This is a genomic window from Emticicia sp. W12TSBA100-4 (assembly GCF_040253585.1).
Classification (GTDB): Bacteria; Bacteroidota; Bacteroidia; order Cytophagales; family Spirosomataceae; genus Emticicia.
In genome coordinates this window covers 1-57671 of record NZ_JBELAU010000005.1, presented here as the reverse complement: position 1 = coordinate 57671, position 57671 = coordinate 1, and the positions used below count along the sequence as shown (strand labels likewise).

Below are 57671 nucleotides of genomic sequence, written 5' to 3'. Positions count from 1 at the left end.
CCAATTTATCGTGGCATTGAGCGTAAGTATCCACAATGCGAAGCTGATATTCGTTTGAGCCAAGTAAAATTGAATCGTGTTGTGAATGAATATCCATCAACTGAGACGAAATCTTGCGAAGCGTTTCGAGTGTAACTGGGGTATCGTTAATGAACGCCCTTGATTTTCCGCTTGGAGAAATCTCTCGACGTACGATGCATGAATTTTCAAAGTCGAGTTCTTCTTCTTCAAAAATATTTTTTATGTAGAAGCCTGCCATATCAAATGTACCTTCAATGATACATTTCTCTGACTCATTGTAGAGCGTTTTTGTATCGGCTCTATTGCCCAATAGTAAACCAATTGCACCGAGCATAATTGATTTACCTGCACCTGTTTCGCCTGTAACTATATTGAAATGAGCATCAGGCTTGAGTTCGAGATGCTCAATGAGAGCGTAATTCTTAATTAATAAATGTGAAAGCATGAAAATCTGGCTTTATTTGCGTGATTAGGCTTTATTTTACTTTCTGTTTTGAGAAAATAAAATCTATTTAATTTCACCTTTAAATTGAACAACAAATTTAGAGCGAATTTTAGGAATGCAAGTAGAAAAGAGAATGATTTTTTTGTAAAATCTTGAATTTAGTTATTCGTAAATTGGGTAATTGGTAAATTGGTTATTGGAAAATTAGTGGAATACCAGTGGCTAATAACCAGTTTCCCAGTAACCAATCTAATAACTTGTAGTGTCGGTAGCTATATCATCATCAGTTTGGGAGTTGAGCGAATCAACGGCAAATGTTCCTTTGGTTCTACGCATCGTGTAGTGTGTAAAATCTTGGTCAGCATCCATTCCAACTCCGTGTAGTTCTTCTTTTGGAGTTTTGATTGTAAAACGTTTATCAGTGTAAACTTTTTTCTGAAGCGGACTCCAGTTTAATAAGTCGGTAGAAAGGCTTTGCTGTTGTAAACGATTGAAAAAGAATACATTACCCATAACTTTGTAGATTCCTTTACTTTTTTCGTATCGTCCAGAATCACCACGAAGCGAAGAATATTCTACACCATTTTTATCGTAAAAGGTTACATAGACTGCTTTTGGATAAACTTCATCTTCGTTTTCAAACTTTAATTGGCGGGCAGTTGTGAGTTTTACAGTTGTTCGTCCTGAATCGCTGTACATTACGTTCAGATTTTCAGTGGCCATCAATGGGCCATTATACTTGTTTGCCACTTCAACTTTCTTTTTTTCTTCACAAGAAGTCAAGAGAAAAGTAATTGATAGCAAAAAAATAAACTCAGCAATGTATTTGAAAGAGTTAATCATATTTACAGATAAAATGATTGTGTTATATAAGCGAACCGTATGACGGTTCGCTCCACAAAGATTTTAATCAATTTTAGGTTTCAAGAACCAACGTGTATCCATTAATGAGAAGCCAAGCGACATTTTTATGTAGTTTTCTTTCACGAGGCCATTACCAATCACTCCACGGTTTCCAAATGCAATTGAGAAATCAATATAACTTACACTACGATAAGCCAGTGGAGTAGATAAGCCCAATGAGAAACTATTATCTTTGATGTGCGTACCATTAACTAAATAAGGCGTTTTAACTTGCTGAAAACCAGCACGATAGAACACTTGATTAAAGTATTTAGTTGAAGTAAATTTCGGAAGGTATTCTACACCAAAAGCGATTTTTTCACTGTTCGTAAGATTACTTTCTGCTTTTCCATCAAAATTGCGGTATTGAGTCCAATCTTGGCGGCTATACTCAGCGGCGAAAGTCCATTTGTAAGGGCTCTCAAGACTGATTCCAAGTGCAAATTTTGAAGGTAAAGTCATACCACCATTATAAATAGCAAGTGTATCTGGTTTTTGAATAACCTGTGGGCCAGTTCCGTTATCATACAATGTAGAATAAGTACGAATGCGTTCGCCTTTTAGATTACTTTGAATTTCGTAAGTTCCGCCAACATTTAGATTCCATTTTTCGGCCAATTTTTGTTGGAAAGCAAAACCAGTTTTGAATGCAAATCCACTTGTAGAAACACGGTCGGTATATCTCTGATATAAATCGTCGCTACTAACTAAAAGAAGCGAGGTTGTATCACGTCTGAAACTTCCAAAATAAAAGCCAGTTTCGGCACCGACATATAATTTTTTTCCAATTAAAACTCCATTAGACCAAGCTGCTTTTGATAATCCGCCCTGTCCTTTATAAGTATGGCTTACTGATTTATCAGTACCAGCAATTGTTTGAGTAAAACGTGCTTCATGGTCAACACCTGAATAGGGTTGCATCGTAATGGCAGTCGTCCATTTGGTTTTTATAGGAAAAGCCAAAGTGATATGGCTCAGATTCATACCAAAGTCAGACTGCGAGAGTGTTCCGTTTGATAAAGTTTTGTACTGTCCACGCAAACCAGTATTAAATGCTACATAACGGTTTTTGGCTAAAAGAGCAGGATTAATAGTATTTACTGCAATTCCATTGCCAAAACTTAATCCAGTTCCACCCATGGCATCATAAGCAATGGCACTGCCTGAAAAAATGTCACCAATTCCGAGAGCCGAATAAGGTGAGTTACCGTAAAGTCGAGATTCTTTTTGTGCGAAAGATTCAGTAATTGACAGAATACAGATAATTAGGTAAGCAGTTAGTTTAATTTGTTTCAACATTGTATTGTAAAATTCTGTTCAGACCAATCAGGGTCAAATTTGGGATATTTTGTATCGAAAAAGTAGTATTTGAGGCTACTTGATTTGAATCGTTTGCTAAATCGACTGCAAAGGTCGGCTTTTTTATTTGACTTTCAAAGAAACTCGCATCGCCACCGCACAATATAACTTGACAATTGCCAAGTTTTAAGTAATTTTCTATCATTCCATTGGCTTCGGCGATAATTGCATTGATTACTCCACTCTGGATACAGGCTTTTGTATTCTTTCCGATTAAGTCAGGAATACCTTCGGCTTCGACTAATGGGAGTCTTTTAGTAAACGTATGAAGTGCTTCAAATCGTATTCGCATACCAAGAGAAATTATGCCACCTTCAAATGCTCCTATGCTTGAAACGTAATCATATTTTATGGCAGTTCCCATATCAATGATAAGAACGTTTTGATTTGGAAAAAGAAAATTTGCACCAACAGCACCCGCCAAACGGTCAGAACCGAGTGTTTGGGGTGTTTCGTAGTGTTTTTTTATCGGAACTGGCGTTACTGGACTTAGAAAAAGTTTAGTTATAGAAATTTTATTAAAAATATCTTCAAGTTCAGATTGGCTTTTTGTGACCGATGAAATGATGATATTTTTAACATTATTTAATAAAATCAGTTTTTCGATTTTTGGAAATTCTAAACCACGATGTACCTCCAAAAGTTGGTTTTCTTCAAAAAAACCAATTTTTGCGTAGGTATTTCCTAAATCAATGACTGCATTCATGACCACTATCCCCAAAAAGGAGACTTTTTAGTTGTATAAGAGAACTTGTGCCACATCTCAAAGATATGGGAGAAATTGTTTGTTATTCCTTATCTTTTGACTTTGATTTGAGAGCTGTTTTTCTACGGATATTGGCTGGACGTTTGGTGATTTCGATTGGGTAATCGAGTAAATCTCGAATCACGACTGATGCACAGACCCCACCAAAAGCGGCAGGTAAATAGGAAATTGTACCATAGGCTGAGCGTTTGAAGTTTGAGCCATCGGTCAAAATCAATGAGTCTTTCATGACAGGCTCTATAGAAAAAACGGCTTTTATTCCTTTTTTAATGCCCAATTTTTTGCCTCTTTTTCTAATATAATGAGCAAAAAGACATTCGTAAGTATCAAACAGATCAGTTACTCGAAGTTTGGTTGGGTCGATTTTCCCACCTGCTCCCATCGAACTAACGATACGCTGGCCTTTTTCGTAGGCAGTTGATAAAAGCGTAAGTTTCGGCGTTACGCTATCAATACAGTCCATCACATAGTCAAATTTTGTTTCGAGAATTTCTTTGCATTTATCAGGTGTTAGAAACTCTTTCACTACGTGAAGTTTCAGTTCTGGATTGATTGCTATGAGGCGTTCGGCCATAATATCGGCTTTTGAAACCCCATGATTGGTGGCAAGGGCTGGTAATTGTCGGTTGCGGTTGGTTGGGTCAACCACGTCGCCATCGACGATTGTCATTTCGCCCACACCTGAGCGACAAATATATTCAGCGGCAAATGAGCCTACACCGCCCAGTCCAACGACTAAGACGTGAGCATTTTGTAGTCGGTCGATTCCTTCTTTACCAACTAATAATTCAGAGCGAGAGAGCCAAGCGGGCATTTTTTATCTAATTGATTTAATTAAGCGATGCTTTATTACTTACAGATTTCTAAATAATTTGCAAAAATAGTATCTATGAGTTTATCAATTGGCATTTTTAGAATAAAAGATGCTTTTTCGTAAATTTCGGAGATTGAAGTATCCTTATCGTCAGTTTCGAGGAAAAGTTTTTCCAATGGAATTTGTGGTAAAAGGTGGGCTGCATTTGAATTATCATTCAAAATGGCTGTTCCGAGCGAGATGTAAAAGCCTCGTTCGAGGATAGCTTGAGCGATGTGAAAGTTATTATTGAAACCATGTAAAATCATGGGTACTTTCGGACGAACTATTTTTTTGATAGAAATCAATTCATTAAAACATTTTACACAATGAATTATGAGCGGTTTTTTGACTTCTTCGGCGATTCTGATTTGTTTGATAAAGACTTCTTCTTGGAGTGGTAGAGGTGATCCTTTTAGTCGGTCGAGTCCACATTCGCCAATTAATTTAATGTATTGATTTTGAGCAAGTTGTCGGAGTTTTTCGAGTTGTATTTTTTGATTATTCTCATTGATATGCCAAGGATGAATACCTGCCGAAAGCCAAGTTTTTGGAACTGTTTCATCGGGGAAGGTTTCGAGTGCTTCTTCGGTTTCGGGAATAATCAGGTTATAAATAATTTGTTGATTATCTTGTTTCTCAGGATTATGGGTGTGTATATTTATGAGCATAAATGCAACGAATGATAGCATGAGTGAATAATTCAATGATACAAATATATTCTATCATTCATTCATTCGCTCATTCAAAATTAGATTTTATATGAATATTAAGTGTGTGCCTTTTTATGAGTTGAGCCTTGACGAATTGTATGCCATAATGGTTTTGCGTCAAGAAGTTTTTGTTTTAGAACAAAATTGCCCATTTGTGGATGCTGACGGAAAAGACCAGTTGGCATGGCACTTAATGGTTATGGATGAGAATAATAAACTGGCGGCCTATACTCGTCTTTTTGATAAAAGTGTTTATTACGAAGGTTACACCTCAATTGGCCGAGTTGTAACTTCAGCACAAGCTCGTGGCGGTGGGATTGGGAAGTTTTTGATGCAAAAGTCAATCGAAAAAACGATAGAACTCTTTGGTAATGAGCCAATTAAGATTGGTGCACAAAGTTACTTGACTAAGTTCTATCAATCGCTGGGTTTTGAGTTAACAGGAAATGATTATGTTGAGGATGGCATTGACCATACTTATATGATAAAGCCCCCCCTCGGATACGTCTGACCGCCCTAAAGGGGAGCTTTTTTACTGGTGTACCAGTTTTTTTGTTATTCTTTTCGTGCCTGATTCTATTGTAAGATATTTTACACCACTGACAATTTCGTTTTCGGGTAATTCTATGTAAAAATCATTATTGCCGATTTGAAGTGTTTCATTTCCTTCAAAAATTGTTTTTCCGAGATTATCTGTTAATCTTATCTTAGTTTTTTCTGCAAAAAGTGATTGAATATTGATATTTATTCGCTCTAAAAACGGATTTGGAAAAGCATTGATAGTTATTTCTGCCAGTTCTGGCTCATTAGCTGTAATTGCAAAATTGGTCTGAATATTATTATCAAGCCATTGTAGGCGTTGGTTTAAGAAGTTGCGTAGTTCGTTTACTTCTTGTTCCCAAGTGCCAGCGTAAGGTGTTGGTTGAGGCCAAACATAAGTACCTAAAATTGGCCACTTCTGAAAATTTCTTACGATTGGTTCTTTCAATATATTGGCAAGTGTATCAATATGTTTGTTGATTCTTTCTGTTTGTAATGCCCCAAATTTTCGTTGAAATCCGTATTCTTGCCCGAGCTCTCGTACAAATGCCGAATCGGAGAGCATTTTTTCCCACCAAAAAGGTACTTGCCAAAAGTCAGTTGGGCAAGTATAATTGAATTTATAAGAAAACCCCGAAGGACTATTTCCACCGCAGTAATTGCCATTTCCGTAAGTTATATCATAATCCCACGGTGGACCTGCTTTTATTTTACCGCCTTTACTGTCTTTGTCTTTATGAAAAAAACTACTTATACGATATCCATCGACGTTTTTTGCTACTTCATTGACCAAAAATAATTGAATGAACGACCGAGTATCAATATATTTCCTGTAGCCATTGGTTTTATCTCGATAATTTGCTGCTTGAAGTGCACTTTCGGCATTATCAACATAGTTTTTGAGGTAAGCCCTTTGTTCGGAAGTAATCGTTTTAGGTGATTCGTATAAAAATGTTGTGAAATTATTGGGCGTATTATAATTTGGATATTTTGAACGCCAACTTCCTAAACTACCACCAGTATTTTTATCAGCTTTGAAAATATATCCGCCCGTAATATCGTCACCCGTTAAATCGGTTGCTTTCAGATTTGCAATGTTTACTCGTCCTTCGTCTCGTTTTATTTTTTCCATGAAAACATAAACGCCTTGATAGACGTTGTTGATTATAACCTCAACATATTGCGTGCGAGAAGCATACATACCCATTTCACGAGCTAACCGCATTGTGAGTACATTGTGCATGAAGCTTTTTTCGTTGTAGGAAGCATACAAAATCCAGTCCGATTCTTTGGGCATTCCGAGCAAAGAAGCAGTAATAGATTCAGATTTCTCATTCCAAAGTTCGATACCTAAGCTTTTTTTGGGAAATTGTTGAGAAGTTGAACCACGATATTCTATTCCTGCGAAACCATCGTAATGAGGTTTATCCGTAACATTATTGACTTTTCCCTGACCGTTGTAGTAGATTTTGAAATCTGTTTTTATTTTTGGTTCGTCAGAAATGAAAAATCCATTGGTATTTATTACAACTATCGGCAAATTTGACGATGTAAGAAATTGGGCTGTAAGTTGTTGGAAAATGCTGATAGTCAGCACAATTGTAAAGAAAAGTTTTTTCATAGGGTTGAATATGGCTTGAACAAGTTGAAAACTTGTTATACTACTAAAATCTGAAACTGGCAACTTTTAAAGTTGGACCAGCATCTTTTCTTGCTTCTAACGATTTTTGAATAGCACTTGGTACATTTGATAAAAAATCATATCCTGTAAGGCTTTCCAAATCATCAATACTTAGCCGATACTCACCCCATTTTGTGCCGTCAACATTTTCTTTATTGGGAACATTTACGGCAATGACACGAGTTTGGGCATCAATTCTTGTAATATCATTACTGCCCGTTGGCAAAATGACAATTACTTTCCAGAAAGATTCGGGAACAATTACTTTTCCATCATTGAGGCTATTGGTGCGTCCGCCATTGCTGCCAGTTCCGCCTTTGCCATAAACACCCGCAATGATATAAAGTTCGTTGCCTGATTCGGCAATTTTACGAGAATACGCTTCCAAATCAGCCCATAGTCCTCGATTATTGGCTGGAGCTTGCGGAGCGATGTTGGTCATTAAGAAAGTTTCGTCATTATCTTCGTAACTTCCATCACGGTCGTCGGATGGGCAGAGATGCCCACGGTCGAAACCTGAATTAGTGTAGTCGGATGTTATTACTTTATACCAAGCATTTGGTAGGGCAGGGTCAGGTCTGAAATTATCAGTTCGTTGCGTTGTGCCTTTCCAAGCAGTACTGAGATGCCAGCTTACCCAATTGGCTGTTCCTTTGCTACGATTATAGGACAAAACGTATTGCTTTTTTATCATTAAGTAATTGTTCTCATCTTTCGAGTCAGCATTACTTGGATTTCCCATCGCCAAATTATCATCACGAGTAGGAGTGGACGAGTTTGTTGGCGAATCGCCTGTTGAGGTTATGATGATATCATCAATGTTCAAACGATTTGCTCCACCTGAAATCTTACGGATTTCAAACCTGATTTTGCCAGATTCATTAATCGTGAAAGCTGTTGTAGAAAGATTGCTTCCAGAAGTCTTTTGAGTAGAACCAAATTTCGACCATGAAGAACCGCTATTTTTAGAAACATATAATTCCCACTCAGAATCGCCATCGCCATTGTAGGCACCATAAGAGATATTGATTTCTTTTACACCAAAAATGTCATAATTCATGCGTACAAAACCTGTTTCTCTGATTCTGATAGCACGAGATTCATTTTTTGTATCATTGGCTGTTGTGCCGATTAGGGCATCTTCAAAATACCAAACTCCGCCAGTCAATTCTACGTTTCCTGCCGTATAACTACTTTTTGAAGCACTTTCAAAGCTTTCCGGAAAACCTTTAATATAGGAAGTGCTTTTGGGTGTAATTGTTGAAATACACGAACTTATAAGAAATGAAATACCGAATAAATAGGAGAAATGACGGAACTTTACAAACATTGATAGATGAGATTAGATGTTTTGTAAAATTACATAGAAAATACAAAAAGCCCACAAATTTATTTGCGGGCTTCATGATGAGTTGTTTTCACCGTTATTTGTTGATTCCTAATTGTTGCATCATTGAAAAAGTGTCGTTAAGATTCCAACTTTCAGTAATTTTCCCTTCGGCGTTGAAACGATTGACTGTCCAATGTGCGACTTTGGCTGTTTTTTCAGTTGGTTTTATGCCATTTAATTCACCCTTTTGAGTACCAGTGGCTTCACAACGAGCAAAAACTAAATCGCCTTCGGCAATGAGTTCTACGACTGTGATTTGTAAATCAGGAAATGCTTTTATGAAAGCATTATTATAGGCTTCAACTGCTTTTGGTCCTTTGCCAATTCCTTTTATTTCATGAGTTTCAGCATAGAATTTGGTGTAATCAATTTTTCTTTCTCTTGAAAGATTATTTAGCTCGCGATAGATAGCTTTATTACGGTCTTTTGGTGTAACTAACGAATGTTGTGATGAAAGCCACTTTACATCATTTCCGTTTATTTGATAGATATATGTAAAGGCATCTTTATAATTGATGGTTACTTTTCCAAAATTCCAACGGGATTTATTGATGCCGTTTACTATCGTAATATTTCCAAATGTTTTAAAGGTTTTTTCGGTGAAACTTACGTCTTCCAATTTGGCCGACGAAACTGACTTAATAGTTCTATTTTTGTCCCATGAGCCACCTTCAGCATTGATAAATAAGAAATTATCATCGGCATATTTTTTAAAGGCGGCTGCTGGGTTTTGGCGATATTCTTCTTCCAACTTTGAAAGTAATTGCTCAATATTTGACTGTGCAAACGAGAACTGAATAGCTGCCAAAAAGCAGAGCGTTGAAATGATGAGTTTTTTCATTGTTTTTTATAGGTTTAAAATGTCTTTAAAATTTGTTTTGAAATTATTACGATTTGAAAATTCCAAAGTTTGAAGTTATTTTAACTCGAACCATGTCCAGATAGCAGTAGCAATGTCAATTCCTGCAAACAGAATTAATGCGGGTAAAGTTTGCCCTGAAATAACTAATATGACAAAGCCGATACCGACGATTATTCTGCCCCACATGGTATATTTTACAACTTCATCATTGCCAAATTTGATGATGCCATAATAGACAGTTGCAAGTGCAATGAGTACTATACCAAGCACTTTTATCCAGATTTCGGATGTAGGAGGAAAACCAAACATACCCAGTAGTACGTTGGGGATACAAATAAGCTCTAATGCAGTGATTAGAACATAAATAGCTTGGACGATAAGCGAAATGTAACGTTTATTAGTCATTAGAATTGGGGTTTGAAAGTTATCAGTTGAGAATCTTTTTTGATATGAGAATTAGTACTTGATTAATGGTCTGCAAATCAAAGTTTAGGATACTTACTCTTTATTTTAGAAAAATTCGATTTAACGGTGGCAATTTCGATTTAAAGGTAGTTTTGTGTAATTGAAAGATGTTTTTTTAAACCGTTTGCTCTTCTTCTCGAAACAGTAACTTTTTTATTATCAGTCATTTGTACTTGTTTGTGAGGTTCTAAATAACATTCTACACATTTAAGATTGACCATATAAGATTTGTGTGTTCGGTAAAAATTGTATGGCTCAAACCTACTTTGAAGGCTTTTGAGAGGAGTTGCCACGATAAATTTCTTGCCATCTCTAAAGTGGACAACTGTATAATTGATGTCGGCTTCGAGCAAGAGAATCTCTTCTGGTCTTACTGACTTGAAACCACCGATTGCAATTTCGTTTTTCATAGCATTGTTATTTTGAGTTCTAAATTTTTATCCAGTTGTTTTTTAATGCCTCTTTTACTAAACCTACCACCGATTGCACACCGAGTTTACGAAACATACTTCGGCGATGACTTTCTACAGTTGGGATACTAATATTTAGATTTTGGGCAATCTGCTCGGTTGTGAGTTCGCTGGCTATCAATTCCAATATTTCTTGTTCACGTTTGGTTAGTACAGCCATTTTGTTGAGTTTTTTTTTACTACAAAGTTGATGCTAATGCGAAAAATAATCTTTCATGGTTTTCCATGATTTTTAGTAGTGGTAAACCACGGTTTTTTACTCATGGTTTACCATGATATTTGGGCGATATTTTTCAAAACTCTTGTTAAAAAACATTGCATATCCTACATTTATAGGGCTTTAATAATCAAGATATATGAAGATTTTCTGGCTTAGTTTGTGTTTAGTTTTATGGACTGGAGAAACGAGAGGACAACAAGTAGATAGTTTAAAGAATGAGTTAGCGTTGCTAAAAGAACGCCCCGTCTCTTATGTACGTGATACTACGTTGGTAAACACGCTTAATTCGTACGCAAAAGCACTAATCAACGATGACCCATTTGAGGGAATCAAGGTTTCACAGGATGCCCTTAAATTGGCAGAACGTATTGGCTGGGTAAAGGGAATCTTGAAATCTTATCAATCGCTTGCTTCGATTCAGAATATTTCTAACCGACATTATGAGGCCGTGCAAACTGCACTTAGGGGTTTACAATTAGCCCAAAAAAGTAAGAATGCCTATTTTGAAGTAGTTTTCTTGCGTTCGTTAGCTAATAATTATGATATGCTTGATAATTACCAGAAAGCCATTCCGTATTATCAGGAATGTCTAAAAAAATCAGCCAAAGTACCCAATACTGATTTTATTCGGGCCAATGTTTTGATTGAATTGGGAGATGCTTATCGGTTTCATCTACATAAGCCAGCTTTGGCTAAGCAGTTGATAGTAGAAGCAGTTGAAATTTGTAAGAAAAAACTACCGAGTGCTTTAGGTTACGCCTATGATTATTTGGGTGAAGCCTTGACTGACTTAAAGGAATACGAAGCAGCCGAAAAAACTTTTAAACTTTCGAGAATTGAACTCGAAAAAAGTAAAAAATATTATTTGATTCCTGAATTGCTATTTCATACCGCACAATTGTACCTCAATCAAGGTAAATATACCGAAGCAAAGGCTTTCGCTGCTGAAGGTGTAAGATTGAGTCAAAAGCAAGCCACAATATATGGTGAAAGCGAAGCAAATAAAATTCTCTACTTAACTCACAAGGCCACTAATCAGCCTACTGAAGCTCTGGCGTATTATGAACGATATACCATCTTGAGAGATTCATTGACCGAAGTAAACATTAATCATAGGTTTGAGCAGGCACAGTCCGAATACAAAGATTATAAACATAAACTCGAAATTGAAAAACTTCAAGCTGCACAACGAAAAGAAGAACTCCAAAAACAACAACTGGTAAATTATTTTTTGATTGGGTTATTAGTATTGGCAAGTATTGTAGGTGTTCTTATTTTTAGGAGCAACAGAACCCTACGCAAAAAAAATGCAGAAATTTCGGAGGCTTTATTAAAAGGGCAAGCTATTGAACGTAAACGTGTTGCGGCTGATTTACACGATAGTTTGGGTTCTACTATGTCATCGCTTATTTGGACGCTCGACTCCATCAATACACAAAAACTGCCGCAGCAAGAATTAGAAATTTATGCAACACTCAAAAAGATGCTAACAAATGCTTATAATGAAGTCCGTTTGCTTTCGCACAATCTACTCCCTGAAGAACTCGAAAAACAAGGACTTTCAGCTGCTTTAAAATATTTTATCAGAAAAATTAATCAAAATTCAAGCATCAGATTTAACTTACATATAGATGAGACGCTGGATAAATTAGATAAAAAGGTAGAATTTGAACTATACAGCATTTGCCTCGAATTGGTCAATAATATCATCAAGCATTCAAAAGCAACCGAAGCAAAGCTTCGACTACACTCAGCTACCAATGGCAAAATTCAACTTATCATCGAGGATAATGGAATTGGTATTTTTGAAAATAATTCTGATGGCAAAGGTATGAAAAATGTACGAGCAAGAGTTGAGTCGTTGAATGGAACATGGAATTTGGTATCTACTGAAAATATGGGTACAAATTCACAGATAACTATACCTATTTAGAAAATGAGAAATCTATCAATAATAACCTTGCTTCTACTACTTAATTTGTGTGTTTATGCTCAAAAAGAGGTTTTTCGTATAGATAGTTTGCCCAAAGAAGGTATTTTACTAAACAAAGGCTGGAAATTTCATGCAGGAGATAACCCTGATTTTGCCAAACCTGACTTTGATGATAGCAAATGGGAGAGTATTGACCCTTCACAAGATGTTATGGATTTGGAACAGTTCAAAACAACGAATATTGGATGGCTTAGGTTAACGATTCAAATTGATTCTTCGCTCTTTGGACAAACTTTTGCTCTTTCAGTAAGACAAGTTGGAAGCTCTCAAATTTACAACAATGGCAAATTAGTTTGTCAAATCGGACAATTTAGCTCTAAGGTGCATCCGTCAAAAGGTTATGACCCATCAGGATACCCTTACAGATTCATATTCGGCAATAAAATAACTCAAACACTATCAATAAAATTTGAGAAACCGAATCTATTACTTATAAAACATTTGGGGTTTGATAATAATTGTTTGCAATTAAAGTTAATTCAAATTGAAGAAACCTTAAATTTAGTAAATTCCAATAATCGACGTAGTTTAGCAGGCTTTGCATTCGATTATTTTAAGTCAGGATTATTCCTAATTATTGCTTTTCTTCACTTTTGGCTTTTTGGTGCAGACAAAAAAAATATCAATAACCTTATCTTAGGTTTTTGGGCTTTTGCAAAAGTATTTTTATTTCTTTTTACTAACTTCTCATTTTACCCAATAGAAATAATTACGAGAAATTTAATATCTATACTTACTGTTATTTTCATACCAATATTGTCAATTTTACATTGCTACGCATTATACAGTACTTTTTCTTTAAAAATTGATGCTTATTTTAAACTACTAATAATTTTAACCTTTGTTAGTATTGCAAGTATCTTTCTATCTTATGATTTTGGCTGGGCTATGGGGGCAATTATAACTCCCTATTTAACATCTCTATTAATATTTTTAATTTCTTGGCAGTCATTTAAAAAAGGAGATAAAGGAGCATTGGTAATAGCAATTAGCGAATTAACCTATGCTGTATGTTCAACGTGGGCTATATTAAATTCAAGACTCATCATTATAAATTATCCAGAAGTAATAAATGATATAATTTACAATTTGGGAATTATTTTTTCCCCTATTGCCATTGTTTATTATTTTGCCTACTACTATAATATTAACAGAAAAAAATTACAACACAAGCTTGTAGAGGTACAACAATTATCGTTTGAAAAACAACAAGCCCTTCAACGTCAAAACGCCGAACTCCAAGCCGCCCTCCTTCAAGGCCAAACTATCGAACGTAAACGAGTAGCAGCCGATTTGCATGATAATCTGGGAAGTACTTTATCGGCACTTTGGTTAAGTGTTGATATGATTGATAAATCGAAGATGAGTGAAGAAGAATCCGCCATTCATCAAAATCTAAGACAAAACCTCGAAAAAGCCTATAATGATGTGCGTTTGCTTTCGCACAATCTACTTCCCGAAGAACTCGAAAAACAAGGACTTTCGGCAGCTTTGCACTATTTTGTAAGAAAAATCAATCAGAATTCAAGCATCAAATTCAATTTACAGATTGATGAAACCTTGGCTAAATTAGATAAAAAAGTAGAATTTGAGCTATACAGCATTTGCCTCGAATTGGTCAATAATATCATCAAGCACTCAAAAGCAACCGAAGCAACGCTTCGACTACACACAGCTACCAGTGGCAAAGTTCAACTTACCATTGAAGATAACGGAATTGGTATTTTTGAAAATAATTCTGATGGCAAAGGAATGAAGAATGTTCGAGCAAGGGTAGAATCATTGAATGGGTTTTGGAATTTGGTAACTAATGAAAATATTGGTACGAAATCACAGATAACTATACCTATTTAGAAAATGAGAAATCTATCAATAATTGCCTTGCTTCTACTACTTAATTTGTGCGTTTACGCTCAAAAAGAAGTATTTCGTATAGATAGCATACCACAGGAAGGTATTTTGCTCAATAAAGGCTGGAAATTCCATGCAGGAGATAACCTCGATTTTGCAAAACTTGACTTTGATGATAATAAATGGGAGATTATTGACCCAACGAAAGATGTGATGGATTTGAAGCAATTAAAAGCAACTCCAATTATTTGGTTGAGGCTTAAAGTATTACCAAATGTCGTGCTTAATGATAAACTTTTCGCTCTTATTATAAAGCAGACTGGAGCCAGTGAAATTTATCTGAATGGAAGATTAATACATAAATTCGGTTATCTATCAAAAAATAGAACAGAAATAAAAGGTTATGACCCCATGGGCGAACAGATTTCTCTTCCACTAATTATAAAACAGCAGAATTGTATTGCAGTTCGGTTTTCATATCCCGATATTTTTTTAGTTTCTGATTTAAACTTTCCTAATCCAGTCTTTAAATCAATTATCAATTATGTTGAAAATGCTGCTATTTCGAGCGATAAGATTAATAGTTTATCATTAAGAGCTCATAATTCTGGTCATATTAAAACAGGAATTTTTCTTTTCATTGCAGTATTCCACCTTTTATTATTTTTTCAATATAGGTACAAAAAAGCTAATTTATTTTTTGGAATCTATACATTTCTTACTGCTTATACGCTATTTTCTTCTAATATTACCTATTTTATCAATGATTTAAATTATCGTAATCTTCTAACAGTTACCCACCTTTTGGTTAGCCCAATCGCTGATTTATGTGTGTTTATTGCCTTGTATTTTTTATTGGAATTGAAGAGAAATAAGTTTTTCTATTTCGTTGTAATCTGTTTTTTGATTACTGTTCCGACTATGATTTACCCCTATAAAACAGGGCAGTTATTCGGCTTCGTATTAACCAAACTCTTTTTATGTTTTTATATCCCTTTTATTTCATTTAGAGCCTATCGAAATGGTAAGAAAGAAGCTATCAGTATTACAATTGCGGCATTATTGTTTTTTGTTGGAATGACCGTTTATGTATCGATTAGAGATGCGATAGATAAGCATTGGATAATTCAAGAGATTGCTTTCGATACAGCATTATTGGCTGTCCCGATGGCAATATCATACATATTAGCTACCGATTATAAGAGGAATTATTTGCAACTTTCCGATAATCTTACTGAATTTCAACGCCTTGCCCAAGAAAAACAAGAATTTCTTCAACGTCAAAACACCGAACTTCAAGCCGCTCTCCTTCAAGGACAAACCATCGAACGTAAGCGTGTAGCAGCCGATTTGCATGATAATCTGGGAAGTACTTTATCGGCACTTTGGTTGAGTGTTGATATGATTGATAAATCGAAGATGAGTGAAGAAGAGTCCGCCATTCATCAAAATCTACGCCAAAATCTCGAAAAAGCTTATAATGATGTGCGTTTGCTTTCGCATAATTTACTTCCCGAAGAACTTGAAAAACAAGGACTTACCGCCGCTTTGCACTATTTTGTAAGAAAAATCAATCAGAATTCAAGCATCAAATTCAATTTACAGATTGATGAAACGTTGGGCAAATTAGATAAAAAAGTAGAGTTTGAGTTATACAGTATTTGCCTCGAATTGGTCAATAATATCATCAAGCACTCAAAAGCAACCGAGGCAAAGCTTCGACTACACTCCGCTGCTAATGGCAAAGTTCAACTCACTGTCGAAGATAACGGCATCGGTATTTTTGAAAATAATTCTGATGGCAAAGGAATGAAAAATGTACGAGCAAGAGTAGAGTCTTTGAATGGAACATGGGAGTTGATATCTAATGAAAATATTGGTACAAATTCACAGATAACTATACCTATTTAGATAATGAGAAAACTAATAATATTTAGCTTGCTGATACTACTTGATTTGTGCGTTTATGCTCAAAAAGAAGTTTTTCGTTTAGATGGTTTGCCCAAAGAAGGTATTTTGCTCAATAAAGGCTGGAAATTTCATGCAGGCGATAACCCTGATTTTGCCAAACCTGATTTTGATGATAGTAAGTGGGAGAGTATTGACCCGACCCAAGATGTAATGGATTTACCCCAGGTAAAAAAAGCAAAAATTGGATATTTTAGATTAAGTTTTAGCATTGATTCCTCATTAGTAAATAAAGCCCTTGCACTTGGAATTGACCAATCCTTAGCATCAGAAATTTATCTCAATAATGCTCTGATTCATAAGATAGGAGTAGTGAGTCAAGAAAAAGAAAAAGAGCAAATTCGATTGCCCAATGGCCAGCTTTTTAGTATTGTTTTTAAAAATGCTGGAATTCAAACAATTTGTGTTCGATTTTCATTTGTTAATCCTCCCATTTTATTAAAACACAAACCCAAAAAATATAATGCTTTTAAAGCACAACTGGTTGTTTTAGATACAACCATTGAAAGTTTTGCGAAGAATAAAAATAATTACGCCTTGCTTGATTATTTGAAGGTCGGATTATTCCTTTTTTTGTTCTTAATCCATTTTTTCTTTTTTATTTCTTATCCGAAACAAAAATCAAACCTCTACATTAGTCTTTATGCACTTTGTAATGTTATTATTTATCACCTTGAAAACCTCGTCAGTAACTTGCCTCTTTCGGCTAAAGCAACGTATATTGAGACAAGTTGGATAATTATTCTATCGACATTTATTGCGATATTGACTTTCCTTATTATTTATGATTTTTTAAAACTACCCAAAAAAAACATGTTTTGGATAGGCATTGTTATCTTTTTATTGGCTTATCCGATTTGCTGTTATAATCCTAATTTTGGTATATTTTATTTTAATTTAGTACTTGCTGGGTTTCTTGCTATTGAATCAATCAGATTATCAATAAAAACAATCGGAAGTGGAAAAACTGCGGCTTGGTATATTTTTGCAGGTTATATACTTTATATCGTGTTTTTGGTTGTGTGGTATCTAATTGCATTTCATGTATTACCGTATTCAGAGTTCGGAATTTCGCTTTTTGCGAATTTGTGTTTGACAAGCGTTCCTATTTGTTTTTCACTCATGTTGGCAAGTGAATACACCCGAACCACCAAGAGTTTAGCCCAAAAGTTAAATGAGGTAGAGAACCTCTCTAAAGAAAAACAGCACATTCTTAAAATACAAAACGAAACTCTTGAAAAACAAAATACCGAACTCCAAGCCGCCCTCCTTCAAGGCCAAACTATCGAACGCAAACGAGTAGCGGCCGATTTGCACGATAATTTAGGCAGTACATTATCAGCACTTTGGCTGAGTGTAGATATGATTGATAAATCAAAAATGAGTGAAGAAGAATCCGCCATTCATCAAAATCTAAGACAAAACCTCGAAAAAGCCTATAATGACGTTCGATTGCTTTCGCACAATCTACTCCCCGAAGAACTCGAAAAACAAGGACTTTCAGCCGCTTTGCATTATTTTATCAGAAAAATTAATCAAAATTCAAGCATAAAATTCAATTTACTGATAGATGATACATTGGGTAAATTAGATAAAAAAGTAGAGTTTGAGCTATACAGCATTTGCCTCGAATTGGTCAATAATATCATCAAGCACTCAAAAGCAACCGAAGCAATGCTTCGACTACACTCAGCTACCAATGACAAAATTCAACTTATCATTGAGGATAATGGAATTGGTATTTTTGAAAAAAATTCTGATGGCAAAGGAATGAAGAATGTTCGAGCCAGAGTTGAGTCTTTGAATGGAACGTGGAATTTGCAAAATATTGAAAATAAGGGGGTTAGAAGTGAGGTTTTGATACCTGTCTAATCCACCAACCCATGCTTAATTGCAAATTTTACCATTCCGATAGCACTTTTTACGTTGAGTTTTTTCATTAAATTTGCTCGATGAGTTTCAACGGTAGAAACAGAAATAAACAACATTTCAGCAATTTCAGCTGTTGATTTTTCAAGTGTAATCAATCTTAAAATTTCAATTTCTCTACTTGTCAGGTGTTCAATCGTCTCGGGGCGAGCATTATTATAATCATCTTCGGCAGTTGCTGCCAATTCATCAATTACGGCCTCGCTATAATACTTTTTGCCCGACATTAATTTTTCAATGGCTTTTTCAATCTCGTCTTTGCCCGTTTTTTTTAGAATGTAGCCATGAACTCCCGCTTTCAATGCCTCACGTATATGTTGGGCATCTTCAGCCATCGTTAGTAATAGAATCTTTACAGAGGGATTCGTTTTACGTAGTTGTAAGGTTAGGTCAATTCCGCTCAAATGCGGCATGTGTAAGTCCGAAATTATTACATCAACTTCTTGTGTTTCAAGGAATTTTAAAACGTTACGGCTATCACTAATCGCTCCTACAACTTCAATGTTTTCAATAGATTTTAATAATAAACGCAGGCTATCGAGCAAAACTTGATGGTCATCAATTAATAGAACTTTGGTCATGTTGATTTACAGCTATTTGATTACTCAAAAATAGAGCAAAGACTCATTAAATAAAATATTATTTTATTTAATGGTAGTTGAGATTTCAATGAAACAAAAAAAGAGCGAGACAAACGCCTCGCTCTTTAATCATAAAAACTGTGTTTATTATTTATTTGGATTCAATGCTGTGTCAATTCTTTGCAATACATCTTGTAAGTGATATTTGCTCATTTTGTCGGTCGTCAACGGCAATGCCGCTTTGATTTCCCCCTTCAAGGCTTCCAAATGAGCTCTGGCAATTGATGGTAAATCAGTTTTCTTCAAATCAACCATTCGAGTTTCAAAACCATACGTTGCTCCTTGTGGAATAAATGAAACTGCGGTCATACCTGGCGTAAGTAATGATGTTACTTTCTCAACAAAAACTTTTTGCAAGTTGCGACGATAAATGTCAATTACTTTTTTAGATTTTAGTTCAGACCAAATACTTCCACGTAAATCGGTCATTAACTCATCTAAATTATAATTAGCTGCACTTGCTGAACCGGTTTCCATCAATCTTACGGCACGGTCACCTGCCAAAATGTTATTCAAGGTAGATTCTTGAATAGCTTTTACTGCCTCAACACCGGTTTCTGGGTTAATTTTACTCAAAATATTTTTGTCGAGCATCCAAGTTGGTGTTTCAAAAACTTGACGATTTAAGAATGCAACGGCCTCTTTCTGTGTAGCTCTTGGAACAACTTCAAAAACCGAACCTTCCATGTCGTAAGTTTTAGGTGTATCATAAATGCCACCGATATTTTTGGTTACGTGACCAATATAACGACGGTATTGACCAGTAACATTTGCATATAATTCAGCCAATTCTTTGTAAGATTCGCCATTTTCTTTGCTCCATTCTGGTAAGTTTGGTAAAATTCTCTGTAAGTTTTTGATACCATAATCAGATGCTTTCATGGCGTTATCGCTCAAATCTTCAGTCTGATAACGAGGGTCGAAAGGACTAACTTCTGTACCAAAACGTTTACGTGGGTCTTTTACCGCTTCTTTTGTCAATTCATTCAAGATTGATTTTTCTTCTTTAGCACTTTTTGCATCTGGGAAATATTTGTAAGCCCACTGAATCGCCCAAATATCATAATCTCCGATACGTGGGAAGAAATCCGTCACGCCATCTTCTGGTTGAGCTACGTAGTTGAAACGAGCATAATCCATGATAGATGAAGTGTGTCCGTTTTTGGCAACCCATTCTTTATCACGTAATTTCTCAACTGGCGTTGCCGAACTCGCACCCATGTTGTGGCGTAAGCCGATTGTGTGTCCAACTTCGTGCGATGAAACAAAACGAATCAATTGTCCCATCAATTCATCATCAAAGTTTTTCTTTCTTGAGCGTGGGTCTGAAGCCGCAGTTTGGATCAAATACCAGTTACGTAATAAACGCATTACATTATGATACCAACCGATATGACTTTCTAAAATCTCTCCACTGCGTGGGTCATGTACATTCGGTCCGTAAGCATTCTGAATATCAGCCGCAAAATATCTAATGGCCGAGAAACGAGCATCTTCTAAGCTCATGCTGTCTTTTGGGTTCATGTATTCGCCACGAATTGCATTTTTCCAACCAGCTTTTTCAAACGCTACTTGCCAGTCGTCAACACCTGCTTTGAGGTATTTTTGCCATTTTTGTGGCGTTGCTGGGTCGATATAATAAATAATTGGTTTTTTAGGCTCAATCAATTCACCTCGTTTTTGGCGTTCGGCGTCTTCTGGTGTTTTGGGCTCAAGTTTCCATCTTACCGCAAAAACTTCAGTATCAGATTTTTGTGATTCTTCGCCAAAGCTTGAATATTGATTCGCAAAATATCCAACACGTGGGTCGAAATATCGCTTACGCATTGGCGTTTTTGGCAAAATGATCATTGAAGTATTAAACTCCATCGTCACTACACCTGCATCACGAGATGCTGGTAAATAACCACCAATTTGAGGGATTGGAGCTAAAGAAACCGAAGGTGGAACAACACTGAAAGTTTTGGTTGTACGAATTTCAGTATTGATTGGATACGAACGAATATGTTGAATAAACGAACGGTCGGCCTGAATTGCCGCAATCTTCAATAATTGTTTATTAACTGGGTCGAGTGAGAAAACTTGATTATCTCCTTTGAAGAAATCAGTTACTTCAATCACTGCCGAAGTATCTTTTCTGAGTGCTTTAATATCAAAAACCCCAATAATTGGGTCAGCACTCGAATTCTGTACTGATTGGAAAATGGGTTTTGTACTATCTGGACTTGCAATCACGAAGGTAATCGAACGCAAGAAAAGTTTATTTTCGGGTCCTTTTTCCCATCTAACAACTTGACGATTTACTTCTTCTCCTCCAAAAATACCACCACCAGCGGCAGTTTTTGAGTAGCGTGTTACAGTCATGATGTCACGTCCAATCAAAGTATCGCCTACTTCAAAAAAATACTTTTCGTCGATTTTGTGAACAGTCATTAAGCCTTTTGAAGTGATGGCTTTTGATGTAATAACTTCTTTGTAAGGTTTTGGGCCAGTTTTTGGAGCTTCGGCTGGTTTTGCAGGGGGAGTGGCTGGAGTTGCCACTGGAGTTTTAGCTTCTTCAGGCTTTTTGTCGTCTTTTTTCTGTGCGAATGTAGAGACCGAAACACAGATTGCCAACGAACTTAAAAAAGTAATTTTTAATAAATTCATAAATTTGATTTGAATAGTTTGTAAGGTATAATTTCGTAAAACTAATGAAAAACAATAAATTTTATAACAATGAATTGATGAACGGAAATTCTTACAAGACAATTGCGGTATTTTTATCGAAGTTAATAACAACACAAAAGGCTTATTGTTAAATTTAGCATAGAAATAATTTTTTATTTTTTTTACAAGCTTTTGTAACCTTTCACATTTTTCTGAGTAAGCATTATCAGAAACAATCAAAACGATAGATTTTTATGACCGATGAAACGGCCATGTTGTGTGTCTTTAATGGTGAGCTTGACAAAGCGGCGATATTGTATGAGCGATACAAACGACCACTCTTGAATTTCTTTCTACGCTTCGGTGTAGAGTGGGAGACAAGCCACGACCTTACGCAACAAACTTTCTATCGGATGATTCATTATCGACATTCGTATCGAGAAGGGCATGAGTTTAGAACTTGGATTTATCGGATAGCTCGAAATTTATTTCACGACCATCTGAAAGATAATCATCTAAAAATGAGTGAGTTAAATGATAATCACGATTTAGAAGAAGAAGAAACTTTCGACGACCAAAATCATCAATTAATAAGAATAGCATTACAAAAACTACCCGACGAATATAGAGAAGTTTTACACCTTAGTAGATTTGAGGACATGAAATACGAGCAAATTGCCGAAATGCTCAATGTATCGGTTTCGGTTGTGAAAGTAAGAGTACACAGAGCCATCAAAAAATTAAGAGAAGTTTATTTGTCCTTAGATGTAGATGTATAAATGTGTAACGAAATTTAATTTCGTTTTTAAATTTTGTAAAATGAAATGAAAAATAAAATAGAAGAATTATTGGCTGATTTTCTGGAAAATAATCTTTCTGCCAAGAAAAAGCAGGAGTTTGAAGATTTATTTGCCGAAAATGAAAGTTTTAAAACTGAGTTTGAAGAATCGAAAGATATTTTCTTTGCTATTAATAAAGGAACTGAAAAGAATTTTGATGCCTCAAAAGACAAGAGTTTCTATGATTTTCTTTCGGCAGAAAAAGAGAGACTATCAGAAAAGCCACAAGCAAAAGTTGTTCGTTTCTACGAACGAACTTATTTTAAATATGCTGCCAGTGTAGCAGGTTTGGCTTTAGCATTTTGGTTTGGTCGAAAAACAATTGATAATCAGGTAACTACAAGTATTTTAGCTGATAACGACACACCAAAAGTGATTGAAAAAGTTGTAGAAGTACCAGTTGTGCGAGTCGATACGATTTATGTGGCAACCAAGCAACTTGCTTCGACCAAACAGCCAAATGTAATGAATGAGATTGGTACTTTGAAAAAAGAAATTCAAGAAACCAAAGATTTATTAATTCTGTCGATGCTCAAAAAAGAGTCTCCTTCTGAGCGGATTCAGGCCGTTAATTATAGTTATGATTTGCAACAACCTGATGAGCAAGTGCTAAAAGCTCTTATTTATACCCTTGATTATGACCGAAACGTTAATGTACGAATTGCAGCGGCCGACGCAATCGGACGGTTCGGAAGTAATGCTAATGTGCGTGATGCACTCGTTAAGTCGTTGTTGAAACAACAAGAACCAACTTTACAGATTTCGATTATTGACATTCTTACTAAGTTTAACGAACGCCGTGCTTTACCTGCTCTTCGCCTGCTGGCCGAAGATGGAGGAACATCAGATTTTGTTCGCCAGAAAGCAGAAGAAAGTACAAGAGTGTTGAGTTTGTAAGTTGTTGATTATTAGTTTACTAATGTTAAATTTTATTCAAAAAAGACTTTAAAAAAATAAAAATTATGAAAAACTATTTAAATATTTCAATTTTCATGCTGCTTTCGGTTAGTGTTTTTGCACAAAATAAGCAGAATTCGTTTAAGCAAAGTTTCAGCGGAGCTGATAAAAGAGTTGTGATTTTGAGTGCCAGCAGCAATTTGACTATTGAGGGTATTACAGGTACTGAAGTAATTGTAGAATCGGATAAACAAGAAAAAGAGTTTCCGGAAGAAGCTCAAGGACTAAAAATTGTTACACCAGGTGGTGCTGTTGATAATACTGGTATTGGAGCAAACGTACAAATGGAAGGAAATACCCTTAAAATTAAACTTCCTAAGAGTAAATATTATGGAAATTTCGTGGTGAAAGTTCCAAAGGATTTGAATGTAAGCATCAAAGAAAATGGGAATTCTTACGGGAAATGGTTCATTTCGGGTATGAAAGGTGAAGTGGAAGCAGAAACATCGTATTCGACATTGAATATTAAAAACGTGAGTGGCCCGATAGTAGCTCGTGGTGGATACGGTAAAATGTATATCGAATACGACCAATTAAATCAAAGCCGACCTAATTCAATTACGGCCAGTGGTGCAGTTGATATTACCTTACCCGCTGATACCAAAGCAAACTTAAAAGTACAAGCAACGTATGCTGATTTCTTTACGGATTTTGATATTACCCCAACAAAATATGAAGAAGTAAACGATAAAGTTGAAAAAGGAGAAAAAGCAGAAAAAATAGCTAAAATTGAAGCTGTTTCTCCAACTGGGCAACAAGCAAAAACAATAAAAGGAACAGGTAATGTATATGCTGTTGAAGGATTTTCTACTACTCAAAAATCAGTGGCTTATGCAGATGCAAGATGGGCTAATAAACAAAATTATGATACTGATTGCAATTGTTATTACACAAATGCTACCATTGGAACAATCAATGGTGGTGGTGTAAATCTAACAATCAGGTCAGACCAAGGAAATGTTTATTTAAGAAAGAAAAAATAGAAACACAAAATTATGAAAAACAAAACGGTGCCTGAGCGAAGTCGAAGGCATCGTTTTTTATGCTAAAACAAGTTAGTTTTTATCAATTTAATAGAGATAGCAATCAAAATCATTCCAAAAACTTTTCGTAAAATATCGGCACCAGTTGGCCCAAGAATTTTTTCAAGTTGCTGAGAATTTCTTAAAACGATATAAACCACAAGCAAATTTAGCATAATTCCTATAATAATATTCTCTACCTGATAGGCTGCTTTCAATGAAATAATTGTTGTCATCGTACCTGCACCTGCGATAATCGGAAATGCCAACGGCACAATTGAAGTAGCTTTGCTATTGGTGGTTTCATGTTTGAAAATGCTTCTTCCCAAAATCATTTCAAAGCCAATTAAAAACAAAATCAAAGCCCCCGCAATCGCAAAAGATTTAACATCAACGCCAAACAAACTCAAGATACTAATTCCTAAAAATAGGTACGTTATCATTAAACCGCCTGCTACCAAAGTAGCTTGTTCGGCGTGTATACTGCCCGCTTTTTTGCGTAAATCAATGATAATTGGAATTGCTCCCAAAATATCAATTACTGAAAATAAGATAATCGAAACTGAGATAATTTCTTTAAAAACGAAGTTCATTGGCGTAGTAAGGTTTTTAGTTTGTCGAATTCCCAATCTTCAATAGCTGGGAAATTAGCTATTCTGAAAGTGGTGTCTTTCCAAGCACCATAACCATTACCCAAAATTATATTATTTTCTTTAGCTTTTTGTTTCAAAACTGAAATTTCATCAACACTTCCTTTTATCGCAATGACGGTTTTAGACCTTACTTCATCATTAGTAATCAATAAATTAAGATTGGTCTCGTGGCTGATAAACGCATAAAAATCCTTTGCTCGTTCCGTTAATTGTGCATTAATCGTTTGAATATCAGGTACTTGTTGCATTACCCGCATTAATAGATAAATTCCAAGAATGTTTGGGGTGTAATGGGTTTGGAATTTCCTGAAATTATCTCTGATAAAAAGTAGGCTATTATAATGGTTACGCTCGCCGATTTCTTCGGCACGTTTGATGGCTTTTGGCGAACAAATCATAATACCCATTCCAGCAGGCAAACCGAGGCACTTTTGCACCGAAGCCAACCAAATATCGCCCGATTGCCAGTCAAGCTCGATTCCTCCCATTGATGAAGTTACATCGACTGCGATTAACGCTTCAGTGTGAAGTTTTCCGAAAAACGAATTTTCTATTTGAGTTGCATTTGAAGTTTCGTTTTGGGTAAAACACCAAACATCTGCATCGGAAATAAGGTTTTTATCAAGTATTTCTTGAAAATCAAACTTTGTTGCCGAAGAAGTTTTACCTAAACGAGAAGCATATTCAAACCATTTTTCGCCAAATGCTCCATTAAAAATGTGATGGCTGTGGTTTTTTACAAGCGATTGACTGACGATTTCCCAACATTCGGTGGCGGATGATGTAAAATAAACTTCGTAATCGCTGGGGATATTTAGCTTTTGCTTGAAGACCGAAATGCACGTTGCCAGCATTTCCATAAAAGCAGTACTGCGGTGGTTTTGGCTCAAAATACCTTCATTCATGGCATCTTGTAGATAAGTTGCCACTTGCGGATATACTTTTGATGGTCCTGGATAAAACGTAATCAAAGTTCTGAGTGCTGAGTTGAGAGTTCTGAGTTGAGAGTTCTGAGTGGGGGTAAACAGAAAACTGAAAGCTTTATTTTACAATTCACACGAGTGCCTTAGTATTTTTAACTCAGAATTCAGAACCGCACGGGCGACCTCGTCTCAACTCAGAACTATTTAAGAAAATACGCCTTCAAATCTCTTTCGAGTTCGGTTACGGAAACAGTTTTTATGTTTCCATCAATTGCCAGTGAAATTTTACCGTTTTCTTCCGAAACACAAATAGCTGCGGCGTCGGTTGCTTCCGAAATTCCGAGAGCCGCACGGTGACGAAAACCGTAATTTGATGGTAAATCATCGCTATTAGCGATTGGTAAAATACAATGTGCTGCTTTTATGCGACTGCCGTCGATAATTATTGCACCATCATTCAATAAACTGTATTGACTAAAGAGCGATAAAATTAATTTCTTTGATAAGACCGCATCCAAAGCATCACCTGATTCGGCAAACTTGCCTAAATCATCTTCTTTTTGAATAACGATGATTCCACCTGTAAACTCGCTCGACATCGTTTTTGCGGCATCAATGATGGTTTTTAGAGGGTATTTTTCTTCGGGAGTTACTTCTGTACCAAGCAAATTTGCAAAAAAATGATTGTTGGTTAGTGTAGTTGATTTACCTACTAACAATAAAAAGCGTCTGATTTCTTGCTGAAAAAGCACAATCAATGCGATTGCTCCCACACCCATAAAATATTCTAAAATGCGAGTAAGTAGTTCTAAACCAATGGCTTTTACAATCAAATAAAATAGATAAATGAGTAAATAACCTAAGAAAACCCGACTCGCAACGCTACCACGCACCAATTTATAAATATAATACAGCAGAAATGCAACGAGCAAAATATCTAAAATATCAGTCCACTTAATTTCTAAAAATCCTATTTGCATGAGAAAATTTCATTTTATATTCAAATTCGGTTTCGTAATAAATCTGAAAACCAGAATTTTCATAAAACCGTCTTGCTTTTGGGTTGTTTTTTAGTACTTGTAATTCGATTCCCTTCGATTTTCGTTGCCCGTCTTCAATTACTTTATCAAGCAGTTGGCGGCCAAAACCTTGGTTCTGAAAGTCTTTTTGAATCAGAATATTTATGATTTCAAAAGAATGATTTTTTTCTTCTATCTCCAAATAACCAATGCTTTGTTTTTCAAATTCAATAATTTGAATGTTCTCTGAGTCGAATTCTTTTCGATGAGAATCGAGTTCGGTAGCATAAACGGCATCGCTGTATTCTTTGAACGAGTTTTGCTCAATTTCGAAAGTCAAATCGGCATCGTTTTGCGTTGCTTTTCTGAGTAGAAGGTCCATTTTATCAATAACGGTTTATAAAAGAATTTTAGATAAAATGAGTTAGCTTTTATTCAGAAAATCATTTCGATACAAAATAAATACTTTTTATGTAAACTCTTTTTAAATTATGTTTTTTTGCACGTTTTAAGTCTTTTTTGTTGCTTTCTTTAACCTTTTTAGCCTTTCTTTTTCTTCATTTTCCATTACTCTCGCCAAAACTATCTTTCTAATTACCTCTACTGGAAGTGGTTTCTCAGCCGTGAAATGTATCGTTGAGCCTTCATGTTTATAGCCTATCAAATCTTGCCCAAAATGTCCACGAAGCCCCACACTCATAAAGTAGAATGAAAGATGAGTTTTATAATAGCCAAATCCAACCAATGCACCTTTGTACTTAAAAGTTGGAATCATATAGCTGATAACTTCCTCAGCATCAGGAACTAAATCAAGTATTTGCTGACGCAATTCTTCCAGAGCAATGCGTTCTTTTTCGGGTACAAATGATAGATAAGAATCAATATCTTTCACTGCAATATTTTTCTCCATCATAAATTTTAATAGGTTTTGAATTGCAAACAAGAAGGATGTAAAACTTTCGTATCATCGCTGAGTTTGGATAATAAACCAGTTTTTATATTTCTTCTAAAAACCACAATATTGTTTGAACTTTGATTCGCTACAATTACAAAGTTTCCAGTAGGGTCAAGGTTAAAATTGCGGGGAGTTTCACCATAAGTTGATTCATGACCAAGTAAAGTTAAGACACCATTTTTGGCAATTTTAAACATCGAAATTGTATTTTCTACTCGATTTGAAGCATACAAAAACTTGCCATCGGGTGAGATATGAATATCAGCACTACTATAAATATCAGCTTTTTTCTGATTTGAAATAATACTTTGAATTTTACTGAGTTCGCCATTTTTGTAGGCATAACCAACGATATTTCCACTCATTTCTTCGATGGAATAAGCAAATTTTTGATTTGGATGAAAAGCCATATGACGAGGCCCGCCGCCCGCATCTGTATTGATAGTCAATTCGTTAACTTCAATTAATGGTTTCGCTTGTTTTTCATCGAACCTAAATGTTCTGATTTTATCAGTTCCTAAATCGGGCAAATAAAGAAAATCATTTTTCGGAGAAAAATTGGCTGAGTGAACGTGTGGTTTTTCTTGACGTTCTTTATTTACACTCGTTCCCGAAAACCGAATACTTTGCACAAATGGATTTAGGCTTCCATCTCCATTTTTGGTTAAGACCGTTACATTTCCCTCTCCATAATTTCCTGAAACAACAAATTTGTTATTTTTATGTACACTCACATAGACAGGGTTTTCGCCATTGGCTGATTGTTTATTGATAAATTTCAAGCTACCATTGGCACTATTGATTGCAAAAGCACTAATGTTGCCGTGTTGAGGAAGTTTGGTTTCGGTGCAAGCATACAAAAACTTGCCATCTGGTGAAAGTGTCAGGAAAGAAGGATTTACGATATTTTCAGTATTAAAAATCAGCTTTAAATAACCATTGCTTGGGTTGAGTTCATAGACATAAATACCTTTGTCGGGTTTGCCGTCAGTGTATGTGCCGACAAACATTAAGGTTTTGTTTTGTGCAAAAACAAAGCTGATGTTTATGAAAAAAATAAATAAATAGGTCAGTTTTTTCATCTGGTTGATTGACGTAAATAATTCTCAATTTTTAATTCTCAATCGTACGAGCGACCCCGTCTTAATTAAATTAATGGTCAAGCGGGCGTTTTTTTATCATTCCACCTTTGGTATCTTTAACGCTGTTCATCACGACAAAGGCATTTGGTTCAATTTTTTCGATTTCGGTATTGAGTTTATTCAATTCTAATCTCGTAATTACAGTGTAAAGAATATCAATATTTTTAGTTTCGCCGCTTTTACCATAACCTTTTTTACCACTATAAACGGTTACACCACGCCCCATTTCATTGATAATCATTTGTCGGATTTCTTCGTTGTGTGAAGAAATAATCGTAACACCGATATATTCATCAATACCTTCTATAATAAAATCTAAGGTTTTGGAAGCAGCTAAATAGGTAATCATCGAATAAAGTGCAATTTCGACCGAAAGAAAATAAGCTGCCGTAGAAAAAATAAGGACATTGATAATAATGATAATATCTCCGATGGTTGTACCCATTTTTTTGCTGAGAAAAATAGCCAAAACCTCTGTGCCATCTATCACAGCTCCACCTCTAACCGCCAAACCAATTCCTGCTCCAAGAAAGAAGCCTCCAAAAATAGAAACCAATAGATTATCGTTGGTTACGTTAGGAAAATCAACTGTACCAACGCACAGGGCAAGTCCAGCAATGGCAAGTGCAGTTTTTAGTGCAAACACTTTTCCGAGAATTTTATAGCCCAAAAATATAAACGGAAGATTGATGCCGATAATCAAGTAATAAAGTGGAATTTTTGTCAATGCCGAAATGAGCAAAGAAATACCAGTTGCCCCGCCATCAATGAAGTGATTGGTTAGTAAGAAGCCTTTAAAGCCGAACGATGCCGAGAAAATCCCAGCCGTTATCAAGATGAAATCTTTGAGGTAGCGTCTGATTAGAATTTTAAGCTCTCGATAACCTTTAGCGAGTTTATAGTCGGAATATCTTTCTCCGCTTTTGGGTCTTTTGAGTGTTGTTCGGGTTATTATTTTTTTCCAAAGTGAATTCATAGCTACGTTTATTAATGGTTAAGTTTTTAAATCTGCTTTTCTTTTTCGCAGGAAATTGGTGAATCTTCTATCGGTTGGATATTTTCGACTGGGAGTTATGTTATTAAAAACCAACGCTACAACCAGTAAAATTAGTGTGCCAGTAAGTACGGGCGATAAAACGTACAAATACCCAAGTTGTTTTACTCTGTCAGTACCGATGATAGCAATGAGTGCCGCCGCTCCACCTGGAGGATGCAGGGTTTTGGTTAATTGCATCATTACGATTGAAAGTGAAACCGCCAACGGAGCAGTTAACCATAAAAAATTAGGCAAAGTTTTATAAATTGTAACCCCAATTATGGCCGAAATAACATGCCCACCAACCAAATTTCTCGGCTGTGCCAACGGACTCTGAACTGCTCCAAAAATCAAAACGCTCGATGCTCCAAACGAGCCTATTAGAAATATTGAGTCAATATCTGCGAGTGTTTTGCTTTGAATAAAAGCCAGAATTGCGATACCAATAAATGACCCAACGAAAGAATAAAAATGCTCTTTGGTATTGACCAGTGTTTCTCGGTAAATGACATAACGAGTCATTCTTAAACCTCGTTTAAGTTTGTTTTTTACCATTTTATTTGTTTTGTTGTACGTTATAAAGTTGTTGTGGGGCAAAAACTTCCTTATTTTATTATCGAATAATGATTAGTTTTATTTCAAAACTTCCATTTCATTGATTTCTGGACCACCACCACGATTGGCCGAACCTGCTACCGAATAAACTTTTCCACCAACGACTGCTGCACCCGTTCCGTGTCTTCCTTGTTTGAGTTTTGGAAAAGGAACCCATTGCATTTTCTTTGTATCAAAAGCTTCAACTTCGCTATGAGATGGTACTTGGGCTGGACTTTCTCCACCAATCACTAAAAGTTTATCACCAAAAGCTACTGATGAATTTCCTGCTCTTTGTGTTGGCAAATTCAGCTCTGCTGGAAGTGTTTGCCAAGTTTTTTTCTTGAAATCATATACATCGACAGCTGGTTCTGTCAAGTTTAGTACTTGATTAATACGAGCCGTTGAGCGTCGGCCACCTGCAATATATAATTTATCGTTTACAACCGCAGCACTCACATGGTCACGTAGGTGAGGAGCATCCGCCAATTTTACCCAAGTATTGGTTTTTGGGTCATATTCATCAAGCCATGCTACGTGGCCGTCCCAGTGTCCATCCAAAATGCCACAAACAGAATATATTTTGTCTTTATATACCACACAACCAGCCGAACCACGTAAACGGTCTTTTGGAATTTCGGGGCCGACTCTCCATTCGCCTTTTTCGAGATTATAAATGTAGATATTTGGAATCGGAGTTTCGTGTGGGTATTTGCCAGTCATGGCCATCATAACATAAACTTCACCATTATACGTAACGGCTTGCAGGTGATGAATTTCGAGTGGAGTTTCAACTGATTTTGTCCAAGTTTGGGTTTTGATGTCGAAAACTTCGGTGGGTTTAATGCCACGTCCGCCTAATAAAACCAATTTATTGCCTACTGCTGACATGGTATTTTCATGACGATTGATGCAGGTGTTGGTCGGAGTCATTACTTCCCAATCTTGCGATTTTGCAGTAAAAGATACTGTTCCAAGAGTAGTTAGTAAAAGGTAAGTGAAAAGAGACTTTATTTTCATTGGTTAAATTGCATTTTGAGGTTGAATGAGTAAGCAATTTAGCGAAAATATTCGTTTTTTACAGCGAAAAGAGACGATGAAAGTTTTTGTGTGGACGAGATTTTTTGGTTTTACTTTTTATTTAAACTGCTTAGGTTTAAGTTTTTGAGAAGCAAGCTCCGCAATTTCGTTGATGCGTTTTTGGCGAGTAGATTGTTGTTTGGCAAGTACTAACCACTGTAAAATAGCTTTTCTGACTGATTTACTTAAACTCATAAAGAAATCTTTTGAGCCTTCATTTGCTTGGAAGGCAGCTTCTAAGTCTTCGGGTATTGTTAATTCCTCCACCGAATCTAAGATTGTCCATGAGCCATTTTGTTTGGCTTTTTCGATGCTTTCAAAACCTGCTTGGCTCATTTTGCCTGCTGCAATCAATTTCTCAACTTTGTCTTTATTTATTTTCGACCAAACACTCGTAGCTTTGCGTCTCGTGAAAAACTGCATATATTTTTCATCGTCGATGGGGCGTGCGGTACTATCAATCCAACCAAAACAAAGAGCTTCGTCAACGGCTTCGCTCCAAGAAATTGAAGGTATTTTCGATTTCTTTTTATAATATATCAACCAAATTGATTGTTTTGAAAGGTGGTTTTCTTGTAACCATTCTCTCCAATCGGCTGTGGTACTTGGATAAAAAGTTTCTATTTCTTCTTTCTCCTGCATAAATAGTTACTGAGCTTTGAATAAATTAATGGTATAATCAAGTAATTTTTGGTCGCCATATTCTCCATGACCTGGAACAACAATGGCTACATTCGGGTAGGCGTTTTTCACTTTTTCGACGGTATTCGACCATTCTGCAAGATTGGCGTCACCCAAATAACCTTTACCTGCCTTGAGTTCTTTTACCAAACAACCACCAAACATGATTTTTTCACTCGGAAAATAGCCCACTACGTTATCTTTTGTGTGTCCTTCGCCGAAAAATTTTGCTGTGATGCTTTCTTTACCAACTTTTAGTGTAAGTAAATCTTTGAAGCCATTTTGCGGAACGGTGTATTTATTTTCTTTGGCCAATTCAATGGTTTTGAAATTAGCATAAGATGGAATATTATTATCATGAAAAGCTTTTAAACCGCCCAAGCAATCATCGTGAAAGTGCGTGGGAATAACTGCATTGATTTGACAATGAAGCGTTTCTTTTACCCATTTGATGAGTTCTTCGGCACTTTTATCGTTGGTTGGGGTGTCAAAAACTATTACTTCATTGTTATTTCTGACCAAAACTCCATTGCATGGCACATAACCAAAATCATTGGTTTGTTTGAATGAGACATGTTTAAAAGCATTGTCAGAAATTTGAGTAATGACCAAACTGCTGGTTTTATAGATTTCTTTGGGTTTGAATTTGACATTCTTTTGTGCAAAAGAATTAAGGCTCATAATTGAGAACAAGAGGAGTAATATGGTTTTAGTGATAGCTTTCATTTTTTTGATTTGTTTAAATTGCTTTTAGCTTTGAGTCTGGGTAGTTTTCGATGAACAAAACTATCAACCAGTAATTAACTTGAATAGAAGGACAAAAGTCCAAAGGTGCATTGCAGCACTACTGATGCAAAATCGGTGTGTTGCATTGTATTTATTGTTCTATAAGGCATTCCAATATTTTTTTATCTAAATTGTCAAAGTCCGTTTTGTTTATTTGCCAATTAGGATTGTCGTGATAAGCGTTTAAATGGTCTCCTGTTGACAATTGGTATATTTCAACCTTGTCAAGCTGCCTTATTCTTGAAATAAAGTCGTCCTGAACACTCTTTTTAATATTCCCTTGCGATATAACTACATAAATGAATTTTGTGTCTTCGGAGAAAGTTAAATGTTTTTGGACTTTTGTCTTGCCGTCATAATATTTTGCAACACTTTTCTTTATCAGGTTGATTTGATCATTTCGCTCTTTAGCATGGTTGTAAAGTTCTATTCTTTTATATCCAAGGTCTGTCTTAATATCAAACATACATTGAATAACATTGTCATTTGCTATTGCTAAATCGGGTCTTACTAACAAAGGTCTTTTATTGTTTTTGTTTTTCAGGTTTGTTCCACTGAACGAGAGTTGAGGGTCAATATAAACTTTTATGTTTCCTGCGTTCGTTATTTTCTCAGTGCAATAGCAACCAAAAAGGTCTTCTGTCACGGATGAAATTGAATGGCTTGTTCCACGTGTCAGTACCTGCTGATTTGTTATCGGCTGGTATAAAAAATCTCTTGCGACAATATAGGCTTGTCTAACTTTATCTATGAATTCTGTTTGTGTCATTGTCATTTTAATATTATGCACAACGGTTCATGGCTTGGCGAAGGTAGAGCTTTTGAAAACCGTCAGCCGAAGTTAAGCACAAATTTTGATATAAGATATGAATGTTCAATGACTTCCGTTTGCCCTGCTTTTGCTAAACCGATGTTATGTGGTGTTGATTCTCTACCTATCATGTTTCATCAAAAATTTTACTACCTAATTTGACAAGTCAACACCCAAATTATGATGATATTCCGTTTCATCTTGCAAATTGTCTGGCAAACTCATTATTGCGATTTAATGAATATTTTGTCATTATTCAAATGGCTGAATTCTTTTTTAAACTGTCGCTTTGTAATGGTGCGAAATTAAATGCAACGTTTTAAGCAAATAACTCAACTTGTTTATTCTTTACAGGACTCATTTCCTCTATAAACTTATTCCAAAGGCTGAGTTTTAGATTGAAATTATACACGTCATTAAGTCTTTGCAATTCTAATTCTAAATAGCTCCTATTAATAGTATTTGCTAATTCTAATAGGTCAATACGCATTAAAACATCTTTAGTAAAAGTCCTTTTTGCATCTGCAAAAGTTACGGATTGTAAAAATTTTACTGTTATTTCTGAATTGAGCAGAATTAAAGTGTAAACAGCAAATTCAATTTTATCAAAACCAAGTAGATAACAGGTGTCATCAAGCATTACTGGTTTTTCATTCTGTGGTAAAATCAGTGTAAAATGAAATGTTTTGTAAAGCCCTGAAATAGCAACTTTATATGGTTTAAAAGAATAATCGCCAACTCCAAAAATTGAAAATGCTGGTTTGTTGTTATAAATACTTGATTTTCTTGCATTAAAACTGTCTTGATGGTCTATTAAATACTGAAAAGTTTTCGGAAATTCGTGTTTGATGTACTTAGTTTCTTGACCAACTTTTTTCTGTGTTACGATTGTAAATTTTCTTGTTTGATTAATTACGGTATTTTTTAAATCAGAGCTTTTTAAAAGGCCATAAACTAAATCGTCCTCTAATTTTATTTCCTCATTTAGACCATTCACATAATATCCATCTAATGAGTCACCTCCTGACTTATCAAGCTCCATAATACTCGAACAGTCGTGTTTTAAACCTTGCCGCCAAACAAATGGACATTCACCATCAATGTTTTTAGTATGTGAATAAATGTCGATATTCGATACAAATTTGTTATCTAACCAACCAAACTGTAAAATTGGCTCTTGGGCATTATAAAAGTCATACTCTGTGCAATAATACGCTGGATTTGATTTGAATTGGCAAAATAGAAGAGATGCCTCAACCGATACATTAAATTCTTTTTTACTGTCAATACAATATTTTTCGATTTCTGAAACTGTATATTTATTTTTCTTTTGCTCAGTTAAAATATTTTTAATAACAGAGTTTTTGACTAAAAACAGTAGATTTCCTTTAATACTTTGAAAAATTTCAAGCATTTTCAACATGATAAATTCGGCAATATCAAAATTGCCTTTACCTGTCATAGCATCCAAGCCACTTTGATTTTTAAAATTAGCTTTTTTGGGTAAATTGGAAGAATTAAGACTACCTAACTTTGCATTTGTTACCCAAGGTGGATTCCCAATGACTAATATTTCTTTTTCAGAATATTGTTTGGCTATTTTTTTAAAGTCGTATTCAAAAACATCACTATGAATTATTGAAATTTGTGCTTTTTGTTCTTGTGGGTTGTTCAAATAAAATTCGATAATATTAAATTTTGTTTCCCAAACATAGGGTTTGTAAATTTCAATACCATAAATGTTCTCAATACTTGAAAAATTTGCAAGAGAAGCAATGATGAAATTGCCTTTACCGCAAGTTGGCTCAATGATGATTTGAGGGTTTGCCAACTTCTTTGATAAAAACAGAGAGACCTTTTTTGCTAAGTCTTCATTTGTTTGAAAATCTCCATATTCACTACGGTCTGGCTCATAAATAAGCTCATTTGTAAGTAAAATGTTTTCTTTTAAAGTTTCCAATTCTTCATTATTGTCAAAAAAAAGCGTGATACCAAAGGCATCAAATAGCTTTTGATTGGCAGTTTCAAATGAGTTAATATCTTTAAGAGAAAAGTTTAGATAATCTGCAACTTGATAAGTAATATTTGCTTCAAATACTTTCATTATTTGGGTTTATTGTAGCTGACAATTTTTTCGACTCCCTGAACATCATTTGTCAAGTTTACTATTCTCGTATATTGTAATCTCCATTGAAGAGCATTAGAAATGGTCAAATACCCAACTGGGATTTCTGTCGCTAAAATGATTTCGGCTATTTGTTTTAGTGTTATTTCATCGGCAGGCAGTTTTATCCCTTCCAAAAATGAAACGATATCATCACAATTAGCACCAACCTGTTTCATTTCATTTAAGATACTTGTAGTTGTAAAATCTGCTGTTCTTTCTTTTGATACGAATGAACAACTTACAAAATGGAGTATCGCAGTTTGGGATGCTGGGTCGTCTGTTTTGTCGTAAACAAATACAAGTAGGTTATAACCAAGTCCAAATATTTTTTGTTTTGCGTCTCTAAATGGGCAAGAAGATTGAGGTTGTTTTATAGAAGTAACTTTAATATCAGTTAAAATATTATCTGATGGAAGGTCAATGCCTTTCGCTGATGAACCAACAGTTACAAGATATTTATCATGGAGGTGTTTTTGAAATTTTTGCTCAATTAAAGTTCCAACAGCCTTACCATCAGTAACTCCATAAAGTTCTTTATGTTGAAACTTTGACTGTTCAACACAGAAGAGTTGTGCTTCCTCAATAAGTTTAGGTATTGTTAATTCTTCCTTAATTTCCATGTTGCAAAAGTACAAATTTATTAATCGTCAGATTTTCAAAACATTAGATTTCTTACAGAATTTGTTATGACTTATTCATAAATACATTACACCGTCATCAAATACTCTACCAAAATTCCATCAATTTTTTCAAGCTTCCCAATCACTTGGTTGGTGAGTGTTTTTCTAAATTCGAGTTCCATTGTGCATTGATTATCATAGGTTTGATTTCTGATTTTCAGGCTAAATTCTTTCACAACCTTCATCACATCATTCATTTGTACAAACTCAAAACTTACATTATAAACATCATTGACAGTTTTTTCATAAATCTCAGCTACAGCCAATGCCTCGACAGTTGCTGATTTATAGGCATTTATCAAACCTGGCACGCCCAAAAGTGTTCCACCAAAATACCGTACAATTACTACTAAAATGTTGGTAATATCTTGTGAAAGTAGTGTATTCAAAATTGGTCTGCCAGCTGTTCCAGAAGGTTCACCGTCGTCATTGACTCTAAAATTATTACGGTCGAGTCCCAAACGGTAAGCGTAGCAATGATGTACCGCCTTGAAATGCTCTTTTTTGAGATTTTCGACCAATGGTTTTACCTCATTTTCGTGTTCGATAGGGTAGGCGTAAGCCAGAAATTTACTGCCTCTATCTTTAAATAAACCCTCAACAGGGACTTTGATTGTTTTATAAGTGTCTTCAAAAAGCATGAATAAGGTGGAGCGAACCGATTCATCAGACCGTTTCGATTCGCTCAAAAAAGTAAAAAATATCTTACAAAGTAATCGATTTATATCTTTTCCAATGGAAACCTCGGTCGGTTTGTTCTTCTGCTTGCCAACCTTTGTAAATCACGAGTTTGTTCTTTTCTTGCACTACATAGAAATAATCGCCCGCACCAGCCCACCAAGCACCACAGGCCGAAAGTGCAGTTTTTGGAATTTTATTTTCGCCAAAAAGACTACGGTCAGTGAGGTCGGCATTGCCAGTTACTTTATCAATTTTGGCTACTTTTTTACCAAATGTTAAGAAAATGTCAGAATAAGGTGTGCCATTTGCATCTTCGGGGTATGACTTAAAAGTAAACTTTGCCTCAACTTGTTTCGACTGTGCCGTTGCGATTTGAGCGAAGCAAATACATAAAAAAAGAAAAAATGTACGTTTCATAAAAAATAGGTTTTGTTTTAGTGATTAATATTTTTGAAGACTACCTGATTCGAAAATATCTTTATTTTTGATTCCTTTTTGTGCCAATTCGAGCATGGCTTGAGCTACTTTTTCGCCAGCAATTACCTTATAATTATCAGGAATGAGCGGAGCAAAGAAATCCATGACTACTTTTCCTATTTTCTCACCCAAACGTGGGTTTTCACGCTCGCCTGATAGCATTGATGGACGAAAAATGATGAGTGTTGGATAACGCAAATCGCTTAGTGCTTTCTCAATTTCGCCTTTTACTCGGCTATAATAAACCATAGATTTTTCGTCAGCACCCATTGACGATACAACCAAAAATTGTTTTGCACCGTTGGCGAGTCCAGCTTTGGCAAAATTGAGCGGATAAGTGAAATCAACTTTATAAAAAGCTTCTTTAGAACCAGCTTGCTTCATGGTTGTGCCGAGACAACAAAAAATATCATCGGCCATGATTTTTGAAGTGTCCAAGTTGTCAAAATCCATCACGATTTGGTCGAGTTTTGGATGAATGATAGTGAGCGGTTTTCTGACAATAACACTGACTTTTTCGTAATAATTGCTTGTTAGTAGTTTGTTGGTCAAGTGCTTGCCGATTAATCCAGATGCTCCGACTACGAGTGCTGTTTTCATGTTTTTAGTTTAATAAATCATCTTCTTTTATTAAAATCAACGGTGTGATAGCCAACGAGTTTTTCGGCACGTGCCGTTACGGGACGGTGATAAATAAAGATTTCGTAAGTATTTTGAGTTTCACCAAAGCTTCCTTCAAAATAAACCTCATCAGTGGTTTTATTCGGTTTTTGAGTTACGAAATCGTAATTATAGACTCCTTGTTTCAGGCGAACCGTGGCAGTGTAGCCACCAAAATTATTGTCATAAACCATTTCATTGGTTTTATCAAGTCGCCAATCGTTAAAACTTCCATTGACATAAACTTTCTCGTTGGCATCTTCCAATTCATGGGTTTTTAGTCCAAAAGTCATGTAAATATAATCAGAATCCACCGAACTATCAGTACCTTCTCGGTTATCAACTACATAGTTTCCATCAAAATCATTCGACTCAATATAAGTAGTTTCACTGCGATTACTCTGCGGCGAAACCCACATTTCATCTGCTACCCCTCGTTTGGTTTTTGCAATGTATTGACCGTTGTAATTGGTACTACGTGAATCAAAAAAACGAAATTCGTTGCCAGCGGGAAATACATTTTCATCATCAAAAAAACGAAATTCGAGTTTCGACATACTTTCGTTCACACTAAATGCTTTCAGATTTCTGACAGTTTTATCCCATCGAAAATTTTGGCGAATGATAATTTTCAGTTCATCACGAGGCGACATCAATCGGTATCCTCCATAATTTACCTCAAAATCAACTTGCTGATGGGTCTTATATTTTGATGGAGACTGTGCTTGTCGAACTGTACCAAAAGCTCCAACCTGTGGTTCGTAAACCATGAAACGTTTACTAAAAACGATGTCATCTTTTCTGCGACCACGCCATGCCACGAGCAGATAATTTCCCGAAAGCAAAACTTTTGGTATTTCGAGTTTATAATGATAATAAGGGACTTTCGTAGTGCGAGAAACTTGGTAATCGTTGATAATCAAGTCGTTATATTCGGGCATGTATTCTATTTCAGAAAGAACTGATTGTTTCCAATCGTAGGTGCAATGCAAGATTTTTACGTGATATTGCTCGTAATTGGCATTCAAATCATCAAATTCGAGCCAAAGATTTTTAGAATCATTTAGCGATAAAACGGGTGGATTGAGCGTTCGTGCAGCATCATTGGCATCGCCAACGAGTGGATAAAGTAGTACTGTTTTTATGTTGGATTCGTACGTGAAATCTTCAAACCGAAGGGCTTTTTCTTGGCTGAAAGCAAAAAAGTTTAATAGAAATAAGATTGAAAAAAAAGTATTTCGCATGGAATCAAATGTTTTTCAAAGCTAACGATTTTTTATTGAATTTATTGATGGATCTACTCTTCAATTGCCCAAAAACAAGTGTGGCACAACTGAAAAGTTGTGCCACAAGTTAGAAAATGCTTCGGTGGTTGCGTAGTAGATACCACCGAAGCAGTCTGTATATTAGCTTTTCTTTTTCTTAGGAGTATCTACTACCGGAGCAGCTGCAGGAATTTTAGCTTTGATTTCGCCGATACCTTTTTCGATACCATCTTTAAAGAATTGGTATGAGTTATCGCCCGCACCCAAAGATTGAGCTTTCAAGGCAAAACCGAGAGCGTCAGAAGGTTTGCCGAGTTTATCTAAGATTTGTGCTTTAATCCAGTTATTACGGAAGTTTTCACGCAGAGCCAATGATTTATCAACTAAGCCCAAAGCTTTAGTTAAATCCATTCCTTTTTGCAACATATAATCGGCTGCTTGTTGGAAAGTGTTAGAAGCTTCGTTGTTTTTTTGAGCAACTGCATTTTCGATAGCCGCAACATTATCAACACCAATTGCCAGTGAAACTTTTGTTTTTTCCCATGCAAAACTTAATGTTGCACCATCGTCTTTTACATCCGAAAAATCGAAAGTTAGGGTTTCTACCGAGGAAACATCTTGTGGACGAGCCGTTACACGTAAAACATCATCAGATGCCGAGTAATTTTGTTCAGTCACATCCAATTTTTTGCTAAAAATAATTGTCCAATTCGTTTGGTTTGGAATTGACATAATTGCGTATTTTCCTGCTTTCAAAACTTGGCCTTGAACTGTAATATCGCCTGTTGTTTCAATTTTGGTAGAACCATTCGCACCAGTACGATATACTTTATCGAAAGGAATTAATTTGCCGAAAATTTCACGACCTTTCAATGATGGACGAGAGTAATCAATTGAGATTTTTGTTACACCAACAACTTGCGAAATTGCCGCACCTGGACTTGGAGCTGGTGTGATTTGTGCAAAAATTAAAGTACTTGATAATAAGCAACTTAATGCCAATAGAGCAATTTTTTTCATTAGATATACTGATTTTGTTGATTTGATGAACTAAATTCGTACAAATCTACGTATAAAACTCCAAAAATGCACCGAAAAATACTACTTGATTTGCTCGAAAAGCATTCCCCGATTGATGAAAATGAATTGAAAATGACCAATGAAACGATTGAATTTGTGAAAACAAATGAAGATTGTTTTAAACGTGAATTACTGATTGGTCATGTAACAGGTTCAGCCTGGATTGTAAATAATACCCGAACACATGTTTTGATGATGCACCACCGAAAATTGAACCAATGGTTTCAGCCAGGTGGGCATTGTGATGGAGACCCTGATGTTTTAAATGTTGCGTTGAAAGAAGCTAACGAAGAAACTGGACTTAAAAATTTAAAAGTTGTCAATGGAGAAATCTATGATGTTGATGTGCATCAAATTCCAGAACGCAAAGGCATTCCAGCACATTTTCATTATGATGTACGCTTTTTGATTGAAGCTGATATGAACGAGCCTTTAATCGTAACAGAAGAATCAAATGATTTGGCGTGGGTTTCGCTTGAAAAAATCGCTGAACACAATGATTCTGAGTCGATTCTGCGAATGGCGAGGAAGATTTGATAAGACAGAAACCTGTGAGGTTTTCAAAGGTATAACAATTACTAAACTCACAGGTTTTATTGATGTTTATCGAATGATTTTAGTCGAATACTTGAGGTTTTCGGCAGTTACTTTCAAAATTATATTGGCAAGAGGTAACTCATTGATAGTTGGAAGGGTAATTTTACTTTCTTTACTATTCAATGTCCAAAGTGTTTTTCCTGTCAAATCAGATATCGAGTACTCAAAGTTTGTACCTGCATCATTTTTCAAAACCCAAACTTTTGTACTCGCACCATCGTTGATTGGGTTCGGGAAAACCATCACTTCTTGCCCTGATTTTTTCAATTCATTTATTAAAGATTCTAACTCAGCCAATTCAAAAGCCTTGTCAAAATTTGGTATTCCATATCCAAATCGATTGTCAGGATTAGTATATTGGCTTGCTGAACGAATCAAATATTCTCGTACTTGCATATTGGTTAACGTCGGGAAAGCTTGCCAGAAACTTGCCGCAAAACCTGCCAATAAGGGTGAAGAAAAAGATGTTCCATTAGCTGCTCCGATAGTTCCATTCGTATTTCCAACGACAGTTGCTGCCCCTTGTGCTGAAAGTTCGGGTTTTACTCGACCATCAGCCGATGGCCCGAAAGAGCTAAATGAAGCAATATTTTGAATGCTTGTAACAGCCCCAACTGCAATAATTGAATCAGCATCGGCTGGTGTGCCTATGTACTTCCAACTTCCGCTACCCTCATTTCCTGCTGAGGCAACAACCAAAATTCCTGCTTGGGCTGCCCAATCGGCCGCACGAGTGGCCAAAGCACGGTCGCCGTTCATATCAGTATATTTATAATTTTGTGCAGGATTATCAAATTCAGTATAGCCCAAAGAAGTATTGATTACGTCAACTCCCACGCTATCAGCCATTTCGGCACCAAAAAGCCAATTGGCTTCTTCTCGTTTGGTTTCTGAGCTAACATCTTCGGTTGTTAATAATAAATAACTTGCTTTGTAGGCTGTTCCAACTATTCTGCTATTTTCAAACGCCGCCATGCACGATAAAACATTAGTTCCGTGGCTATGGTCGTTGTAAACGTTTGCTTCATTATTCACAAAATCCCAAGTACCGACAACTCTTTTATCATTAAATAGATCATTGAAAAAACTTAAACGGTTGGCATTTAAAAAGCCCGAATCTAAAACACCAATCATCATTCCTTCTCCACGATAACCTTTTGTGTGCATTTTGTCAGCACCGAGCATGGCAAGTTGCGTTTGCGAAAGTCCATTATCTAAAATGCCCTCGTTTCCAAATTTATCTCTTGTTTTTGCTGCTTGGCTTTCTGCATTCTGGCGAGTATTTCTTATATCACCTTTTCCTTCTAAACCTTTTACAAACGTTAAATTTAAAATTTTTGTCAAAGTGGTCGCATCGGTCTGTATTAAGGCACCATTTATCCAACGAGATTTATATAAAACTTTTGCCCCAGTTTTGGTAATTTCAGTCAGATAACTTGGGTTAGGAGGTAGGTCACGTTCAGTAATAGCTATTTTCTGATTTTCACGGCGTTTAATTGAGCGTTCAGAAAGAAATTCTTTTGGTCGAGAAACAGAATAAGGTGAATTGGCTTTATCTTTGAAAAGTACAAAGTATTGGTTTTGTGCAAATGTTGTGAAGGAGGTGAATATGAGTAAACAAAGTATAAGACGTTTCATAAGCTAATGGTATAGTTTTCTGTATATAACGAAATAAAAACTGAAATCTTTTATTACAAAGCAAAAGGCTACTTAATTGTTTGAATGTAAGTAGCCTTTTTATTTATGAATATGAAGTTGAGTATTTTCTAAATATACTTCAAAAATCAATTTGTTGCTTGTGCTTGTTCAAAAACCGAGTTTTGGTTGAAGGATTTCATAATCCAACCTCCACCCACAACATCATCTCCCTCGTAGAAAACGGCTGCTTGACCTGGAGCAATTCCGCTGACTGGTTCATGGAAAATTACTTTCATTTTATCTCCTTCTTGGGTGATTGTGGCTGGTGAACCATCGTGTTTGTATCTGATTTTGGTATTTGTTTCTAAACTCATGCCATTCAAATCGGCATATTTTTGCATAACGAGCTTGCCCACCATCATGCCATCTTTATCCAATGATTTTTCATGACCTAATACCACTTCGTTGGTTTCTTTTCTGATTTCTGTAACAAACATCGGCGTTCCCAAAGCAATGCCCAAGCCTTTTCTTTGTCCAATTGTATAAAAAGGATAGCCTTCGTGTTTGCCTACTACTTTTCCATCTTCCAAAACAAAGTTTCCTCCTTTTACTCTTTCCTCCAAACCTTCCACTCGACGTTTCAAGAAACCTCGATAATCGTTGTCAGGTACGAAGCATATTTCGTAGGATTCTTTCTTATTTACTAAATCATAAAATTCTTTTTGAGTAGCCATTTCTCGAATTTCTGATTTTTTCAAATATCCTAACGGCAATTTTGTTCGGGCCAAACTTTCTTGCGAAACTCCCCAAAGTACATAACTTTGGTCTTTCCAAGTATCAATTCCTTTTGAAATGATGTATCTTGAGTTTTCTTGACGCACATTTGCGTAGTGTCCAGTGGCAATAAATTCACAATCAAGTTTGTCGGCACGGCGAAGCAATGAGTCCCATTTGATGTGGGTATTACACAACACGCATGGATTTGGTGTGCGTCCTTCCAAATATTCACCTGTGAAGTGGTCGATAACGTAATCGCCAAATTCTTCACGGATATCCAATATATAATGTGGAAAACCTAAATTGACGGCAATGTTTCTTGCATCATTGATGGAGTCGAGGCTACAACAGCCTGTTTCTTTTTTACTGCCTCCCGATGATGCATAATCCCATGTTTTCATGGTCATGCCAATTACTTCGTAGCCTTCTTCGTGGAGCATTACTGCTGCCAACGAACTGTCGATGCCGCCACTCATGGCGACTAAAATTCTTCCGTGTTTGCTCATTTTGTTTACTGCGTTGGTTCAAAGCCAACCGTCTATTAATTGATAATGTATAATTGATAATGCAAAATTACTCAACAGAATTTGATTATGAATAGTTCTGAGGTAATTTTGAGCCAAAGAATTAAAACTGAACTTGCGGATATTCGTAAATAGTCATTCGTAAATAGTCATTTGTAAATCGTTATTCGTAAATCGTAAAGGTAATGTCATTAAAAACACTCGTTAAAGTAAGTAATATAACCAATTTGTCAGATGCACGCTATTGTGCGGGGATGGGCGTAGAAATGATTGGTTTTGTGATGGATAAATTTTCGGCCGATTATACATCACCCGAAAAAATGAAAGAAATAAAGTCTTGGGTGGCGGGTGTGCTGGTTGTTGGCGAAACCCAAAGTGCTGATTATGAAGAGGTAAAAGCCATGGTAGAAGCGTATGAGATAGATATCTTGCAAATATCAGAAGCTGGACTTTTACCTCAAATTGCCGATTTAAGTAAACCAATTATCTTGAAACTCGAATTTGAGAGTGCGTATCTCGAAGACTATTTAGAGAGATATTCACAATTTGTTGAATTCTTTTTGGTAGATGGGGGCGATTTCTCAGATTTTGCTCGCTATACACTCAAAGAATATGCATTCAATTATCCAATAGTTTTAGATTTTGGAATTACGGCTGAAAATGTTAACGAACTTCTCGAAGAAATGCAACTCAAAGGAATTGCATTGAAAGGAAGCAACGAAATTCGACCTGGATATAAAGATTATGACGAATTGAGCGAAATTTTGGAGCTTTTAGAAGAAGATTGATGATTCCGATACTCCAAAAGATAGTTTGATAGTGCTATCTTTTGGAGTATAAATTTGCTCAAAGTACATTTCTGCTGCATTTCATCCCCCAAACTTTGCCATTCCTACATTTAGTTTTCAAAATCCTCCTCAAAAAAATCCCTTTGACATTATTTTTTTCCATTCATGTAGTTTGCATTACATAGTACCGTCTTTCGCCTATATCTTTGTTTCATCAATCACACAAACAGTGGTTGATTTAAACAGAAAAACAAAAAATATAAACAATATTAAGAAAATGGAAAAGCGACTTTTTAAAATCAAAACAAACAAAATGATTGGTGGTGTAGCAGCTGGTTTAGCTGAATATTTCAATCTTGATGTAACACTCGTACGTGTATTGTTCGTAGTAGCATTTTTTGCTCCGATTCCTGCAATTATACCTTACATAGTTCTCTGGATTGTGATGCCAACCAAAGAATCTCAAATCACAACTGTTAATTACACACCCGTAAATTAACAACCACAAGTCACTAAGGAAGTCTTCACTTTAAGTGAAGGCTTCCTTAAAAAAACTAATCTAAAATAAAATACCCTTGGGGCTATGGAAAAGAAATTATTTAGAATCAAAAACCGTCAGGCGATGCTCGGTGGAGTTTCACAAGGTTTAGCAGAATATTTTAATATAGATGTTACTCTAATTCGAGTAGTTTTTGTATTATTGTTTTTTACTCCCGTACCTGCATTTTTTGCCTATTTTATCTTGTGGGTAGTTTTACCCGTGAAATATGAGTATGGTTTTGCTGGGGTAGGAGACTCGCAAGCGTTTAATTCAACTAATGATATTAATTCTCAAACTTCAAACTTTACTCTTATGGGCAGTCACAATCAAAAAAACAATTTAGTAGGTGGTGCAGTACTTATTATCTTGGGTATTATCTTTTCGTTCAAGACATTTTTTCACATCAACTTATTCCGTTACATCGGTCAAATGTGGCCTTTGATTTTGATTGGTATTGGCGTTTGGCTTATCATTAGAGATAGAAAAGACGATAACTTTACCAATTTCACGAATAACGATAGTTCTTCAAATTTGTAAAAAAGACATATAAATCCTGTAAGATTTCAAACAACTTGCAGGATTTTTTATTTCAAATCACAATTTTTTAATCAAAACATTAATATGGAACGTAAAAGTAATATTTTCTGGGGGGCAATACTTATCGTGTTGGGCTTCTTGTTTTTGGGTACAAACCTCGATTGGTTTGAGTTAAACTGGTCATTCCGCAAAATTGCTCAATTTTGGCCAATCATGTTGATTTTGGCTGGTGTTGCTGCATTTTTTAATCATAAAAAAAGTATTTATAATGCCACTTCGGCACTCTTGATTGCTTTCGCCATTCCGCTTGGAATCTTTACGTGTGTAGATGATGGTGTACGTGAAGTAAAAGATGAAATCAGTGATGGAATTAATATCGACATTGATGATTTTGATGATGATGACGATAATTATTCTTCAAACTCAGATACCACGGTGGGCGATAGAAATAAGCAATATTTTGCGGTAGAAATGGCTCCTGAAGTAAAAGAAGCTACCTTGAAATTGGGTGGTGGAGCAGCCGAATTTGATTTAGAGGAATCGCCAAACAGACTTTTTGAAGCAACTACTTTGCTAAGTTTCAAGAATGGATATGTCTTAGAAGAAGAAACAAATGATGGGAACAAGACTATCAAGTTTGAGATGAAAGATAAAAAAGGCAAAGATTTCAATATCAATTTTGATGAAGATAAAAAGTTTGATAATGATGTTTTATTGAAATTAAGTACCGCTCCTGTTTGGAACATTGATATGGGAATTGGAGCAGGTGAATTAGATTTTGATTTTACGAATTATAAAGTCAAAAAATTAGACATCGAAACAGGGGCGGCATCAATTGATATAAAACTTGGCGATAAACAAGATAAAGTAGATGTAGATATTGAATCAGGTGTGGCAAGTGTGAAAATTAAAGTTCCTGAAAGCGTAGGTTGTGAAATTAGAATGGATGGGGCTTTAAATGCCAAAGATTTTGATAATTTCGAGAAAATCAAAAGTGGACTTTGGCAAACAAAAGGTTTCGATAAAGCCACCAAAAAAATATACTTGAATGTTGATAGCGGACTTTCTTCATTAAAAGTTGACCGCTATTGAAAGTAATGACGATTTTCGAGTGACGATTTACGAATTATTCTATTCATTCGTAAATCGTCACTCGAAAATCGTAAATTTCTTCCCTATATTTGCAGAAAACCATTATTCTGCATGAAAAAAATCTTCTTCTTAGTAGTTTTTGCTTTAATAACTTCGTTTTCTAATGCCCAAATGCTCTCGACTGATGCAACAATTAGTTTGCTGACAGTTTCGCCAGGGGCAGAGTTATATTCTACTTTTGGGCATAGTGCCATCCGTATCCGTGACCCACGACAAGGGCTTGATTTTACCTTTAATTACGGAGCTTTTGATTTTCGAACAAAAGGTTTTTACATAAAATTTTTGCGTGGAACGCTCCCATATCAAATAAGCGGCAATTACTTTGAGAATGATGTGGCTGGTTGGAGTCAGGAAAATCGTTCGGTTATCGAACAAGTATTGAATCTTTCGCAAGCCCAGAAGCAAGGCGTTTATGATTTTCTGCAAAATAATTATTTACCACAAAATCGTGAATATGCTTATAAATTCTTTTACGATAACTGTTCTACTCGTTTGCGAGATGTATTGCGTAGAGTATGTAAGGATAGTTTACAGTTGAGCAAAACGCTTCATGCCGATAGTTCGTATCGCCAATGGATTGATTTATATGCTCGTAAAAACGAAAAACTTTGGGCAGATTTTGGAATGGATTTAGCTATCGGAGAACCTTCTGACGAAATAACGGGAGCAAATGGAGCCATGTTTTTGCCCGATAATTTGATGGATGCCTTTGATGCCGCAAAAATTAATCGTGATGGGAAATGGCAACCTTTGGTACTTTCAAAACAACTCATTAACCGAGATATGTTGGCCGTTGCGGATAAAGAAAAAGAGTCAATTACGCCAAATATTTTATTTTGGACGCTATTTTTGCTCGTTTTAGGCTTTACAGCTTATCAGTTTAAAACTGAAAGCAAGAGTTTTCTTTTTGATAAAATCTTGTTTACAATAGCTGGGGTTTTTGGTTGGTTTATTTTCTTACTTTGGTTTTTTACTGACCACGGCGTAACCGAAAATAACCTAAATATTATCTGGACTTACCCACTTTTATTTCCGATTGCTTTATTACTAAAAAAAGAGAATAACAGAGCGTGGCTTTCAAAACATTTTTTAGCATATGGAATCATTTTGGTATTCTTCTTGGCCGCTTGGAAATTCTTTCCGCAAGAAATCAATTATGCTTTAATTCCAGTGGTGTTGATGCTTTGCGTACGTGCATTTTTTGTTTGGTGGCGAATCAGAAAGAAATTGAGTTCGTTTTAAGTTTGTGAGGTGAAGTTCCGACTTCGCCGTAAGGCTGTCCGAAAGACAGCCTTTTCTATTATATTTTCTTCCATCTAAAAATCTCTTTCCCTGCTTTTCCCTCAATTCCCTCTTCACTCCAAATAAATTCGTAGAAAATAATCTCATTTCCTGCAAATTTATAACCGTAAGTGGTTGATTTATTGGAATTTGCGTATAAATCTATCAAGTCAATATTGGTTTGGGTAGTTATATAATCGCACCAAACATAATAAGTAGCCAAAGAATCTACACCCGAAATTTTACCATCGTATTTAAGTTCGATGTTTCCGTTAGGCGTTGAATATTTTCCTATCCAATATTTTTTTTCTATAAAACCAGTCGTATCAACTTTCTTGAAAAAACTGTTTCCAATTTTCAAAACTCCATTATTCAAACTTGCTTCAAACTCTGGTTTTGGTTTTACTTCGTAAGCGTCAAAAAACTGAATTTTCTCGCCTTTTTTTATTACATACGACGAACCTTCATGGAAATTCCAAACGATACTGGCGGTATCGGCTTTGGCATCGAAGTTAATCATTACAGTATCGGCAAAAGGTTTTGCTTGCAACGGTGATTTGGTTCGTTCGAGTGTCTCCAAATACTTAGCATTAACCCAAATCGTATTTTCGAGTGTTTCAGGCTTGGCGGTTTCTTGCTTGGTTTCTGATTTACAAGCAATCTGTATGACAATTAAAGCAACAGGCAGTATAAAATTTTTCATAGGGCGTAATTGGGATGAAGGTTACGCTCGTAAATGTAAAAAAAATTATGCTTTTCTGCCGCCATTTCCATACCATTTCTTTTTGGGTTTACCACCGCCTTGTGCAGTGTTTCCTCCATTAGTAGGTTTTGGTGCTGTTCTGGTAGTTGAGTTTGGTTTTTGCGAAGAATTATTGGGTCTTGCACCGCCTCGGCCTTGTGGTTTTTGTACAACTGGTGGTCCAACACTATAATTCGGTTGAATGGCATAAGGATGCTCGCTAATGACAGGGATTTTCTTGCCAATTAATCGTTGAATGTCTTTTAAATAGGTCAATTCTTCATCTTCACAAAACGAAAAGGCCGTTCCGTTTGCACCTGCACGACCAGTTCTTCCAATGCGGTGAACATACGTTTCTGGAATATTCGGAATCTCGAAATTGATTACATAAGCCAAATCATCGACATCAATTCCACGAGCGGCAATATCTGTTGCTACCAAAACTCGGGTTTCCTTCGATTTAAAGTTGGTTAACGCACGTTGGCGTGCATTTTGGGCTTTATTTCCATGAATGGCTTCGGCTTTAATTCCTTTGGCCGAAAGCACTTTTACCACTTTATCTGCACCATGTTTTGTGCGTGTAAAGACCAAAGCAGTTTCTATTTTTGGGTCTTTCAGAATATCCAAAAGCAACGCATTTTTGTCTTTTTTATCGACATAATACAAAAACTGATTAATGGTATCGGCCGTTGACGAAACAGGCGTAACACTCACAGAAGATGGATTATGCAAAATAGTGGAGGCCAATTTTACGATTTCTGGAGGCATGGTTGCTGAGAAAAACAACGATTGACGTTGCTTCGGCAAAAGCGTAATCAGACGTTTTACATCATGCACAAAACCCATATCGAGCATTCGATCGGCTTCGTCTAAAACAAATATTTCGATGGCATTGAGCGAGATAAAACCTTGGGCAATCAAATCAAGCAAACGACCTGGAGTTGCCACCAAAATATCTACGCCATTGTGCAGTTCGTCGGTTTGGCGGCCTTGTTTTACACCACCAAAAATTACGGTGTGTTTCAAATCTGTATTACTGCCATACGCCGAAATACTTTCTCCAATTTGAATGGCTAACTCACGAGTTGGAGTAACGATAAGAGCCTTTATTTTTCGGCGACCTTTACGGTTTAAATCTCTATTCTGATATAGTTTTTGTATGATTGGAATAGAAAAAGCGGCGGTTTTTCCTGTACCAGTTTGGGCAACGCCCAATAAATCTTTTCCTTCTAAAACTATCGGTATGGCTTGTTGTTGGATGGGTGTTGGAGTGGTATAACCTTCGGCAGCAAGTGCGAGCTTTATTGGCTCAATTAAATTTAATGATTCAAATGACATAGATTGGTGCGAATGCACAATTAAGAATTAAGAATGTAGAATTAAGAATGATAAAGAAAGATAACACTTCGAAGCATAATTAACCTAAATTCTCATTTATTCTGTAAAAAATGAAATAATTCACAAATATAGCTATTTTTTACGCTTATCCCTAAATTGCTTTTTTGAGAAAAAAACTCAATTCTACATTCTTAATTCTACATTCTTAATTGAAAGAAAGTATCTTTGCGAAAAAACAGAGAAATATGCGTAAAGTAAATATCGGATTAGTACAGATGTCATGTTCGGCTGATGTGGCTGAAAATACCCAAAAAGCAATTAAAGGAATCAGAGAAGCTGCCGCAAAAGGAGCAAATATAGTTTGTTTACAAGAGTTGTTTACTTCACTTTATTTTTGTGATGTAGAAGACCACGCTAATTTTAATCTGGCCGAAGCCATTCCCGGCCCAACAACTGATTTATTATCAACCGTTGCCAAAGAATGTAATGTGGTAATCATTGCGTCATTGTTTGAGAAACGTGCTGCTGGACTTTACCACAACACAACCGCTGTGCTTGATGCCGATGGAAAATACTTGGGAAAATACCGCAAAATGCACATCCCCGACGACCCAGGTTATTATGAAAAATTCTATTTCACGCCTGGTGATGCTTCGGCCGATGATTTAGGTTATAAAATTTTTGAAACAAAATACGGAAAATTGGGTGTGCTTATCTGCTGGGACCAATGGTATCCAGAAGCTTCACGTATTACGGCTTTGATGGGTGCAGAAATTTTGTTTTATCCTACTGCCATTGGTTGGGACACCAACGAACCAGACCCAGCTATGAATACCGAACAATATAATGCTTGGCAGACGATTCAACGCAGTCATGCCGTAGCAAATGGTTTGCACGTAGTTTCGGTGAATAGAGTAGGGCGTGAAGCTGACCAGCAATTTTGGGGTGGAAGTTTTGTAGCAAACCCTTTCGGAAGTCTATTGTATTTGGCTTCACATGATAAAGAAGAAGTACATGTTCAAGAAATTGATTTAGATTTAACTGAAAAATATCGTACGACATGGCCGTATTTACGTGATAGAAGAGTGGATAGCTACGGCCCGATTTTGAAGAGGTTTATTGATTAAGCCGTAGCACAAGTTTTTAACTTGTGAGTTGTCGTTTGAGTACACAATTTTCTAAATTGTGTTACATTTTTTAAACATAATTAATCATACAAAGTGCTTACAATCAGTAATTTATCGTTTTATTTTGGTGGAAGGCCGATATTTGACGGAGCAAATTTGCAAATAAAACCAAAAGATAAAATTGGTCTAATTGGCTTGAACGGAATGGGGAAGTCAACGCTTTTGCGTCTGATAGTTGGAGAGTATCAACCCGATGCTGGAAGTATCTCGAAAGCAGGCGACTGCTCAATCGGATTCTTGAACCAAGATTTACTATCGTACCAAACCCAAGATTCTATTTTGCAAGTAGCGATGCAGGCTTTCGAGCGAGAAAACTATTTGCAACAAGAAATTGATAAAGTTTTGCACGAAATGGAAGTAGATTATAAAGATGAATTGGTCGATAAACTCGGCCATTTACAGGAAGAATTCGACCATTTAGGAGGCTATACGATTCAATCAAAGGCAGAGGAAATTTTAGAGGGTTTAGGATTTCGAACCGAAGAACTCCAAAAACCATTAAAGGAGTTTTCAGGAGGTTGGCGTATGCGTGTAATGCTGGCGAAATTACTTCTGCAAAAACCTGCACTACTCTTACTCGATGAGCCTACCAACCACTTAGATTTACCTTCCATTCAGTGGGTTGAAAAATATATTCAGAATTACGAAAACGCCGTAGTTGTAGTTTCGCACGATAGAGAGTTTTTAGATAATGTCTGTAATACGACCGTTGAGGTTACGGGAGCGAAATTAGTTTCATATTCGGGTAATTATTCGTTTTATGTAGAGGAAAAAGCTCTCCGCAACGAAATTCAGAAAGGAGCTTACGAAAACCAACAAGCACAGATTCGTCAAACTGAGCGTTTTATTGAACGTTTCAAAGCGAAGGCAACCAAAGCACGTCAGGTACAATCGAGAGTAAAAGCTCTAAACCGAATGGATATTATTGATGACGTAATTGATGCTACTGCCCGTGTGCATTTTAAGTTTAAATTTGGAGTGAACCCGGGTAGAAATGTGTTTTCTCTCGAAAATGTCAATAAAGCTTACGGCGAGAAGGTTATCTTAAAAAATAGTACGGCAATCATTGAGCGAGGCGATAAAATTGCGTTGATTGGTGCCAATGGTAAAGGAAAATCAACTTTGTTGAGAATCATAGCGGGTGACGAGAATGTGGAAGGCGAACGAAAATTGGGTCATAATGTGAATTTTTCGTTTTTTGCTCAGCATCAAATGGAATCTTTGCACTTAGAAGAAACGCTTTTAGAAGAATTGAAATATGCCGATGGAGGAAAATCTGAAACCGAGTTACGCTCAGTTTTAGGTTGCTTCTTGTTTAATGGTGATGATGTTTTCAAGAAAATTAAGGTACTTTCGGGGGGGGAAAAGTCTCGTGTGGCATTAGCTAAGGTATTGATTTCGGAAGCAAATTTCTTACTGCTTGATGAACCTACCAACCACTTGGATATGCAGTCAGTCAATATCTTGATTCAAGCACTCGAACAATATGAAGGTACATACGTTGTGGTTTCGCACGACCGACATTTTGTGAGCCAAGTAGCTAATAAAATTTGGTACATTGAAGATTACGAAATCAAAGAATATCCAGGAACATACGACGAGTGGGAAGAATGGTATGAAGAAAATCGGAAGTCCACATTCAGTAGTCCACAGCCCACAGTGACCGTTTCTCAACCTACGAAGAAAGTAGAAACCGTTCCAAATAAACCAGTTGTCAATGCAAATCAGATAAAGAAATTGGAAAGAGAAATTGGTGAAATTGAGTCAAAAATTACAGATTTAGAGCATCAGCTCGCTACCATTGAAGGGAAACTGGCCGACCCAAGTAATTATTCCGATAATCATGCGTTGCAAAAACTCAATGCCGATTATGAAGTAGTGAAAGTAGAACTAAAAAAAGCGAATGATTTGTGGGAAGCAAAGGTGTTGGAAATGGAAGGATAAACAAAACGGAACTTCGAGAGAAGTTCCGTTTTGTTTTAAGTTATCTGCTGTTCTTTCCAAACTTTGCCACGCCTCCGAGAGAAAACAACTTTCTTGAGATTTGAAAGAGTAAAAGTATTATCAATGGGCTTGATATAGTCAAGGTTTACAATTGCCGATTTATTAACTCGAATAAAATTTTTGAAAGGCAAAAGTCTGATTTCGAGTTTTTTAAGAGTAGTAGCAGTCATTATTTGTTTGCCACCTTTGAGCGAAATTATTGTGTAGTTAATGTCAGACTCTAAGTGTAGCATTTCTTCGGGTAATAGATATTTTCTACTACCAACATGAATTTTATTGATAGTTTCCATGGTTTTATTGTCAAAAATGCAATTTGAAAAAGGCTTACAATAGTCTCTTCAAATTGCATTTTGTTAGTAAATGTTTTAATTACAATACGGATTAACCTTTACATGTACTTGCCCACCTGCAGCAGGAGCAAAACGAGTACCCGGTTTCAGATAGATTTTTTTAGAAACCAAATTTCTTACGGCTGTCCCGGATACTGTATAATTGTCAGTTGTATTATTGCTTATGTAAAGTTCATCTCGTCCTGAATCTTGACCAACTCCCGTTGTGTACGTTAATGGTCCGTTAGTAGCGGGAGCAAACACAACATTGTCAGCTACAATTGGAATGAGTGTTGCACTGGTTATCATCATAGACCGCATTCGGCCTCCTTGCCCAGCCGTAAAGATTGTTCTACATGCCCTATCTCCATAAGTCATAATGTTTGTCGTAGGGGTATTAGTATATGCAACCCCGCACTCATCAGTTCGGCCACCAATATAAGTACAAGATGAGTTTACTTGACCATTAGGGTCAGTTGGGTCATCAGCTGCCGTATCACAAAGCAAGTCTCCATCAACACCGCAATCATAACATGAATTTGCTGAGTTTCTTGTTACGCTTTCTCTGCCAAATGCAGTCTCGAACGTATGGTACAAACCAAAACAATGTCCAGCTTCATGGCCCATTGTTGTGAGGTTTGTTGTACTTGTAACTGTGGCACCAGATAAGCTAAGGTAAGTATTTGGAATTGCATACGCTGTTCCATTTAGGCCTGGAAGGCTATTATGAATAAAAATATTCAAACAACCCGCAATCTTATACGCATTGAGGTCAGCTTCTTCGGTATCGGCATCATGATTGTTGAGGTCAGTACTATTTACTTGACGTACATCAATTAGAATAAAACAGATATTTTGTGGCTGGTATTGGTTTACCATGTTATTAAATTGCCGCATGACGTTTGCATTGGTAGCTGCAACATTTGTTCCATTATCATCGGCAAACACCGTTATATGCACTCTAACTGCATAAGGAGTTGTGACCGCCAATATTGCCTTCAAACTATCTTGCTGCTTTGTGCTAAATCTAATTGGTGGTCCCGTTACTTTAGTTCCACACTCAACTTGTGCATTGGCTGCAAATAATCCCATTACCGCCAGAAATGTTATTATTATCTTTTTCATCGATATCAATAATTTTGAGTTTTGATGTTATTTCTTTTCGTCTAAACGTTTTTTTAGCTCATCAATCTCTTTCTTTTGCTCAATAGAATAAAGAGTCAATTCTTCAATTTTCTCCATCATTTTGGTCATTAATTCGGCTACATGAGCTCCTTTTTCTTGAATTTTAGCCGCTGATGGTACCGAAGGAAGGTGCTTATTTTCTTTGATAAAAGCCTCTACTTCGCTCAATGGTTTTAATTTGTAATCATCTTGGAAAACATAATCAGCCCAGCCAGTTTCTACTATAACTTCGTTTCCTCTTATAATACCATTTACATCTAATTTGTTAGTTGGGTTTGCAGTGCCAATTCCTACGTTTCCTGTACTTCTGGTTATCGTAAGATTGTTTACAAAAGCAGTACAACCAGAGTTTATTTCGAATTTATTAGTAGAGCCATCATAGTGCATTTCAAAACCACACCTTCCTGAAGTTGTATTGACTCCTTCATCAAAGTATATTCTACCTGATTCTACACTATTGCTTGAATGTGAACTGGCATTATGGCCTATTATCATTGCTGGATTATCTCCTGTTACAACAAAATTCTGCAATGGGGTCGCCGTACCAATTCCCACACTTCCATCTCCTTTAATACGCATTTTTTCTGTAAATGCAGCACTTGTGCCATGCCCAAAAGCGATATCAGAGCTCGAAATATCACTATGGATTTGAAGTAGTGAACCCTGAATACCAAAGCCATAATGATTACCAGTATTTCCCCAAAGTGATATTTTATCGCCGACTGCATTTGGAAAGTTTAGTAAAAAGCCAGGTGATGAAGTACCAATTCCCACGTAACCATCACCAGTTAATCGCATTTTTTCACTAAATGTTGTTGTCCCATTTTTAGTGGTATAAAATCTCATATCACTACCTCTTGCGGTCGAAGTCCATGTTTCGGAAGTTATGAATCTTATTGCAGAGCTGGCTATAAAAGAGCTGCCATTATGCCCAAACCCATTCAATTGTAAAAGATTGCTGCCAGTACCAACAGCTGTTGGTGCAGCTAAGGTTCCGTCTGACCTTTGGCCTCTTAATTCAGGAATACCATTACTTGTTAAAATTAAGTCTGGTCCTGAGTTTTTATTTTCTTGATTTCCAGGAGTAATGAGCGTACTCTGAGCAAATACATTTGTAACCATTGAAACTACAATGACTGAAAGGATAATTTTTTTCATGGTATTAATTGAGATTTGATTAAAAAAACAATGATTTTAATTCTTTTCTTGACTAAAACTATATAGATATTTTACTAAACTCAAAATTTCAATGTCAAAATTTACTAAGCGGTCAAAAAATTTACTAAGCGGTTGGTTTTATGATTAAATTGTTGATATGTAGCTGTTTATAGCTATAAAAAAAGCCTCTTCTGTTATGAAGAGGCTTAAAGGATTTGAAAGAGTTTTATCTACTTCTTCTCAGGCAAAAGCACAAACTTAGCAAAGTTATCAGCACAAAACTGATTTGCAGCTTTCTTTACACTTTCGATACTGATTTTATCAATTAACTGACTTTGATAGCGGTTGATATAATTCAAATCTTCGCCATCAGTATATTGTTCAAGTAAATAAGAATTCCAGAAACCATTTTCTTTTACTTGTAATTCAACCTCTCGTTTTTCTTCGGCAACCACTTTTTCTACGTCAACTTTTTCAGGGCCATTTGTTTTGATTTTTGCAATTTCATCAAGTGTGATTTTGACCAATTTTTCAGCATTTGCAGGTGAGCAGCCAAACGAAATCGTAAGATTGTAAGTTGATTTTGGTAACTTTTGGTACGATGAGCGGATACTTGGCGTATATACTCCACCAGCTTCTTCACGGAGTTTTTCTGTTAATTTAATA

57 protein-coding genes (1 of these 57 running past the window's edge) are annotated in these 57671 nt (G+C 36.0%); 16 read left to right on the top strand and 41 right to left on the bottom strand.

Going from position 1 to position 57671, the window contains the following annotated elements:
- The 6 genes from recN to ABR854_RS07670 form a co-directional block, all read right to left on the bottom strand.
- Positions 1–466: the 5' end (the start) of a DNA repair protein RecN gene (gene recN, locus ABR854_RS07695; RefSeq protein ID WP_350264821.1), read on the bottom strand. It extends 1193 nt beyond the left edge of the window; only the first 466 of its 1659 coding nucleotides appear in the window; it begins with the start codon at positions 464–466; the stop codon falls past the left edge of the window.
- Positions 467–715: 249 nt separating this feature from the next.
- Entirely contained in the window at positions 716–1309 is a 594-nt protein-coding gene (gene lptC / locus ABR854_RS07690) for an LPS export ABC transporter periplasmic protein LptC (RefSeq protein WP_350264820.1), read from the bottom strand.
- A 63-nt stretch (positions 1310–1372) separates the two neighbouring features.
- Complete coding sequence (gene bamG, locus ABR854_RS07685) at positions 1373–2668, bottom strand: BamG family beta-barrel-assembly machinery protein (protein WP_350264819.1); 1296 nt, start codon at positions 2666–2668, stop codon at positions 1373–1375.
- Positions 2652–3434 carry a type III pantothenate kinase gene (locus ABR854_RS07680; protein ID WP_350264818.1) on the bottom strand — a complete coding sequence of 261 codons (783 nt, stop codon included), beginning with the start codon at positions 3432–3434 and terminating at the stop codon, positions 2652–2654. Before ABR854_RS07680 ends, bamG begins: the two co-directional genes overlap by 17 nt.
- A gap of 82 nt (positions 3435–3516) precedes the next feature.
- Complete coding sequence (locus ABR854_RS07675) at positions 3517–4308, bottom strand: tRNA threonylcarbamoyladenosine dehydratase (protein ID WP_350264817.1); 792 nt, start codon at positions 4306–4308, stop codon at positions 3517–3519.
- A 35-nt stretch (positions 4309–4343) separates the two neighbouring features.
- Entirely contained in the window at positions 4344–5039 is a 696-nt protein-coding gene (locus ABR854_RS07670) for a TatD family hydrolase (RefSeq protein ID WP_350264816.1), read from the bottom strand.
- Between the two features lie 70 nt (positions 5040–5109).
- Here ABR854_RS07670 and ABR854_RS07665 point away from each other — a divergent pair, with 70 nt between their 5' ends.
- A complete protein-coding gene (locus tag ABR854_RS07665; RefSeq protein WP_350264815.1) occupies positions 5110–5571 on the top strand; it encodes a GNAT family N-acetyltransferase in 462 nt (153 codons plus the stop codon).
- Between the two features lie 21 nt (positions 5572–5592).
- Here the strand turns inward: ABR854_RS07665 and ABR854_RS07660 are convergent, their stop codons facing one another.
- The 6 genes from ABR854_RS07660 to ABR854_RS07635 all read right to left on the bottom strand — a co-directional run bounded on the left by ABR854_RS07660 (position 5593) and on the right by ABR854_RS07635 (position 10628).
- Complete coding sequence (locus ABR854_RS07660) at positions 5593–7221, bottom strand: CotH kinase family protein (RefSeq protein ID WP_350264814.1); 1629 nt, start codon at positions 7219–7221, stop codon at positions 5593–5595.
- Positions 7222–7264: 43 nt separating this feature from the next.
- Positions 7265–8611, bottom strand: a complete 1347-nt coding sequence (locus ABR854_RS07655; RefSeq protein ID WP_350264813.1) for a DNA/RNA non-specific endonuclease — start codon at positions 8609–8611, stop codon at positions 7265–7267.
- Positions 8612–8705: 94 nt separating this feature from the next.
- Positions 8706–9512: an ester cyclase gene (locus ABR854_RS07650; protein ID WP_350264812.1), complete on the bottom strand. Its 807-nt coding sequence runs from the start codon at positions 9510–9512 to the stop codon at positions 8706–8708.
- 75 nt (positions 9513–9587) lie between these two features.
- Complete coding sequence (locus tag ABR854_RS07645; protein WP_350264811.1) at positions 9588–9842, bottom strand: hypothetical protein; 255 nt, start codon at positions 9840–9842, stop codon at positions 9588–9590.
- 236 nt (positions 9843–10078) lie between these two features.
- Complete coding sequence (locus ABR854_RS07640; RefSeq protein WP_350264810.1) at positions 10079–10408, bottom strand: LytR/AlgR family response regulator transcription factor; 330 nt, start codon at positions 10406–10408, stop codon at positions 10079–10081.
- Positions 10409–10427: 19 nt separating this feature from the next.
- Positions 10428–10628, bottom strand: coding sequence for a response regulator transcription factor (locus tag ABR854_RS07635; RefSeq protein ID WP_350264809.1), 201 nt, complete (start codon positions 10626–10628; stop codon positions 10428–10430).
- A gap of 196 nt (positions 10629–10824) precedes the next feature.
- Between ABR854_RS07635 and ABR854_RS07630 the strand changes: the two genes are divergently transcribed.
- The 4 genes from ABR854_RS07630 to ABR854_RS07615 are packed head-to-tail and all read left to right on the top strand — an operon-like array spanning position 10825 to position 18372.
- Positions 10825–12621 carry a tetratricopeptide repeat-containing sensor histidine kinase gene (locus ABR854_RS07630; protein ID WP_350264807.1) on the top strand — a complete coding sequence of 599 codons (1797 nt, stop codon included), beginning with the start codon at positions 10825–10827 and terminating at the stop codon, positions 12619–12621.
- Positions 12622–12624: 3 nt separating this feature from the next.
- Positions 12625–14535: a sensor histidine kinase gene (locus tag ABR854_RS07625; RefSeq protein WP_350264806.1), complete on the top strand. Its 1911-nt coding sequence runs from the start codon at positions 12625–12627 to the stop codon at positions 14533–14535.
- 3 nt (positions 14536–14538) lie between these two features.
- Positions 14539–16443: a sensor histidine kinase gene (locus ABR854_RS07620; protein WP_350264805.1), complete on the top strand. Its 1905-nt coding sequence runs from the start codon at positions 14539–14541 to the stop codon at positions 16441–16443.
- A 3-nt stretch (positions 16444–16446) separates the two neighbouring features.
- Positions 16447–18372: a sensor histidine kinase gene (locus ABR854_RS07615; RefSeq protein ID WP_350264804.1), complete on the top strand. Its 1926-nt coding sequence runs from the start codon at positions 16447–16449 to the stop codon at positions 18370–18372.
- On the opposite strand, the gene ABR854_RS07610 is transcribed toward ABR854_RS07615, so the two are convergent.
- Both ABR854_RS07610 and ABR854_RS07605 read right to left on the bottom strand, forming a co-directional pair.
- On the bottom strand, positions 18369–19010 hold the full coding sequence (locus ABR854_RS07610; RefSeq protein WP_350264803.1) for a response regulator: 642 nt from the start codon (positions 19008–19010) through the stop codon (positions 18369–18371). The genes ABR854_RS07615 and ABR854_RS07610 overlap by 4 nt on opposite strands.
- Positions 19011–19157: 147 nt before the next feature.
- A complete protein-coding gene (locus tag ABR854_RS07605) occupies positions 19158–21719 on the bottom strand; it encodes a zinc-dependent metalloprotease (protein ID WP_350264801.1) in 2562 nt (853 codons plus the stop codon).
- Between the two features lie 254 nt (positions 21720–21973).
- Here ABR854_RS07605 and ABR854_RS07600 point away from each other — a divergent pair, with 254 nt between their 5' ends.
- The 3 genes from ABR854_RS07600 (at position 21974) to ABR854_RS07590 (ending at position 24498) form a co-directional block, all read left to right on the top strand.
- Positions 21974–22498 (top strand): RNA polymerase sigma factor, encoded by a 525-nt coding sequence (locus ABR854_RS07600; protein WP_350264800.1) that lies wholly within the window; start codon positions 21974–21976, stop codon positions 22496–22498.
- A 45-nt stretch (positions 22499–22543) separates the two neighbouring features.
- Positions 22544–23455, top strand: coding sequence for a HEAT repeat domain-containing protein (locus tag ABR854_RS07595; protein ID WP_350264799.1), 912 nt, complete (start codon positions 22544–22546; stop codon positions 23453–23455).
- A gap of 65 nt (positions 23456–23520) precedes the next feature.
- The gene (locus ABR854_RS07590; RefSeq protein WP_350264798.1) at positions 23521–24498 is read left to right on the top strand and encodes a DUF4097 family beta strand repeat-containing protein; all 978 of its coding nucleotides are present in this window, start codon (positions 23521–23523) and stop codon (positions 24496–24498) included.
- Between the two features lie 62 nt (positions 24499–24560).
- Here the strand turns inward: ABR854_RS07590 and ABR854_RS07585 are convergent, their stop codons facing one another.
- The 19 genes from ABR854_RS07585 to ABR854_RS07495 form a co-directional block, all read right to left on the bottom strand.
- Positions 24561–25130 (bottom strand): MarC family protein, encoded by a 570-nt coding sequence (locus ABR854_RS07585; protein ID WP_350264797.1) that lies wholly within the window; start codon positions 25128–25130, stop codon positions 24561–24563.
- Positions 25127–26161, bottom strand: coding sequence for an aminotransferase class V-fold PLP-dependent enzyme (locus ABR854_RS07580; protein WP_350264796.1), 1035 nt, complete (start codon positions 26159–26161; stop codon positions 25127–25129). Before ABR854_RS07580 ends, ABR854_RS07585 begins: the two co-directional genes overlap by 4 nt.
- Before the next feature lie 152 nt (positions 26162–26313).
- Positions 26314–27093 carry a diadenylate cyclase CdaA gene (gene cdaA, locus ABR854_RS07575; protein ID WP_350264795.1) on the bottom strand — a complete coding sequence of 260 codons (780 nt, stop codon included), beginning with the start codon at positions 27091–27093 and terminating at the stop codon, positions 26314–26316.
- Positions 27068–27514, bottom strand: a complete 447-nt coding sequence (locus ABR854_RS07570; RefSeq protein WP_350264794.1) for a GNAT family N-acetyltransferase — start codon at positions 27512–27514, stop codon at positions 27068–27070. Before ABR854_RS07570 ends, cdaA begins: the two co-directional genes overlap by 26 nt.
- A gap of 126 nt (positions 27515–27640) precedes the next feature.
- A complete protein-coding gene (locus ABR854_RS07565; protein ID WP_350264792.1) occupies positions 27641–28045 on the bottom strand; it encodes an iron chaperone in 405 nt (134 codons plus the stop codon).
- Positions 28046–28050: 5 nt separating this feature from the next.
- A complete protein-coding gene (locus tag ABR854_RS07560) occupies positions 28051–29169 on the bottom strand; it encodes a lactonase family protein (protein ID WP_350264791.1) in 1119 nt (372 codons plus the stop codon).
- 70 nt (positions 29170–29239) lie between these two features.
- On the bottom strand, positions 29240–30205 hold the full coding sequence (locus ABR854_RS07555) for a YitT family protein (protein WP_350264790.1): 966 nt from the start codon (positions 30203–30205) through the stop codon (positions 29240–29242).
- An 18-nt stretch (positions 30206–30223) separates the two neighbouring features.
- The gene (locus ABR854_RS07550) at positions 30224–30820 is read right to left on the bottom strand and encodes an HPP family protein (RefSeq protein ID WP_350264789.1); all 597 of its coding nucleotides are present in this window, start codon (positions 30818–30820) and stop codon (positions 30224–30226) included.
- Positions 30821–30898: 78 nt separating this feature from the next.
- Positions 30899–31879, bottom strand: a complete 981-nt coding sequence (locus tag ABR854_RS07545; protein WP_350264787.1) for a Kelch repeat-containing protein — start codon at positions 31877–31879, stop codon at positions 30899–30901.
- A 117-nt stretch (positions 31880–31996) separates the two neighbouring features.
- A complete protein-coding gene (locus ABR854_RS07540; RefSeq protein WP_350264786.1) occupies positions 31997–32581 on the bottom strand; it encodes a YdeI/OmpD-associated family protein in 585 nt (194 codons plus the stop codon).
- A gap of 6 nt (positions 32582–32587) precedes the next feature.
- Positions 32588–33346, bottom strand: a complete 759-nt coding sequence (gene bla / locus ABR854_RS07535) for a subclass B1 metallo-beta-lactamase (RefSeq protein ID WP_350264785.1) — start codon at positions 33344–33346, stop codon at positions 32588–32590.
- A 151-nt stretch (positions 33347–33497) separates the two neighbouring features.
- Positions 33498–34175 (bottom strand): hypothetical protein, encoded by a 678-nt coding sequence (locus ABR854_RS07530; RefSeq protein ID WP_350264784.1) that lies wholly within the window; start codon positions 34173–34175, stop codon positions 33498–33500.
- Positions 34176–34536: 361 nt separating this feature from the next.
- Positions 34537–36321, bottom strand: coding sequence for a hypothetical protein (locus ABR854_RS07525; RefSeq protein WP_350264782.1), 1785 nt, complete (start codon positions 36319–36321; stop codon positions 34537–34539).
- Positions 36321–37004: a type II restriction-modification system restriction endonuclease gene (locus ABR854_RS07520; RefSeq protein WP_350264781.1), complete on the bottom strand. Its 684-nt coding sequence runs from the start codon at positions 37002–37004 to the stop codon at positions 36321–36323. Before ABR854_RS07520 ends, ABR854_RS07525 begins: the two co-directional genes overlap by 1 nt.
- An 86-nt stretch (positions 37005–37090) precedes the next feature.
- Positions 37091–37705: an IMPACT family protein gene (locus tag ABR854_RS07515; protein WP_350264780.1), complete on the bottom strand. Its 615-nt coding sequence runs from the start codon at positions 37703–37705 to the stop codon at positions 37091–37093.
- Positions 37706–37769: 64 nt separating this feature from the next.
- A complete protein-coding gene (locus tag ABR854_RS07510; protein WP_350264779.1) occupies positions 37770–38162 on the bottom strand; it encodes a hypothetical protein in 393 nt (130 codons plus the stop codon).
- 24 nt (positions 38163–38186) lie between these two features.
- The gene (locus ABR854_RS07505) at positions 38187–38822 is read right to left on the bottom strand and encodes an oxidoreductase (RefSeq protein WP_350264778.1); all 636 of its coding nucleotides are present in this window, start codon (positions 38820–38822) and stop codon (positions 38187–38189) included.
- 17 nt (positions 38823–38839) lie between these two features.
- Positions 38840–40126 (bottom strand): type IX secretion system plug protein, encoded by a 1287-nt coding sequence (locus ABR854_RS07500; RefSeq protein WP_350264777.1) that lies wholly within the window; start codon positions 40124–40126, stop codon positions 38840–38842.
- 162 nt (positions 40127–40288) lie between these two features.
- Positions 40289–41167, bottom strand: coding sequence for a DUF2911 domain-containing protein (locus tag ABR854_RS07495; RefSeq protein ID WP_350264776.1), 879 nt, complete (start codon positions 41165–41167; stop codon positions 40289–40291).
- A 66-nt stretch (positions 41168–41233) separates the two neighbouring features.
- Between ABR854_RS07495 and ABR854_RS07490 the strand changes: the two genes are divergently transcribed.
- Complete coding sequence (locus tag ABR854_RS07490; protein WP_350264775.1) at positions 41234–41764, top strand: NUDIX hydrolase; 531 nt, start codon at positions 41234–41236, stop codon at positions 41762–41764.
- 66 nt (positions 41765–41830) lie between these two features.
- Here the strand turns inward: ABR854_RS07490 and ABR854_RS07485 are convergent, their stop codons facing one another.
- On the bottom strand, positions 41831–43462 hold the full coding sequence (locus tag ABR854_RS07485; protein ID WP_350264774.1) for a S8 family serine peptidase: 1632 nt from the start codon (positions 43460–43462) through the stop codon (positions 41831–41833).
- Positions 43463–43608: 146 nt separating this feature from the next.
- Positions 43609–44745 (bottom strand): tRNA 2-thiouridine(34) synthase MnmA, encoded by a 1137-nt coding sequence (mnmA, locus tag ABR854_RS07480; RefSeq protein WP_350264773.1) that lies wholly within the window; start codon positions 44743–44745, stop codon positions 43609–43611.
- Positions 44746–44948: 203 nt separating this feature from the next.
- Here mnmA and trpF point away from each other — a divergent pair, with 203 nt between their 5' ends.
- From trpF to ABR854_RS07455, 5 genes are all read left to right on the top strand, one after another.
- Positions 44949–45551 (top strand): phosphoribosylanthranilate isomerase, encoded by a 603-nt coding sequence (gene trpF, locus ABR854_RS07475; RefSeq protein ID WP_350264772.1) that lies wholly within the window; start codon positions 44949–44951, stop codon positions 45549–45551.
- 277 nt (positions 45552–45828) lie between these two features.
- Positions 45829–46050, top strand: a complete 222-nt coding sequence (locus ABR854_RS07470) for a PspC domain-containing protein (protein WP_350264771.1) — start codon at positions 45829–45831, stop codon at positions 46048–46050.
- 84 nt (positions 46051–46134) lie between these two features.
- Positions 46135–46629, top strand: a complete 495-nt coding sequence (locus ABR854_RS07465; RefSeq protein ID WP_350264770.1) for a PspC domain-containing protein — start codon at positions 46135–46137, stop codon at positions 46627–46629.
- Positions 46630–46713: 84 nt separating this feature from the next.
- Positions 46714–47721, top strand: a complete 1008-nt coding sequence (locus ABR854_RS07460; protein WP_350264769.1) for a toast rack family protein — start codon at positions 46714–46716, stop codon at positions 47719–47721.
- A 111-nt stretch (positions 47722–47832) separates the two neighbouring features.
- Positions 47833–49023: an Lnb N-terminal periplasmic domain-containing protein gene (locus ABR854_RS07455; RefSeq protein WP_350264768.1), complete on the top strand. Its 1191-nt coding sequence runs from the start codon at positions 47833–47835 to the stop codon at positions 49021–49023.
- 58 nt (positions 49024–49081) lie between these two features.
- On the opposite strand, the gene ABR854_RS07450 is transcribed toward ABR854_RS07455, so the two are convergent.
- Together ABR854_RS07450 and ABR854_RS07445 are read right to left on the bottom strand one after the other, a co-directional pair.
- Positions 49082–49765 carry a hypothetical protein gene (locus ABR854_RS07450; protein ID WP_350264767.1) on the bottom strand — a complete coding sequence of 228 codons (684 nt, stop codon included), beginning with the start codon at positions 49763–49765 and terminating at the stop codon, positions 49082–49084.
- Between the two features lie 45 nt (positions 49766–49810).
- Positions 49811–51142 (bottom strand): DEAD/DEAH box helicase, encoded by a 1332-nt coding sequence (locus ABR854_RS07445; protein WP_350264766.1) that lies wholly within the window; start codon positions 51140–51142, stop codon positions 49811–49813.
- 245 nt (positions 51143–51387) lie between these two features.
- Between ABR854_RS07445 and ABR854_RS07440 the strand changes: the two genes are divergently transcribed.
- On the top strand, positions 51388–52269 hold the full coding sequence (locus ABR854_RS07440) for a carbon-nitrogen hydrolase (protein ID WP_350264765.1): 882 nt from the start codon (positions 51388–51390) through the stop codon (positions 52267–52269).
- Positions 52270–52362: 93 nt separating this feature from the next.
- Positions 52363–54273, top strand: coding sequence for an ABC-F family ATP-binding cassette domain-containing protein (locus ABR854_RS07435; protein ID WP_350264764.1), 1911 nt, complete (start codon positions 52363–52365; stop codon positions 54271–54273).
- 35 nt (positions 54274–54308) lie between these two features.
- Here the strand turns inward: ABR854_RS07435 and ABR854_RS07430 are convergent, their stop codons facing one another.
- The 4 genes from ABR854_RS07430 to ABR854_RS07415 all read right to left on the bottom strand — a co-directional run.
- Complete coding sequence (locus ABR854_RS07430; protein WP_350264763.1) at positions 54309–54623, bottom strand: LytR/AlgR family response regulator transcription factor; 315 nt, start codon at positions 54621–54623, stop codon at positions 54309–54311.
- Positions 54624–54698: 75 nt separating this feature from the next.
- Positions 54699–55787 carry a M43 family zinc metalloprotease gene (locus ABR854_RS07425; protein WP_350264762.1) on the bottom strand — a complete coding sequence of 363 codons (1089 nt, stop codon included), beginning with the start codon at positions 55785–55787 and terminating at the stop codon, positions 54699–54701.
- 27 nt (positions 55788–55814) lie between these two features.
- Positions 55815–57005, bottom strand: coding sequence for a hypothetical protein (locus ABR854_RS07420; RefSeq protein WP_350264761.1), 1191 nt, complete (start codon positions 57003–57005; stop codon positions 55815–55817).
- Between the two features lie 230 nt (positions 57006–57235).
- A partial coding sequence (locus ABR854_RS07415; protein ID WP_350264760.1) for an insulinase family protein occupies positions 57236–57671 on the bottom strand: 436 nt, incomplete at its 5' end.

What these genes read in the sequence shown, in the direction of transcription:
- ABR854_RS07515 (WP_350264780.1), bottom strand. Translation starts at nt 37,705, where the DNA reads ATGCTTTTTGAAGACACTTATAAAACAATCAAAGTCCCTGTTGAGGGT.
- ABR854_RS07455 (WP_350264768.1), top strand. Translation starts at nt 47,833, where the DNA reads ATGAAAAAAATCTTCTTCTTAGTAGTTTTTGCTTTAATAACTTCGTTT.
- ABR854_RS07660 (WP_350264814.1), bottom strand. Translation starts at nt 7,221, where the DNA reads ATGAAAAAACTTTTCTTTACAATTGTGCTGACTATCAGCATTTTCCAA.
- ABR854_RS07670 (WP_350264816.1), bottom strand. Translation starts at nt 5,039, where the DNA reads ATGCTATCATTCGTTGCATTTATGCTCATAAATATACACACCCATAAT.
- ABR854_RS07460 (WP_350264769.1), top strand. Translation starts at nt 46,714, where the DNA reads ATGGAACGTAAAAGTAATATTTTCTGGGGGGCAATACTTATCGTGTTG.
- ABR854_RS07675 (WP_350264817.1), bottom strand. Translation starts at nt 4,308, where the DNA reads ATGCCCGCTTGGCTCTCTCGCTCTGAATTATTAGTTGGTAAAGAAGGA.
- ABR854_RS07625 (WP_350264806.1), top strand. Translation starts at nt 12,625, where the DNA reads ATGAGAAATCTATCAATAATAACCTTGCTTCTACTACTTAATTTGTGT.
- ABR854_RS07555 (WP_350264790.1), bottom strand. Translation starts at nt 30,205, where the DNA reads ATGAATTCACTTTGGAAAAAAATAATAACCCGAACAACACTCAAAAGA.
- ABR854_RS07620 (WP_350264805.1), top strand. Translation starts at nt 14,539, where the DNA reads ATGAGAAATCTATCAATAATTGCCTTGCTTCTACTACTTAATTTGTGC.
- ABR854_RS07565 (WP_350264792.1), bottom strand. Translation starts at nt 28,045, where the DNA reads ATGATGGAGAAAAATATTGCAGTGAAAGATATTGATTCTTATCTATCA.
- ABR854_RS07520 (WP_350264781.1), bottom strand. Translation starts at nt 37,004, where the DNA reads ATGGAAATTAAGGAAGAATTAACAATACCTAAACTTATTGAGGAAGCA.
- ABR854_RS07420 (WP_350264761.1), bottom strand. Translation starts at nt 57,005, where the DNA reads ATGAAAAAAATTATCCTTTCAGTCATTGTAGTTTCAATGGTTACAAAT.
- ABR854_RS07615 (WP_350264804.1), top strand. Translation starts at nt 16,447, where the DNA reads ATGAGAAAACTAATAATATTTAGCTTGCTGATACTACTTGATTTGTGC.
- ABR854_RS07680 (WP_350264818.1), bottom strand. Translation starts at nt 3,434, where the DNA reads ATGAATGCAGTCATTGATTTAGGAAATACCTACGCAAAAATTGGTTTT.
- ABR854_RS07630 (WP_350264807.1), top strand. Translation starts at nt 10,825, where the DNA reads ATGAAGATTTTCTGGCTTAGTTTGTGTTTAGTTTTATGGACTGGAGAA.
- ABR854_RS07525 (WP_350264782.1), bottom strand. Translation starts at nt 36,321, where the DNA reads ATGAAAGTATTTGAAGCAAATATTACTTATCAAGTTGCAGATTATCTA.
- ABR854_RS07600 (WP_350264800.1), top strand. Translation starts at nt 21,974, where the DNA reads ATGACCGATGAAACGGCCATGTTGTGTGTCTTTAATGGTGAGCTTGAC.
- ABR854_RS07545 (WP_350264787.1), bottom strand. Translation starts at nt 31,879, where the DNA reads ATGAAAATAAAGTCTCTTTTCACTTACCTTTTACTAACTACTCTTGGA.
- mnmA (WP_350264773.1), bottom strand. Translation starts at nt 44,745, where the DNA reads ATGAGCAAACACGGAAGAATTTTAGTCGCCATGAGTGGCGGCATCGAC.
- ABR854_RS07500 (WP_350264777.1), bottom strand. Translation starts at nt 40,126, where the DNA reads ATGCGAAATACTTTTTTTTCAATCTTATTTCTATTAAACTTTTTTGCT.
- ABR854_RS07495 (WP_350264776.1), bottom strand. Translation starts at nt 41,167, where the DNA reads ATGAAAAAAATTGCTCTATTGGCATTAAGTTGCTTATTATCAAGTACT.
- ABR854_RS07635 (WP_350264809.1), bottom strand. Translation starts at nt 10,628, where the DNA reads ATGGCTGTACTAACCAAACGTGAACAAGAAATATTGGAATTGATAGCC.
- ABR854_RS07640 (WP_350264810.1), bottom strand. Translation starts at nt 10,408, where the DNA reads ATGAAAAACGAAATTGCAATCGGTGGTTTCAAGTCAGTAAGACCAGAA.
- ABR854_RS07505 (WP_350264778.1), bottom strand. Translation starts at nt 38,822, where the DNA reads ATGAAAACAGCACTCGTAGTCGGAGCATCTGGATTAATCGGCAAGCAC.
- ABR854_RS07570 (WP_350264794.1), bottom strand. Translation starts at nt 27,514, where the DNA reads ATGGACCTTCTACTCAGAAAAGCAACGCAAAACGATGCCGATTTGACT.
- ABR854_RS07450 (WP_350264767.1), bottom strand. Translation starts at nt 49,765, where the DNA reads ATGAAAAATTTTATACTGCCTGTTGCTTTAATTGTCATACAGATTGCT.
- bla (WP_350264785.1), bottom strand. Translation starts at nt 33,346, where the DNA reads ATGAAAGCTATCACTAAAACCATATTACTCCTCTTGTTCTCAATTATG.
- ABR854_RS07645 (WP_350264811.1), bottom strand. Translation starts at nt 9,842, where the DNA reads ATGTTTGGTTTTCCTCCTACATCCGAAATCTGGATAAAAGTGCTTGGT.
- ABR854_RS07425 (WP_350264762.1), bottom strand. Translation starts at nt 55,787, where the DNA reads ATGAAAAAGATAATAATAACATTTCTGGCGGTAATGGGATTATTTGCA.
- trpF (WP_350264772.1), top strand. Translation starts at nt 44,949, where the DNA reads ATGTCATTAAAAACACTCGTTAAAGTAAGTAATATAACCAATTTGTCA.
- ABR854_RS07560 (WP_350264791.1), bottom strand. Translation starts at nt 29,169, where the DNA reads ATGAAAAAACTGACCTATTTATTTATTTTTTTCATAAACATCAGCTTT.
- ABR854_RS07430 (WP_350264763.1), bottom strand. Translation starts at nt 54,623, where the DNA reads ATGGAAACTATCAATAAAATTCATGTTGGTAGTAGAAAATATCTATTA.
- ABR854_RS07445 (WP_350264766.1), bottom strand. Translation starts at nt 51,142, where the DNA reads ATGTCATTTGAATCATTAAATTTAATTGAGCCAATAAAGCTCGCACTT.
- ABR854_RS07540 (WP_350264786.1), bottom strand. Translation starts at nt 32,581, where the DNA reads ATGCAGGAGAAAGAAGAAATAGAAACTTTTTATCCAAGTACCACAGCC.
- lptC (WP_350264820.1), bottom strand. Translation starts at nt 1,309, where the DNA reads ATGATTAACTCTTTCAAATACATTGCTGAGTTTATTTTTTTGCTATCA.
- ABR854_RS07550 (WP_350264789.1), bottom strand. Translation starts at nt 30,820, where the DNA reads ATGGTAAAAAACAAACTTAAACGAGGTTTAAGAATGACTCGTTATGTC.
- ABR854_RS07490 (WP_350264775.1), top strand. Translation starts at nt 41,234, where the DNA reads ATGCACCGAAAAATACTACTTGATTTGCTCGAAAAGCATTCCCCGATT.
- ABR854_RS07510 (WP_350264779.1), bottom strand. Translation starts at nt 38,162, where the DNA reads ATGAAACGTACATTTTTTCTTTTTTTATGTATTTGCTTCGCTCAAATC.
- ABR854_RS07440 (WP_350264765.1), top strand. Translation starts at nt 51,388, where the DNA reads ATGCGTAAAGTAAATATCGGATTAGTACAGATGTCATGTTCGGCTGAT.
- ABR854_RS07650 (WP_350264812.1), bottom strand. Translation starts at nt 9,512, where the DNA reads ATGAAAAAACTCATCATTTCAACGCTCTGCTTTTTGGCAGCTATTCAG.
- ABR854_RS07665 (WP_350264815.1), top strand. Translation starts at nt 5,110, where the DNA reads ATGAATATTAAGTGTGTGCCTTTTTATGAGTTGAGCCTTGACGAATTG.
- ABR854_RS07595 (WP_350264799.1), top strand. Translation starts at nt 22,544, where the DNA reads ATGAAAAATAAAATAGAAGAATTATTGGCTGATTTTCTGGAAAATAAT.
- ABR854_RS07470 (WP_350264771.1), top strand. Translation starts at nt 45,829, where the DNA reads ATGGAAAAGCGACTTTTTAAAATCAAAACAAACAAAATGATTGGTGGT.
- ABR854_RS07605 (WP_350264801.1), bottom strand. Translation starts at nt 21,719, where the DNA reads ATGAATTTATTAAAAATTACTTTTTTAAGTTCGTTGGCAATCTGTGTT.
- ABR854_RS07610 (WP_350264803.1), bottom strand. Translation starts at nt 19,010, where the DNA reads ATGACCAAAGTTCTATTAATTGATGACCATCAAGTTTTGCTCGATAGC.
- ABR854_RS07465 (WP_350264770.1), top strand. Translation starts at nt 46,135, where the DNA reads ATGGAAAAGAAATTATTTAGAATCAAAAACCGTCAGGCGATGCTCGGT.
- cdaA (WP_350264795.1), bottom strand. Translation starts at nt 27,093, where the DNA reads ATGCAAATAGGATTTTTAGAAATTAAGTGGACTGATATTTTAGATATT.
- bamG (WP_350264819.1), bottom strand. Translation starts at nt 2,668, where the DNA reads ATGTTGAAACAAATTAAACTAACTGCTTACCTAATTATCTGTATTCTG.
- ABR854_RS07590 (WP_350264798.1), top strand. Translation starts at nt 23,521, where the DNA reads ATGAAAAACTATTTAAATATTTCAATTTTCATGCTGCTTTCGGTTAGT.
- ABR854_RS07485 (WP_350264774.1), bottom strand. Translation starts at nt 43,462, where the DNA reads ATGAAACGTCTTATACTTTGTTTACTCATATTCACCTCCTTCACAACA.
- ABR854_RS07585 (WP_350264797.1), bottom strand. Translation starts at nt 25,130, where the DNA reads ATGAACTTCGTTTTTAAAGAAATTATCTCAGTTTCGATTATCTTATTT.
- ABR854_RS07655 (WP_350264813.1), bottom strand. Translation starts at nt 8,611, where the DNA reads ATGTTTGTAAAGTTCCGTCATTTCTCCTATTTATTCGGTATTTCATTT.
- ABR854_RS07530 (WP_350264784.1), bottom strand. Translation starts at nt 34,175, where the DNA reads ATGACACAAACAGAATTCATAGATAAAGTTAGACAAGCCTATATTGTC.